50 protein-coding genes (2 of these 50 running past the window's edge) are annotated in these 57,136 nt (G+C 64.9%); 24 read left to right on the forward strand and 26 right to left on the reverse strand.

Annotation, left to right across the window (positions count from 1 at the left end):
- Positions 1–75, forward strand: the end of a protein-coding gene (locus tag LG367_RS01025) for a PadR family transcriptional regulator (protein ID WP_226467356.1). 561 nt of this gene lie to the left of the window's left edge; the window shows 75 of its 636 coding nt (coding positions 562–636); its start codon lies beyond the left edge, outside the window; its stop codon occupies positions 73–75.
- A 502-nt stretch (positions 76–577) separates the two neighbouring features.
- On the opposite strand, the gene LG367_RS01030 is transcribed toward LG367_RS01025, so the two are convergent.
- Positions 578–1,018 carry a pyrimidine dimer DNA glycosylase/endonuclease V gene (locus LG367_RS01030; RefSeq protein ID WP_226467357.1) on the reverse strand — a complete coding sequence of 147 codons (441 nt, stop codon included), beginning with the start codon at positions 1,016–1,018 and terminating at the stop codon, positions 578–580.
- A gap of 321 nt (positions 1,019–1,339) precedes the next feature.
- Positions 1,340–2,236 carry a LysR family transcriptional regulator gene (locus LG367_RS01035; RefSeq protein WP_226467358.1) on the reverse strand — a complete coding sequence of 299 codons (897 nt, stop codon included), beginning with the start codon at positions 2,234–2,236 and terminating at the stop codon, positions 1,340–1,342.
- Positions 2,237–2,388: 152 nt separating this feature from the next.
- Here LG367_RS01035 and LG367_RS01040 point away from each other — a divergent pair, with 152 nt between their 5' ends.
- Together LG367_RS01040 and LG367_RS01045 are read left to right on the forward strand one after the other, a co-directional pair.
- Positions 2,389–2,853: a RidA family protein gene (locus LG367_RS01040; protein WP_226467359.1), complete on the forward strand. Its 465-nt coding sequence runs from the start codon at positions 2,389–2,391 to the stop codon at positions 2,851–2,853.
- Positions 2,850–3,851 (forward strand): aldo/keto reductase, encoded by a 1,002-nt coding sequence (locus LG367_RS01045; protein ID WP_226467360.1) that lies wholly within the window; start codon positions 2,850–2,852, stop codon positions 3,849–3,851. The genes LG367_RS01040 and LG367_RS01045 overlap by 4 nt, the downstream gene beginning before the upstream one ends.
- A gap of 25 nt (positions 3,852–3,876) precedes the next feature.
- Here LG367_RS01045 and LG367_RS01050 read toward each other — a convergent pair whose 3' ends face one another.
- Positions 3,877–5,463: a hypothetical protein gene (locus tag LG367_RS01050; RefSeq protein ID WP_226467361.1), complete on the reverse strand. Its 1,587-nt coding sequence runs from the start codon at positions 5,461–5,463 to the stop codon at positions 3,877–3,879.
- 203 nt (positions 5,464–5,666) lie between these two features.
- Here LG367_RS01050 and LG367_RS01055 point away from each other — a divergent pair, with 203 nt between their 5' ends.
- Positions 5,667–6,968 carry a M20 family metallopeptidase gene (locus LG367_RS01055; protein WP_226467947.1) on the forward strand — a complete coding sequence of 434 codons (1,302 nt, stop codon included), beginning with the start codon at positions 5,667–5,669 and terminating at the stop codon, positions 6,966–6,968.
- Between the two features lie 16 nt (positions 6,969–6,984).
- Here LG367_RS01055 and LG367_RS01060 read toward each other — a convergent pair whose 3' ends face one another.
- The gene (locus LG367_RS01060; RefSeq protein WP_226467362.1) at positions 6,985–7,629 is read right to left on the reverse strand and encodes a glutathione S-transferase family protein; all 645 of its coding nucleotides are present in this window, start codon (positions 7,627–7,629) and stop codon (positions 6,985–6,987) included.
- Positions 7,630–7,718: 89 nt separating this feature from the next.
- Between LG367_RS01060 and queF the strand changes: the two genes are divergently transcribed.
- From queF to LG367_RS01085, 5 genes are all read left to right on the forward strand, one after another.
- On the forward strand, positions 7,719–8,528 hold the full coding sequence (gene queF, locus LG367_RS01065; protein WP_226467363.1) for an NADPH-dependent 7-cyano-7-deazaguanine reductase QueF: 810 nt from the start codon (positions 7,719–7,721) through the stop codon (positions 8,526–8,528).
- Between the two features lie 98 nt (positions 8,529–8,626).
- The gene (locus LG367_RS01070; RefSeq protein ID WP_226467364.1) at positions 8,627–8,944 is read left to right on the forward strand and encodes a LysM peptidoglycan-binding domain-containing protein; all 318 of its coding nucleotides are present in this window, start codon (positions 8,627–8,629) and stop codon (positions 8,942–8,944) included.
- Between the two features lie 92 nt (positions 8,945–9,036).
- Positions 9,037–9,555 (forward strand): hypothetical protein, encoded by a 519-nt coding sequence (locus tag LG367_RS01075; RefSeq protein ID WP_226467365.1) that lies wholly within the window; start codon positions 9,037–9,039, stop codon positions 9,553–9,555.
- Between the two features lie 257 nt (positions 9,556–9,812).
- Positions 9,813–11,141, forward strand: a complete 1,329-nt coding sequence (icd, locus tag LG367_RS01080) for an NADP-dependent isocitrate dehydrogenase (protein WP_226467366.1) — start codon at positions 9,813–9,815, stop codon at positions 11,139–11,141.
- A 661-nt stretch (positions 11,142–11,802) separates the two neighbouring features.
- Positions 11,803–12,498: a hypothetical protein gene (locus tag LG367_RS01085; RefSeq protein WP_226467367.1), complete on the forward strand. Its 696-nt coding sequence runs from the start codon at positions 11,803–11,805 to the stop codon at positions 12,496–12,498.
- Between the two features lie 59 nt (positions 12,499–12,557).
- Here LG367_RS01085 and LG367_RS01090 read toward each other — a convergent pair whose 3' ends face one another.
- From LG367_RS01090 to LG367_RS01100, 3 genes are all read right to left on the reverse strand, one after another.
- Positions 12,558–13,511, reverse strand: coding sequence for a DMT family transporter (locus tag LG367_RS01090; RefSeq protein ID WP_226467368.1), 954 nt, complete (start codon positions 13,509–13,511; stop codon positions 12,558–12,560).
- Positions 13,512–13,600: 89 nt separating this feature from the next.
- Positions 13,601–13,906 (reverse strand): antibiotic biosynthesis monooxygenase family protein, encoded by a 306-nt coding sequence (locus LG367_RS01095; RefSeq protein WP_226467369.1) that lies wholly within the window; start codon positions 13,904–13,906, stop codon positions 13,601–13,603.
- A 74-nt stretch (positions 13,907–13,980) separates the two neighbouring features.
- Entirely contained in the window at positions 13,981–14,196 is a 216-nt protein-coding gene (locus tag LG367_RS01100; protein ID WP_226467370.1) for a hypothetical protein, read from the reverse strand.
- 97 nt (positions 14,197–14,293) lie between these two features.
- Between LG367_RS01100 and LG367_RS01105 the strand changes: the two genes are divergently transcribed.
- Complete coding sequence (locus LG367_RS01105) at positions 14,294–15,181, forward strand: LysR substrate-binding domain-containing protein (protein ID WP_226467371.1); 888 nt, start codon at positions 14,294–14,296, stop codon at positions 15,179–15,181.
- 52 nt (positions 15,182–15,233) lie between these two features.
- Positions 15,234–16,946, forward strand: coding sequence for a bifunctional isocitrate dehydrogenase kinase/phosphatase (aceK, locus tag LG367_RS01110; RefSeq protein WP_226467372.1), 1,713 nt, complete (start codon positions 15,234–15,236; stop codon positions 16,944–16,946).
- Between the two features lie 52 nt (positions 16,947–16,998).
- Here aceK and LG367_RS01115 read toward each other — a convergent pair whose 3' ends face one another.
- Both LG367_RS01115 and LG367_RS01120 read right to left on the reverse strand, forming a co-directional pair.
- Positions 16,999–18,030 carry an NADP-dependent oxidoreductase gene (locus LG367_RS01115; RefSeq protein WP_425490900.1) on the reverse strand — a complete coding sequence of 344 codons (1,032 nt, stop codon included), beginning with the start codon at positions 18,028–18,030 and terminating at the stop codon, positions 16,999–17,001.
- Between the two features lie 13 nt (positions 18,031–18,043).
- Positions 18,044–18,481 carry a VOC family protein gene (locus LG367_RS01120; protein WP_226467374.1) on the reverse strand — a complete coding sequence of 146 codons (438 nt, stop codon included), beginning with the start codon at positions 18,479–18,481 and terminating at the stop codon, positions 18,044–18,046.
- A 322-nt stretch (positions 18,482–18,803) separates the two neighbouring features.
- Here LG367_RS01120 and LG367_RS01125 point away from each other — a divergent pair, with 322 nt between their 5' ends.
- The 3 genes from LG367_RS01125 to LG367_RS01135 all read left to right on the forward strand — a co-directional run bounded on the left by LG367_RS01125 (position 18,804) and on the right by LG367_RS01135 (position 21,498).
- On the forward strand, positions 18,804–19,565 hold the full coding sequence (locus tag LG367_RS01125) for a class I SAM-dependent methyltransferase (RefSeq protein WP_425490901.1): 762 nt from the start codon (positions 18,804–18,806) through the stop codon (positions 19,563–19,565).
- Positions 19,566–19,739: 174 nt separating this feature from the next.
- Positions 19,740–20,291: a pseudouridine synthase gene (locus tag LG367_RS01130; RefSeq protein ID WP_226467375.1), complete on the forward strand. Its 552-nt coding sequence runs from the start codon at positions 19,740–19,742 to the stop codon at positions 20,289–20,291.
- Between the two features lie 85 nt (positions 20,292–20,376).
- Positions 20,377–21,498 carry a hybrid sensor histidine kinase/response regulator gene (locus LG367_RS01135; protein ID WP_226467376.1) on the forward strand — a complete coding sequence of 374 codons (1,122 nt, stop codon included), beginning with the start codon at positions 20,377–20,379 and terminating at the stop codon, positions 21,496–21,498.
- Between the two features lie 250 nt (positions 21,499–21,748).
- Here the strand turns inward: LG367_RS01135 and LG367_RS01140 are convergent, their stop codons facing one another.
- The 3 genes from LG367_RS01140 to hrpB all read right to left on the reverse strand — a co-directional run bounded on the left by LG367_RS01140 (position 21,749) and on the right by hrpB (position 25,747).
- The gene (locus LG367_RS01140) at positions 21,749–22,114 is read right to left on the reverse strand and encodes a hypothetical protein (RefSeq protein WP_226467377.1); all 366 of its coding nucleotides are present in this window, start codon (positions 22,112–22,114) and stop codon (positions 21,749–21,751) included.
- 166 nt (positions 22,115–22,280) lie between these two features.
- On the reverse strand, positions 22,281–22,931 hold the full coding sequence (locus LG367_RS01145) for a hypothetical protein (RefSeq protein ID WP_226467378.1): 651 nt from the start codon (positions 22,929–22,931) through the stop codon (positions 22,281–22,283).
- Between the two features lie 281 nt (positions 22,932–23,212).
- Complete coding sequence (gene hrpB / locus LG367_RS01150) at positions 23,213–25,747, reverse strand: ATP-dependent helicase HrpB (protein WP_226467379.1); 2,535 nt, start codon at positions 25,745–25,747, stop codon at positions 23,213–23,215.
- Positions 25,748–25,832: 85 nt separating this feature from the next.
- On the opposite strand from hrpB, the gene LG367_RS01155 reads away from it, so the two are divergent.
- Positions 25,833–27,584, forward strand: coding sequence for an endonuclease (locus LG367_RS01155; RefSeq protein WP_226467380.1), 1,752 nt, complete (start codon positions 25,833–25,835; stop codon positions 27,582–27,584).
- 93 nt (positions 27,585–27,677) lie between these two features.
- Positions 27,678–28,475 (forward strand): TatD family hydrolase, encoded by a 798-nt coding sequence (locus LG367_RS01160; protein WP_226467381.1) that lies wholly within the window; start codon positions 27,678–27,680, stop codon positions 28,473–28,475.
- Here the strand turns inward: LG367_RS01160 and LG367_RS01165 are convergent.
- On the reverse strand, positions 28,416–30,746 hold the full coding sequence (locus tag LG367_RS01165) for an alkaline phosphatase D family protein (RefSeq protein WP_226467382.1): 2,331 nt from the start codon (positions 30,744–30,746) through the stop codon (positions 28,416–28,418). The genes LG367_RS01160 and LG367_RS01165 overlap by 60 nt on opposite strands.
- A 194-nt stretch (positions 30,747–30,940) precedes the next feature.
- Between LG367_RS01165 and LG367_RS01170 the strand changes: the two genes are divergently transcribed.
- Positions 30,941–33,337: a TonB-dependent receptor gene (locus tag LG367_RS01170; RefSeq protein ID WP_226467383.1), complete on the forward strand. Its 2,397-nt coding sequence runs from the start codon at positions 30,941–30,943 to the stop codon at positions 33,335–33,337.
- A gap of 153 nt (positions 33,338–33,490) precedes the next feature.
- Here the strand turns inward: LG367_RS01170 and LG367_RS01175 are convergent, their stop codons facing one another.
- The 4 genes from LG367_RS01175 to LG367_RS01190 all read right to left on the reverse strand — a co-directional run bounded on the left by LG367_RS01175 (position 33,491) and on the right by LG367_RS01190 (position 37,222).
- A complete protein-coding gene (locus LG367_RS01175; RefSeq protein ID WP_226467384.1) occupies positions 33,491–34,390 on the reverse strand; it encodes a DUF2167 domain-containing protein in 900 nt (299 codons plus the stop codon).
- Between the two features lie 84 nt (positions 34,391–34,474).
- Positions 34,475–35,425 carry a 2-dehydropantoate 2-reductase gene (panE, locus tag LG367_RS01180; protein WP_226467949.1) on the reverse strand — a complete coding sequence of 317 codons (951 nt, stop codon included), beginning with the start codon at positions 35,423–35,425 and terminating at the stop codon, positions 34,475–34,477.
- Positions 35,426–35,438: 13 nt separating this feature from the next.
- Positions 35,439–36,251, reverse strand: coding sequence for an ABC transporter permease (locus LG367_RS01185; RefSeq protein WP_226467385.1), 813 nt, complete (start codon positions 36,249–36,251; stop codon positions 35,439–35,441).
- Positions 36,248–37,222 carry an ABC transporter ATP-binding protein gene (locus LG367_RS01190; RefSeq protein WP_226467386.1) on the reverse strand — a complete coding sequence of 325 codons (975 nt, stop codon included), beginning with the start codon at positions 37,220–37,222 and terminating at the stop codon, positions 36,248–36,250. Before LG367_RS01190 ends, LG367_RS01185 begins: the two co-directional genes overlap by 4 nt.
- A gap of 288 nt (positions 37,223–37,510) precedes the next feature.
- Between LG367_RS01190 and LG367_RS01195 the strand changes: the two genes are divergently transcribed.
- Positions 37,511–38,272, forward strand: coding sequence for an FAD-binding oxidoreductase (locus tag LG367_RS01195; RefSeq protein WP_226467387.1), 762 nt, complete (start codon positions 37,511–37,513; stop codon positions 38,270–38,272).
- A gap of 390 nt (positions 38,273–38,662) precedes the next feature.
- Here the strand turns inward: LG367_RS01195 and LG367_RS01200 are convergent, their stop codons facing one another.
- From LG367_RS01200 to LG367_RS01210, 3 genes are all read right to left on the reverse strand, one after another.
- Positions 38,663–39,316: a glutathione S-transferase family protein gene (locus LG367_RS01200; protein WP_226467950.1), complete on the reverse strand. Its 654-nt coding sequence runs from the start codon at positions 39,314–39,316 to the stop codon at positions 38,663–38,665.
- A 190-nt stretch (positions 39,317–39,506) separates the two neighbouring features.
- Positions 39,507–40,796, reverse strand: coding sequence for a DUF6895 family protein (locus LG367_RS01205; RefSeq protein ID WP_226467388.1), 1,290 nt, complete (start codon positions 40,794–40,796; stop codon positions 39,507–39,509).
- A gap of 2 nt (positions 40,797–40,798) precedes the next feature.
- Positions 40,799–41,047, reverse strand: a complete 249-nt coding sequence (locus LG367_RS01210; protein WP_226467389.1) for a hypothetical protein — start codon at positions 41,045–41,047, stop codon at positions 40,799–40,801.
- 300 nt (positions 41,048–41,347) lie between these two features.
- Between LG367_RS01210 and LG367_RS01215 the strand changes: the two genes are divergently transcribed.
- Genes LG367_RS01215 through LG367_RS01225 form a run of 3 tightly spaced genes read left to right on the forward strand, consistent with a single transcriptional unit; the run spans position 41,348 to position 44,801 of the window.
- Entirely contained in the window at positions 41,348–42,892 is a 1,545-nt protein-coding gene (locus LG367_RS01215; RefSeq protein ID WP_226467390.1) for an alpha/beta hydrolase, read from the forward strand.
- Positions 42,889–43,635, forward strand: coding sequence for an ABC transporter ATP-binding protein (locus tag LG367_RS01220; RefSeq protein ID WP_226467391.1), 747 nt, complete (start codon positions 42,889–42,891; stop codon positions 43,633–43,635). The genes LG367_RS01215 and LG367_RS01220 overlap by 4 nt, the downstream gene beginning before the upstream one ends.
- Positions 43,632–44,801 carry an ABC transporter permease gene (locus LG367_RS01225; RefSeq protein ID WP_226467392.1) on the forward strand — a complete coding sequence of 390 codons (1,170 nt, stop codon included), beginning with the start codon at positions 43,632–43,634 and terminating at the stop codon, positions 44,799–44,801. Before LG367_RS01220 ends, LG367_RS01225 begins: the two co-directional genes overlap by 4 nt.
- A gap of 141 nt (positions 44,802–44,942) precedes the next feature.
- Here the strand turns inward: LG367_RS01225 and LG367_RS01230 are convergent, their stop codons facing one another.
- The 6 genes from LG367_RS01230 to rpmH form a co-directional block, all read right to left on the reverse strand.
- Complete coding sequence (locus tag LG367_RS01230) at positions 44,943–45,896, reverse strand: energy transducer TonB (RefSeq protein WP_425490888.1); 954 nt, start codon at positions 45,894–45,896, stop codon at positions 44,943–44,945.
- A gap of 244 nt (positions 45,897–46,140) precedes the next feature.
- The gene (gene mnmE / locus LG367_RS01235) at positions 46,141–47,493 is read right to left on the reverse strand and encodes a tRNA uridine-5-carboxymethylaminomethyl(34) synthesis GTPase MnmE (protein WP_226467394.1); all 1,353 of its coding nucleotides are present in this window, start codon (positions 47,491–47,493) and stop codon (positions 46,141–46,143) included.
- 160 nt (positions 47,494–47,653) lie between these two features.
- Positions 47,654–48,232 (reverse strand): hypothetical protein, encoded by a 579-nt coding sequence (locus LG367_RS01240; RefSeq protein ID WP_226467395.1) that lies wholly within the window; start codon positions 48,230–48,232, stop codon positions 47,654–47,656.
- Positions 48,233–48,277: 45 nt separating this feature from the next.
- On the reverse strand, positions 48,278–49,996 hold the full coding sequence (gene yidC, locus LG367_RS01245; protein WP_226467396.1) for a membrane protein insertase YidC: 1,719 nt from the start codon (positions 49,994–49,996) through the stop codon (positions 48,278–48,280).
- Complete coding sequence (rnpA, locus tag LG367_RS01250) at positions 49,996–50,442, reverse strand: ribonuclease P protein component (RefSeq protein ID WP_226467397.1); 447 nt, start codon at positions 50,440–50,442, stop codon at positions 49,996–49,998. Before rnpA ends, yidC begins: the two co-directional genes overlap by 1 nt.
- 85 nt (positions 50,443–50,527) lie before the next feature.
- On the reverse strand, positions 50,528–50,668 hold the full coding sequence (rpmH, locus tag LG367_RS01255; RefSeq protein WP_041043460.1) for a 50S ribosomal protein L34: 141 nt from the start codon (positions 50,666–50,668) through the stop codon (positions 50,528–50,530).
- A gap of 307 nt (positions 50,669–50,975) precedes the next feature.
- On the opposite strand from rpmH, the gene LG367_RS01260 reads away from it, so the two are divergent.
- The 3 genes from LG367_RS01260 to dnaN all read left to right on the forward strand — a co-directional run.
- A complete protein-coding gene (locus tag LG367_RS01260) occupies positions 50,976–54,449 on the forward strand; it encodes an Ig-like domain-containing protein (protein ID WP_226467398.1) in 3,474 nt (1,157 codons plus the stop codon).
- 221 nt (positions 54,450–54,670) lie between these two features.
- A complete protein-coding gene (gene dnaA, locus LG367_RS01265) occupies positions 54,671–56,026 on the forward strand; it encodes a chromosomal replication initiator protein DnaA (protein WP_226467399.1) in 1,356 nt (451 codons plus the stop codon).
- A 256-nt stretch (positions 56,027–56,282) separates the two neighbouring features.
- Positions 56,283–57,136, forward strand: partial view of a DNA polymerase III subunit beta gene (gene dnaN / locus LG367_RS01270; RefSeq protein ID WP_226467400.1) — the 5' portion only. Its footprint extends 247 nt past the window's final position; the window shows 854 of its 1,101 coding nt (coding positions 1–854); the start codon lies at positions 56,283–56,285; its stop codon lies beyond the right edge, outside the window.

Consider the following 57,136-nt stretch of genomic DNA (forward strand, 5'->3'; position numbering starts at 1 on the left):
GCTGAGGCGAAGCGCATCGCCGCAATTCTTGAGCGTGCTACCGCGGAGATTCTTGGTGGCGAGCGTAGTGACTAAAAGGTCTGTGTCGCTTGATGCGTGGTTCGCATGCTACGCATCAAACCGTCAGTTGCGCTCCAGATTACGGCACTCATCCATCGCCTTCGGCCTGTCCTTCCAAGCATGGAATACGTTGTAGCCGAAGCAAACGTGATCACAACCGCCACCAACTTTAGGTCCATCTGGGCTGGCGAGGCAGGTGAGAACACAATCTGCGGCTGGTGTGCAATCAGCACGGAGCTTCGCAACCAGACACTGCTCTTCGCCAGACAGTTCTCTCCACGGCAGAATCTTGCAGCCGTGGAAGTTTTCAATATCCCCAACATCAGGAGGAGGCGGGGGTGGCGGCGGTTGATGTGCAGTCGAGGAAGACACTGAGTTGCGTGCCACATCTCTCTCACCGCAGCTCGCGACAAGAACAACGATAGCTGTAACAACGACAAGCACGCGAAATGCACGGCGCACAGCTAGTAGCGATAGCAAATTGCATTGTAAGGCGGTTTCGGTTCGCCATGAGTTATCAAGCATCTTCTGACAACCGCTCCCACGGCGCTACCGGCCCAGACCGCCGGCGAAACAGAGGATGGCACGCAGGGTTAACCACATTTGTCCAACGGGAATGCACCTCAGGACTGCGTGTTGCCAACTTGCGCTGCAAATGATCCCACTCGTATCCAATCTGCCCCGAGCTAACCGGAATAGTCTCCACTACCCGTACCTGCCCGAGTTTTGAGTGATCGAAGGAATAGCCACGCGCGGTAGCCTCCTCGTGCACTGCGGCGAGATACGAATTGATCGCCAAGCGTGGTCTTGGGTGCGTCTTGAACCGTTCCAGCTGTGGATGGTTGGTATAGCCTCGCGTTTCTCCGCGAAGGACTGCTTTGGCGAGCAGCGCCTCACGCCACAGGGCAACCAATCCTTGCGGGTCAAGATACTTTGGATGCAATGACCATAAACGCATGCAAGAGCGCCTAGCGATGGAATGAAATCACAGTGTGGAACCGCTTCGCTTTGAACGAATGGTAAGCCTGAAAACTCAACAAGCTCATTCGTTTTTACTCGCCAGTAACAGAAAGCTCGAGGGAAGCACCATTGATGCCCACAAAGAATCCGAAGCCATCCGTAAACTGCACAACAAGCTCATTAATCCGACGACGCCATACTGTTTCTACGACCTTACCCATCACAACTTGATGACTTGTTTGGCTTCATCATCAAGCGTCATCGTATTGCCTTGACAAACCAACACTCAGTTACAAACGTCATCAGAATACGATTGTGCTTAACTCACGACTTGCTCTCGCAGAAAATCAATAAACACCCGCAACTTCGGCGCCATATGCTCCCGCGCCGGGTAGTAGATGAAAAACCCGGGGAAAGGTTCCAGGTCATCGTCGAGCACGCGCTGCAGTGTGCCATTGGCAAGGTCAGCCGCCGCCTCCGCCTCGAACTGCTGACTGAGCCCAAGTCCCGCCCGCGCGGCTTCGCGCGCGAGGCCGCTGTCGTTGAAGATCAGGCGTCCGTTAACCTCGACTTCGAAATCGCGTCCGTCGCGCGTGAATTCGTAGGGCATCAAGCGCCCGCTGCTTAGGCGATGGCGGATGCAGTCGTGGTGGACGAGGTCGGCCGGGGTGCGCGGCGGCGGATGGTGGCGGAAGTAGGCAGGGGAGCCCACGACCACCTGGCGCTGCATCGGCCCGATCGGCAGGGCGATCATGTCCTTGGCCAGGCATTCGCCGAGGCGGATGCCGGCGTCGAAACCGCCGGCCACCAGATCGGCCAGTCTCGGGTCGACGAACAGCTCCACCTCCACCTCGGGATAGCGCGCGGCGAAGGCGGGCAGCCGCGGGATCACCAGTTGCTGGGCGGCGACGCGCGAGAGGTTGATGCGCAAGCGACCGGCCGGGCGGTCGCGGACCAGGTCGAGGTCGTCGAAGGCGGCTTCGATCAGCTGCAGGCCCGGCGCGACCTGCTGCAGGAAGCGCGCGCCGTGCTCGGTCAGGCCGACGCGGCGGGTGGTGCGGTTGAGCAGGCGCACGCCCAACTGGGATTCGAGCGTCCGCACCGTCTGCGACAGCGCGGAGGGCGAGACCGCCAGTTCGGCGGCGGCGCGGGTGAAGCTGGCGTGGTGGGCGACGCGGGAGAAGGCGACGACAGCGGGAAGCGGGGCAGCGGCCATTGTGAAGCCAAGGTTCAAAGAAGATTCGGATATTGCCGGTTTATCGGCGCAGTCGCCAGCGCGACACTGGTGGTCCCTTCTCCAACCGGGCCCAGGCCATGCCGCTTCGCCTGCCTTTCTCCGTTGCGCCCCTCCCCGTCGCGCTTGCCGGCATGCTCGCCAGCACCTCCGCGATCGCGCAGCCGCCGGCCGGGCCCGTATCGGAGCAGGGTGAGCGCCTGCGTTTCCAGTCGCTCGCGGCGCCCGCCGGTCCCTATGCCCACGCGGTGCGGCATGGCGACACGGTCTATCTGTCCGGACTGACCGCCTTCGGCTCGGACGCCGCCCGCGGCGACACCGGCGCGCAGACCCGCGTAGTGCTGGGCCGCCTCCACGGCGTGCTGCGCGAACTCGGCGCGGACTGGCCGGCCTTGCTGAAGGTGACCATCTTCCTCACCGATCTGAAGGACCTCGCCGCCGTCCGCGCGGCATTGATCGAGGCCTACGGCGCCAATCCGCCCGCCAGTTCGCTGGTGCAGGTGTCCGGACTGTTCGATCCGGCTTTGAAAGTGGAAATCGAGGCGGTGATCGCCGCTCCTCCCCAAACGACTCCATCCTCCCAGGAGAAATCGCAATGAAAACCCGCAAGCTCGGCCGCAACGGCCCTGAAGTCTCCGCCCTCGGCCTCGGCTGCATGGGCATGAGTTTCGGCTACACCACGGCCCAGGACGACACCGAATCGCTCGCCACGCTCGCGCGCGCGCTCGAACTCGGCGTCACTTTCTGGGATACCGCCGAGATCTACGGCCCGCATACCAACGAGCAATTGCTCGGTGGCTTTCTGAAGGGGCGCCGCGATCAAGTGTTCCTGGCGACCAAGTTCGGCTTCGTCATCGAGCCAGGCATGCAGGACGTGCGCAGAGGCGGCGTCGATGGCAGCCCCGCCAACGTGCGCGCCGCCGTCGAGGGCAGCCTCAAGCGCCTGGGCACCGATCACATCGATCTCTACTACCAGCATCGCGTCGATCCGAACGTGCCGATCGAGGATACCGTCGGCGCCATGGCCGATCTCGTCAAGGCCGGCAAGGTGCGTTACCTCGGCTTGTCCGAAGCCGGCGCCGAGACCATCCGCCGCGCCCACGCCGTGCATCCGATCACCGCGTTGCAGAGCGAGTACTCGTTGTGGACGCGTGATCCGGAAGAGAACGGCGTGCTCGCGGTCTGCCGCGAACTGGGCATCGGCTTCGTGCCGTATTCGCCGCTCGGCCGCGGCTTCCTCACCGGCGCGATCCAGTCGCCGGAGGATTTCGAGGCCGACGACTGGCGCCGCACCAATCCGCGTTTCCAGGGCGAGAATTTCGCCAAGAATCTGGCCTTGGTCGAACAGATCAAGTCGCTGGCCGCCGGCAAGGCCGTGACGCCCGGACAACTCGCGCTCGCGTGGGTGCTGGCGCAGGACGAGCACATCGTGCCGATCCCCGGCACCAAGCGTCGCAAGTATCTGGAAGAGAACGTCGGTGCGGTCGACGTCACGCTCAGCGATGACGAACTGACCCTCATCGAGGCCATCGTCCCGCCGAGCGCTGTGGCCGGCGCACGCTACGCCGCGGACGCGATGCAGCTGGTCGACCACTGATCGCGTTAAGTGGGCGGTGGCGCGATCAATCGCGCTCGGCGATGTCCGTCACCGCTTGCGGCGTGTCGTCGCGATTCAATGTATAGGCTTCGACGCCGGTGCCTTCGGCACCGGCGACCTCGATCGAGGTGATCGCGGCGGGATCACCGCTCAGCACGATGGAGACGGAATTCGATTTGCCGTTGGCATCGTCGAGCCGCAGCGTCTCCGACCGGCCGTTGTCGTAATGCACCGTGATCTCGGTGCCTTCGTCGAAGGTGCCGTCATCCAGGTTCAGATACAGGCGGTCGTAAGGCTGGACCTGGTCCAGTTTGCTTTCGCCATCGGGCGCGGCCTCGCGCCGCATCTCCGCATTGGCCACGCGCCACGTCCACGGGTTGTCGCGCATCACCTCGTTGGTGGCCGGGCCAGGCTCGTTGGATTCGTCGCGGCCCGTGTTCGGGCCCGTGCCCACCAGGACCGGCACGCCGGAATAGGCGCGATTGTGGCGGTCACTGGGATCATCCCACTGCACGTTGTTGTGCTCGTTGTAGATCGCGATACCCGGCAATCCGTTCGGGCCGCGCGCGTCGTTCATGTCCTGCACGCCCGCATCGTCGTCGCGCAGTTCGACGCCGCCCGCACCGTTCTTGCCTGAAAAATCGATCACCTCGCCATTGGCGTCGATTGTCACCTCGTAGATGCGCTCGTCGTCGGTGGTGCGGCCCCAGCGATTGGTCAGCATGGTGGGATCACTGCCATCGCCGCCGTCCTCGTTGCTGTAGAGGATGCGGTAGGCGATCGTGGTGGTGCCGTCGTCGTGATGGACGACCTGCGCGGTGGTCATCAGCGGCGTGTTGTTGGTGGCCTGCTCGTTGTCGGCCAGCGCCAGATTGGGCGCGTAGCGCGCGGCGAGGGCCTGGTCGCGCACGGCGGGATCGCTGGAATCGATGTCGAGGTTCGTGACTTCCAACTCCACGGATGCGGGATCGATGCTCGCTTCCGGCGCGCCCGTGCCGACCGCGCTGCTATCGCGCAATTCGATCGTGTGCGGCCCCGGGCCGAGCACGCCGAGATTGACGTCGGCGCCGTTTGGGTTTTCGGTGAAGATGGTCGCGTCGGCGACGTATTCGCCGTCGACGTACACCGAGACGATGCCGGCACGCGGGCCCGTCTCGTTGCTCCAGCTCGCGCCTTCCGGCGGCGCGGCATCGATGTGGAGCACGGTGGGATCCTGATCCGAGCCGGTGACCTGCTGCGTCGCCAGCGACGGCAGCGACGAAGGCTGATCGCGCACCATGTAGCTGGTCAGGTCCTTGAGGCTGATCACTCCATCCTGATCACCGCCTTCGCCGGCGGTGTCCAGGCCGTCGCGCAGATCGGGCGTCTCCAGCAAATGGTTGGCGGCATCCACCAGCTCTTGATCGTCGCTGTTCTCGACGATCGCCTGCAGATCCTCACGGCTGACCTTGCCATCGGCCTCGTCATGCTTGGCCGCGGTATCGAACTCGCTGAAACGACGATTGAAAACGGCCAGCGCGTCGTCGTCGGTCGTGTTGCGCGGCTGCACGCGGCCCGGATCGGCGGCGTAAGCGGAAGTGACGGGCTCGGCCCGGACTCGATCGACGGACATGGCGGCGCTCCTGGATCGCTGTCGTCAGCGCACCTTAGTCCTTCGCGGCGCTCATGACAGCTAGGAATATCCCTAGTCGGCGATCCGCGGACCGATCGCACCGGCTTGCGGGCTACTATCCCGGTTTCCCCTCTTGCGGAGCCTCGCCGATGCCGTCGTCGTCCTCTCGTCTCCTTCTCCCGCCGCTCTTGGTAGGCACGCTCCTGGCGAACTCGCTGCTCGCCGGCGCCGCCATCGCGCAGGACGCGCCGCTCGCGCAGCGTCCGGAAGTGATCGCGGCCGCGGCCAAGCTGCGCCAGCAGGTAATCGACTGGCGTCGCGATTTTCATCAGCACCCGGAGCTGTCGAACCGCGAGGAACGCACGTCGGCGAAAGTCGCCGAACATCTGCGCGCGCTCGGCCTGCAACCGCAGACCGGCATTGCCCATCACGGCGTGGTCGCCATCATCAAAGGTGGCAAGCCCGGGCCGAAGATCGCGCTGCGCGCCGACATGGATGCGCTGCCGGTGACCGAGCAGACCGGTCTGCCGTTCGCCTCGAAAGTCACCACGAATTTCCGTGGCGAACCGGTCGGCGTGATGCACGCCTGCGGCCACGACGCGCATACCGGCATCCTGCTCGGCGTCGCCGATGCGCTGGTGGCGATGCGTGAGCAGCTGCCGGGCGAAGTAATGCTGATCTTCCAGCCATCGGAAGAAGGCGCGCCGGCCGACGAGGAAGGTGGCGCGTCATTGATGTTGAAGGAAGGCCTGTTCAAGACCTTCAAGCCCGAGGCGGTGTTCGGCCTGCACGTGTTCTCTTCGGTGCAGGCGGGCAAGATCGCCGTGCGCGGCGGCCCGCTGATGGCGGCTTCGGATCGCTTCAGCATCAAGGTGCACGGCCGTCAAACACACGGTTCGGCGCCGTGGAAAGGCATCGATCCGATCGTCGCCAGCGCCGATCTGATCTCCACCGCGCAGACCATCGTCAGCCGCCGCACCGACATCTCGAACCTGCCGGCGGTGGTGACCTTCGGCGCGATCAAGGGCGGCATCCGCTACAACATCATCCCCGACGACGTGGAGATGATCGGCACGATCCGCACCTTCGATGAAGGCATGCGCAAGAAGATTTTCGACGATCTGAAGAACGTGTCCGAGCACGTCGCCGCCGCGCATGGCGCCACCGCCGAAGCGCAGGTGCCCGATCAACCCGGCAACCCCGTCACCGTCAACGATCCGGCGCTGACCGCGAAGATGCTGCCCAGCCTGCAGGCAGTGGTGGGACGCGAGAATGTCTACGAACCGCCGCTGCAGATGGGTGCGGAGGATTTTTCCTTCTACGCCAAGGAAGTGCCCGGACTGTTCTTCTTCGTCGGCTCGACGACGGCGGGCATCGATCCCGCCACCGCGCCGAGCAATCATTCGCCGAAATTCCTGCTCGACGAGTTGTCGCTGGATGTCGGGTTGCGCGCGCTGTTGCAGGTCACGCTCGATTACCTGCACGCGCCGCCGTCCACGCAATGACGGCGCGGCGCTCGGATCACGGCAAGTCGCGACTGGAGTTCGGATCGATCGCGTAGGCAAAGGTTTCGGCGAGGAATCCGGGTTGCTCGCGCACGCGCTCGATCCAGGCACGCACCTGCGCGAACGGCGCCAGTGATAATCCTTCGGCCTCGTCGCTGCGGCTGACGTAGGCGAACAGCGCGATGTCGGCGACCGTGTATGCGTCGCCGACGATGAAGGCGCTTTGCGCGAGATGCGCATCGAGCATGCCGAGCGCCTTGTGCCCGGCATTGCGCTTCATCTCCACCAGCACCGGCGCGCGCCGCGCCAGCTTGCCGGTCAACGTCCAGTGCCGCAGCGCGCCGATCTGGCTTTCCACCCGCTCCTGCTCGAACGACATCCACTGCAGCACCTTCGCGCGGGCGAAGCCGTCGTCGGGAAGATACGGCGTGCCCTCGGCGAGGTGGAATAGGATCGGATTGGACTCGGACAGCGCGCGGCCGTCCTCGAACATCACCGCCGGCACCGTGCCGGTCGGGCTGATGCGGCGATAGGCCTCGGTCTGCCCCTCGCCCTCGAAGATACTGACCATGACGTTTCGGTACGGGCGTTGCAGGTGATGCAGCAGCTGGCGGATCTTCCAGGCGTTCTGCGAGGGCAGGTAGTCGTAGAGCGTGAGCATGGCGATGCGTTCCGATGAGATGAATGCAGTGTCGGGCGGCGGCCGTGGCGGCGATATCCGGTTCTTGCGCCGCCGCGTAGAATTCACGCATGTCCTCGCAACTCCCGCTCGGCCGCGAAGTCGCCTATCCGCGCCGCTACGACCCGTCGCTGCTGTTCCCGATCCCGCGCACGCAAGGCCGCGACGCCATCGGCGTGCCCGGCGATGCCTTGCCCTTCGTCGGACAGGATCGCTGGCACGCCTACGAGTTGAGCTGGCTCGACGCGCGCGGCAAGCCCGTGGTCGCCACCGCTACGCTCACCGTGCCGGCGACGTCGCCCTGCCTGATCGAATCGAAGTCGCTGAAGCTCTATCTCAACTCGTTCAATGCCGAACGCTTCGACGATGCCGAGCAGGTGCGCGCCCGCATCGTCCAGGATCTGTCGCAAGCGGCGGGCGCTCCGGTCGAGGTCGCCTTCGGCTTGCCCGCGATCGATGCCGATTCCGGTCTGCAATCCCTCGATGCGCTTGAGGTCGAATGCAGCGCCTACGACGAACCGCAGCCGTCCTTCCTCGCCATCGAGGCCGATGACGAAGTCGAGGAGCGCCTGCACTCAGCCCTGCTGAAGTCCAACTGCCCGGTCACCGGCCAGCCCGACTGGGCCGGCGTGACCATCGCCTATCGCGGCCCGCGCATCGATCGCGCCGGCCTGTTGCGCTACCTCGTCTCCTTCCGTGACCACGCCGAATTCCACGAACAATGCGTCGAACGCATCTTCGTCGACGTGCTGGCGCGGTGCCGTCCGCGCACGCTCTCGGTGGAAGCGCGCTACACCCGCCGCGGCGGACTCGACATCAATCCCTGGCGGGGCACGCCGGGGCTGTCCCCGCCCGCGCCGGGGCGCGACCTTCGCCAATAAACACCGAGCTAACAACGAGACGGGCTTCACGGCTGAAATATGATTTTTTAACAACGTTCGTGGGACGCTGCGCCGTCAACGCGGCATAGGAGCCCCTGATGAGCAACGCCCCCAATCCCAACGATCCGAAAGAGCCGGATTTCTCCAACGTGAAGAGCGGCTCCAGCAGTACTGAAGCGCCCCAGGAAAATGTGGACTTCTCCAACGTGCAGAGCGGTTCGAGCAGCACGGAAGAGATCACCGGCGAGCAGACTTACACCGTGCAGAAGGGCGATACGCTGTCGCACATCGCCAAGCAGTTCTACGGCAAGTCGGGCGCATGGCATCAGATCTTCGAAGCCAATCGCGACCAGCTCGACAATCCCGACCTGATCAAGCCCGGTCAGGTGCTAAAGATTCCGCCGAAGGCCGACTGAGCTAGTTAGCTGAGCTAGTTTTCGAGCGATTTTCCTGCAACCCGGGCCGCGCCCGGTTCCGACCATCTCATGACCATCCACGGAGACATTCCATGACACGCAAGACGCTCAATCTCGCCATTGCCGCCGCGCTGTTCGGCACGCTGGCGCTGGTCGGCTGCAAGAAGAAGGAAGAGCCGGCCGCGACCCCGCCTGCCGCCACCGAACCGGCCGCGCCTGCGGCGCCCGCCCCGGCTCCGGAACCCGCTCCGGCTCCGGCCGCCACCGCCTCGGTGGCTTCGGTCGACCTCGGCAACGCCATCGGTGCCGACAAGAAGGTCACCACCCCGTCCACGACCTTCGGCAAGAAGGACACGATCTATGCCGCGGTCTCCACGACCACGAGCGACCCGGCCGCTTCGGTTCCGGGCAAGCTCACTGCCAAGTGGACCTTCGGCGAAGGCGACAAGGCGAAGGTGGTCAACGAGGAAAGCCAGGACATCACCTTCACCGGTGCCGGCGTGACCGAATTCCACATCAGCAAGCCCGACGGCTGGCCGACCGGCAAGTACAAGCTGGAAGTCTCGCTCGACGGCAACGTCGTGCAGACCAAGGATTTCGAAGTCAAGTAATCCGGTTGATCCGATCCGACGGACTCGTTCCGTCACGAGGGCGCGGTGCGAGCCGCGCCCTTTTTGCGTTATGCGGGCCCTCCGCAAGCGCCTAGCCAGCGCCTAGCCAGCGCCGGCCCACGGTATTCGAAACACTGTTTCATCCCTGCGCTTTGCCCGCGCCCGCGCAAACCGCGACAATACCGGTTCCTGATCGACCCGCTTCCCCGTCCCTCCCCGCTCGCCCGTACGGTGCGCGCGTTTCTTCGGAGATTCCGATGACAGATTTCACCCCGACAGTTCCTGCCGGCGGCAGCAAGATCACCAAGAGCCCGCAAGGTCTCAACGTTCCCGACCATCCGGTCATCCCCTTCATCGAAGGCGACGGCACCGGTCCCGACATCTGGCGCGCCAGCGTGCGCGTGCTCGACGCGGCGGTCGCCAAGGCCTACGGCGGCAAGCGCAAGCTCGAATGGATGGAAGTGCTGGCCGGCGAGAAGGCCTACAACGCCACCGGCAACTGGCTGCCCGACGCCACCGTCGATGCCTGCCGCGACTACCTGGTCAGCATCAAGGGCCCGCTGACCACGCCGGTCGGCGGCGGCATCCGTTCGCTCAACGTCGCGCTGCGCCAGATGCTCGACCTCTACGTCTGCCTGCGCCCGGTGCGCTGGTTCGAAGGCGTGCCCTCGCCGGTGAAGAAGCCGGGCGACGTCGAAATGACCATCTTCCGCGAGAACACCGAGGACATCTACGCCGGTATCGAGTTCGAACCCGGCAGCGCCGACGCGCAGAAGGTGCTCGACTTCCTCGCCAAGGAATTCCCGCGCTCGTTCGACAAGATCCGCTTCGGCACGCAGGAAAAGATCGACGCGTGGCAGGACGCGCTGGCCACCGTCGGCGCGCCCAAGCGTGATCTGCCCGTGCAGGTCGGCGTCGGCATCAAGCCGGTGTCCTTCCTCGGCACCACGCGCCTGGTGCATGCGGCGATCCAGTACGCGATCGACACCAACCAGAAGTCGGTCACCCTGGTGCACAAGGGCAACATCATGAAGTTCACCGAGGGCGCGTTCCGCGACTTCGGCTATCAGGTCGCGCGCGAGGCTTTCGGCGCGGTCGAACTCGACGGCGGCCCCTGGCACGTGATTCCGGAAGGCAAGCCGGGTGCGGGCATCGTCATCAAGGACGCCATCGCCGACGCCTTCCTGCAGCAGATCCTGCTGCGTCCGAAGGAATACGACGTGGTGGCCACGCTCAACTTGAACGGCGACTACCTCTCCGACGCCCTCGCCGCGCAGGTCGGCGGCATCGGCATCGCGCCGGGCGCCAACATCAACTACGTCACCGGCCATGCCGTGTTCGAGGCGACCCACGGCACCGCGCCGAAGTACGCCGACCAGGACAAGGTCAACCCGGGTTCGGTGATCCTCTCCGGCGAGATGATGCTGCGCTACATGGGCTGGACCGAAGCAGCCGACGCGATCATCGCCGGCATGGACAAGGCCATCGCCAGCAAGCGCGTCACCTATGACTTCGCGCGTTTGATGGAGGGGGCGACCGAGGTGAAGTGCAGTGAGTTTGCTGATGAGATCATCAAGCATCTGTAAGACAGTCGTTCTATGACAAAACAAAAAGCCCGGCATTCGCCGGGCTTTTTTTATCTGTTAACAGGCGTACATGGATGCCACGCGTGGAGCGTCTCACCTTCATTTGATGACGACGCCTTTGCCATAGCATTCTCCCTGCCAGGGGATCATTTGAACGGCAAGGAAATCGCAACATGGAATCAAGAATCTCTTTTTTGAAGATCGCTCTAAGCGCGGGATTGATGTCGATCCCTCTAATGGCAAGCGCCGCCGGATCGGTAGAGATTAACGGTTACACGTTCTACTGTCAGAACACTTGCGTCGTTTCGCAGAACGGGGGAGGACTGTCTGTTTCTGACAGCCTAGGCGGATGGGTCAGAATTTTCACTCCTGGCGGTCGATTGCCGGCACCACGCCCACAATAAGGAAAGGCGATCATGAAGCGTATTGTGTTTGCATGCTGCGGCCTGTTCGCTACCGCGATGTCATTTCAGGTTTCAGCCGTTGAAACCGTTATTGTCAATGGCAATACTTTCCAATGTCAGAACGCCTGTGTAGTCTCGACAAGCGGTAATGGCTCTTTATTCGTCAGCGACACGATGGGAGGATGGGTGCAAATGTTGAGGCGCGGCCGAGTGCCAGTTCCACAAGTCGCCGCTTCTCCAACGGAATAAACCTACTTATGAAATCGCGCCGGAGTGTTTTGCTCTTATCCATAGCCATCGTGGCTTTGATATCGATTTGGTATCTGTCACATGAGTTTCAACGGAAACCGGCTGTTCCGGCTAACCATGGATCTGACGATATCTCCGGGGAACGCGCGGGCGATCAATCAGCGGTGTCGATTGATCGCCCCGTGCATTCTCCGCATGACATGAAAACTGAGTCGATGCCTTCTGTTCCTACGGAGGACGCGAAGTTTGTGACGCCGAGAAACGGAAGTGATGCTGAGGCGCTAATCCTCAGCACGGAAGGAATACGCGCCGATGCCGCAGACGCGGTATTGCAAAGTGCGAGCTATAGCGAATACCTGCGAAAATTGCGAAGTGACAGCGCCGGCAGTCAGCTGGCAATTGACAACTCGCGCAGGTACGGGGATCAAATCGGCAGGCTCTTAGCCGAAAAATTCTCGGGATCGGAAATTGAAGAACTGGCCTGCGCAGAAACCATTTGCGGTATGGAGGTTATCGGTGACAGTTCTCACGCAGACGGATTGTTCCAAGGGATTCTAAACTCCAGTTCTTCCGATGCACCTTTCTATTCTGTAGTGACGAAGGAGATACAGTTACCGAATGGGCGCATTTCCTATCGCATGATTTTTTCTACGGACCCTGCCCGAAACGCTATCAACGTGCCCCTTGTGTCACCAAAATCTTGATGGTTGGCGGCGCCGTTGCTCGATAGCCCGACGACAATCTGGTTGTGAGCAGATATTGTCTAATTTGTCGCCGGTGTCGGCTTCACCCGCACCGCCCAGACCACCCCGCAGATCAACAGCGCGATCCCGAGAAAGGTCAGCGGCGCCGGCATCTCGCCACGCAGCAGAAAGGCATAGGCCAACGCAGCCAGCGTTTCGAAAACGATCAATTGACCGACCAGGGCAGTCGGCAATCTCTGACTGGCCTCGTTCCAGCACAACGTTCCCAGCCACGAGGCGAACAAGCCGATGGCGATCATCAAGCCGATGAAAAACCCCGGACGCGGGCCGAACGGCATGGGGAAATCCTTGCCGGAAAAAGCGAACCACGCCCACACCAGGCCATAGCCCAGCAACGCCAGCGGCAGGATGGCGACACCCTGCGCCGTCGCCCACGCACGCGGCTTGCGGCCGGGATGGTGTCGCAGCCAGTCGGCGTTGCGCAGCGGATACCAGGTCCAGCAGGCGACGGCGACGATCGCCAGCAGCGCGCCGATCGCGTAGCGCATCGGATCGGCATTGGGATCATCGCGCAGCGCCTGCAATTCCGACTGGTTGACGCAGGCGATGCCGAGGGCGATCAACACCAGCGACGGCGCCAGCCGTCGCCACGGCAGTCGTCCATCGCGACGATGGTTGCGCAGGTTCGCGCTGATCGCGATCACCACCGGCAAGGTGCCGATGATCATGGTCGGCAGCGGTCCGCCGGCGCGCTGGATCGCGCTGGCGAGGCAGACGTAATAGAGCAGGTTGCCGATCAGGGACAGCTTCACCGCTTCGAGCCAGTCGGCGCCGCGCAATTTCTTCAGCTCGGCGCGATCCAGCCACGCCAGCGGCAGCGCGATCAGGCCGAAGGCGAGATAGCGGCCGACCGAGAGCAGCATCGGCGCGTATTCGGGCAGCAGCAGCGGGGCGACGAACACCAGCCCCCACATCAAACCGGCGGCCAATGCGTACAGCGTGCCCAACCACATGTCGGAACCCCGGAAAACGAAACCGGCAATGTATCCGAAACGGACATCGCGCCGTCAGCACGATGAGGCGCCGTCGCGCCGCCTTCACTTCATGACGAAGTGGCGACCTCGTAATGCTGCACGCGTTCCTCGTGCGTCAGCAGATACTGCGCATCCTTGGGGTAGTAGCGGGCGAGAGTGAGATCGGCGCCGGCGAAAGCCTCGATGGCCTGCAGCGATTCCCAATACGAGACGATCAGGAAATGTGTGATCCGATCCTCGCGCCGGCGCAGGATCTGCACATCCAGATTGCCCGGCGTGGCGCGATAGTCGGCCACGCCGCTGGAGAGCAGATAGGCCAGGTATTCGTCAGCCACTTCGTTGAGCGTGGTGCCGTGCCACAGGCGTGCGATCATGCGAGGCCTCCGTCGTGACGCATCGCCCCGATTTCATTGGCTGCCGGCCTGGGGCGAGGCCGGCAGGGACCATATCAGCGGAACGGCGACAGCGCGGTGGTCGAGCAGAGGGCGACGAGCGCCCCGCGCTTCAAGGACAGGCAGGACTCGAAGGATTTGGTGGCCATCGGCGTATCGCCTTTCCGGCGTGCGGAGGCGTCCGCCTTGGCGTCCTCGCCCGCGAGAGACAGTGCCAGTCGCGGGTCCTGGATGTGGCCTTGCTGGAACAACAGCCCGGTAAACAGGTTCATGGCCGACCTCGCTTGTTGTGTGAAATAGAAGATACGCCCGCCACGGAACCCGCAAAAGCGACATATTCGCAACCGTCACTTGAGTTAAAATCACATCATGAGCCGTCCCCCGCTCCATGCCCTGCAGGGCTTCCTCGCCGCGGCGCGCTTCGGCAACCTGTCCCGGGCCGCCGAGTCGATGCACGTCACGGTCAGTGCGCTCAGCCACCAGATGCGGGCGCTGGAGGAGCGGCTGGGCTACAAGCTGCTGACGCGCAACGCGCGCGGGGTATCGCTCACCACCGAGGGGCAGCGCCTGCTCGAACGCATCGCGCCGCACCTGGACGCGATCGCCCAGGCCGTGCAGCCCTTCGCCGCGCGGCGCGACGACATCCTCACGGTCAGCGCCACGCCGTCGATGTCCTCCAACTGGCTGGTGCCGCGGCTGACCTCGTTCCTGGCGGCGCACCCGAAGATCGAGATCAACCTGCTGTCCAGCGAGGCCGTCGTCGACTTCGTCAGCAACGACAGCATCGACGCGGCGCTGCGCATCGGCCTCGGACAATGGCCGGGCGTGACCGCCGAGCACCTGTTCGATGAATGGCTGGTGCCGATGGCAAGCCCGGCGCTGGTCGAGCGGATGGGTGGGATCAACGCGCGGCCGCTGGAGGAATGGCCGCTGCTCGGCGATCCGGACGGACAGTGGAACCGCTGGTTCGCGCAGACCGAGGGCACGCCGCCGACACGTTTCGTCGCCGTGTTCGACGATTCCGAATCGCACCATCGTGCCGCGCTCGACGGCGTCGGCGTGGCACTCGGACGGCTGACGCGTGCGCGGCTGCTGCTCGAATCCGGCCAGCTGGTGCGGCTGTCGTCGCAGCGGCTGAAGACGCGCTACGCGCACTACCTGGTGTACCCGCCGCGCTCGGCCGAGCATCGCGGCTTCCTCTCCTTCCGCGACTGGCTGCGCGCGCAGGCGAGCGAGCACGTGCGCCAGACCGAATAAATTTCCGCGCGCGGGGTTGCACGAAAGGTGGCAAAGCGACATACGATGCCGCATGGATGACATCGCCGCCGCCTCCATCGCCACCCTGATCCGCGACGCGTTCGAGGATTACCACGCCCGCTTCGCCGACATCACCCGGCGCGCCAAGCTGCGCTTCGAAACCATGGACTGGGCCGGCGCGCGCGTCGACGCGGTGGAGCGCATCGAGCTGTACGACGAATGCATCGCCGAATGCGCGCTGCGCCTGCAGGCGGCGCTGCTCGGCCGCGCCCACGACCACGGCCTGTGGTCGGCGGTGCGCGATGCCTACGCGCAGTTCATCGCCGAGCTGATCGACCGCGAGCTGTACAAGACCTTCTACAACACGCTCACCCGGCGCTTCTTCAAGACGCGCGGCGTCGATCCGTCAATCGAGTTCATCGCCATGGACATCGAGCCCACCGACGCGATCACGCATCCGGTGGCGCGGCACAGCTACGCGGTCTCCGGGCGCGTGGAGGACATGTTCGAGCGCGTGCTGGCCGATTACCGTTTCGATATTCCCTACGCCGACCGCACCGGCTGCGCGCGACGGCTGGCGAAGCGGCTCGAACTCGACCTGGAGCACTGGGGCGAGCATCCGGTGCGCTCGATCGATCTGCTCGACACGGTGTTCTATCGCGAGCGCCGCGCCTATCTGATCGGCCGCGTGCTCGGCGAGCATCGCTTCTCGCCGTGCGTGATCGCGCTGGTCAACGACGCCGGCAAGCTGCGGGCGGAAGCGGTGCTGACCCATCGCGCCGACGTCGCGCACCTCTTCAGCTACGCGCGCAGCTATTTCCACGCCGATCTGTCCACGGTCGGCGACGCGGTGGTGTTCCTGCGCACGATCCTGCCGCTGAAGCCCATCGACGAGCTGTACACCGTGCTCGGCCGCGCCAAGCAGGGCAAGACCGAGCGCTTCCGTACCTTCTTCAGCCACTTCAACCATCACACCGACGAGGCGCTGACGCAGGCCGAAGGCATCCGCGGCATGGTGATGGCGGTGTTCACGCTGCCGAGCTATCCGCTGGTGTTCAAGGTGATCCGCGACCGCTTCGCTGAACCGAAGACCATGTCGCGGCAGGACGTGGAGAACAAATACGCGCAGGTGTTCCATCTCGATCGCGTCGGCCGTCTGCTCGACTCGCAGCCCTATCGCCATCTGCGCTTCCCGCGCGCGCGCTTCGCGCCCGAGCTGCTGCAGGAACTGCTGACCTCTTGTGCCGCCAACATCACCGAGGACGGCGACGACATCATCGTGCACCTGTGTTACGTGCAGCGCCGCCTGCGACCGCTGAACCTGTATCTGCGCGAGCATGCCGCCGAGGACGCGACGCGCGTGGCGCTCGACTACGGCCAGGCGATCAAGGACATGGCGCGCAACAACATCTTTCCAGGCGACATGCTGCTGAAGAACTTCGGCGTGAGCCGCCACGGCCGCGTGGTGTTCTACGACTACGACGAACTGTGCCTGATCACCGACTGCCACTTCCGCGACTGGCCGGAACCGACCTGCTACGAGGAAGAGATCTCCGACGAACCCTGGTTCCACGTCGGTCCGCACGACATCTTCCCGGAACGCTTCCCGCACTTCCTCGGCCTGCTGCCGACGATGGCGCAGGCCTTCCGCGAAACGCATGGCGAATTGTTCGACCCGAGCTGGTGGCGCGAGCTGCAGGCGCGGCTGCGGCGCGGCGACTATCCGGATACGCCGCCGTATTCGGAGGCGGTGCGGTTGGTATAAGGAAATCTCACGTCATTTCCGCGAGAGTGGGAATGACGAATGCAGGAACCCTTTAGCTCACGCGCACCACGCGCTTGCCGAAGTTCTCGCCCTTCAGCAGACCGATCAAGCCCTGCGGCGCGTTCTCCAGGCCTTCGACGACATCCTCGCGATACTTGATCACGCCATCGCGCAGCCACGCGCCCATCTCGCGCAGGAACTGCGGATACAGCGCGATGAAATCCCGCTGGATGAAGCCGCGCACGGTGAGCCGGCGCTTGAGAATCAGTTGAGTCAGCAAGCTCATCCGATCCTGCCCCAGCGGCAGATCGGTATCGCTGTAGTGCGCGATCAGGCCGCACACCGGCACGCGGGCGAAATCGTTGAGCAGCGGCAGCACCGCGTCGAAGACCGGGCCGCCGACGTTCTCGAAATACACGTCGATGCCATCGGGACAGGCCGCCTGCAGCTGCGCGGCGAATTCCGGATCGCGATGGTCGAGCGCGACATCGAAGCCGAGTTCGTCGCGCAGGTAATCGCGCTTGGCGGCGCCGCCGGCGATACCGACGACGCGCGCACCGCGCAGTTTCGCGATCTGACCCACGGTGGCGCCGACCGGCCCCGCCGCCGCGGCCACGACCAGCGTCTCGCCCGCTTTCGGCTTGCCGATCTCGTGTAGGCCGGCATAAGCGGTGAAGCCGGGCATGCCGTATACGCCGAGCGCAGTGCTGGGCGATGCACCGGCCAGATCCGGCAAGTTCAGCTTGCGTGTCAGCGTCGCACCCTCGGCCAGAGCATAGGTCTGCCAACCCGCGTCGGCGGTGACCAGATCGCCCGGCGCGAGACCCGGATGCAGCGACTCCACCACCTCGGACACCGTGCGGCCGACCATCACCTCGTCGATCTCCACCGGCGGCGCATACGATTTGGCATCGCTCATGCGGCCGCGCATGTAGGGATCGAGCGAGAGAAAGCGCGTGCGCAGCAGCACCTGTCCCGCGTGCGGCGTCGGTGCCGGCGCGCGTTCGAGGCGGAAGTTCTCCGGCGTCGGTTCGCCGTGCGGGCGCGAGGCCAGCACGATGCGGGTGTTGAAGTGCTCGTTGATGTGTTCGCTCATGTCAGCGCCCCTGCGCGTCAGGTCGGTGATGCACGTACTCCACCACCGTGCCGTCCGGATGCACGGCGTTGAAACCGGCGCCGGTCGGCACTGTCTGGAGTGGAAAAATGATCTCGGCACCCGCCGCGACCAGCTTGTCGTAATAGGGCTGCACGTCGTCGACCAGCAGCGTGCCGGTGGTCGAGCGGAACGGCTTCAGCGCCTCGTCGCTGCCTTCCAGCAGCAGGAACGCGCCGACCATCGCCAGGCGCAAACCGACTTCGGGAAAAAGGAAACCGCCGTCGGCTTCGACGTCCTGCAGACGCTCATAGAACGCGACCGCGGTCTCCAACTCGCCCGGTGCCACGAACACGCGGATCATCACGCGCGGCGTCTTCTGCCCCGACGTGTCGTTGCGTCGACGCCAGAGCGCGTCGAACCTCGAACCTTCCGCAGCCATGCCGATACCTCACCGCATGCGTATCTTGTAATGAGCATGAGGGCGTTCGATGCGCATCCGAAGGCGTGCGGATGGAACAACTGCGTTCCGTCGCTGCAACGCAAAACGCGATTGCCATGAGAATGTGGCACGCTGCCGCCCCTATCCCCCATCGGAGTTCGTCATGCCCGTTCGCGAATCCCTGCTCGCTGTCGCACTCGTGCTGAGCGCTACGGCCCATGCCGCTGATCCTCCCTCCGCGCCCAAGGCGGACAACGCCGCCGCGGAAGCCGCGCAGGCAGCGACCAAGGCGGCGAAGGAAGCCATGGAAACCGCCGGGCAAATGGCGGCCGAGCAGGCCGCCGCCTCCGAGGCATTGAAGACCGCCATCGCCGGTTCGTGGCGCGATCCCAAGAACGTCGCCCGCGACAAGTATCGTCATCCGTTCGAGACCTTGCGCTTCTTCGATCTACGCCCCGGCGACACCGTCATCGAGATCACGCCTGGCGGCGGCTGGTATTCGGAAATCCTCGCGCCCTATCTGCGCGAGCACGGGCAATACGTCGCCGCCGTGGTCGACCCGACCAGGATCGAGAAGGGCCGCGATTATCAGCAGAAGGCGAAAGCGAACCTGGAAGCGAAATTCAGCGCATCGCCCACGCAATACGATCGCGCCGGCGTTCTCGCCTACGACCCGAACCATCCCGTGTTCGGCCCCGCCGGTTCCGCCGATCTCGTGCTGACGTTCCGCAACGTGCACAACTGGCGCAGCGCCGGACAGGCGGAAGGCATGTTCAAGGGCTTCTTCGACGTCCTCAAGCCGGGCGGCGTGCTCGGCGTGGTGGAACATCGCGCCACGAAAGACGTGCCGGCGGACGACAACACCGGCTATGTCGGCCAGGCGCAGGTGATCGCCCTCGCCGAGGCAGCGGGTTTCCGTCTCGACGAGCAGAGCGAGATCAACGCCAATCCGAAGGACACCAAGGATTATCCGAACGGTGTCTGGACGCTGCCGCCCAGCAACGACCACGACGCGAAGGACGATGCGAAATATCAGGCGATCGGCGAAAGCGATCGCATGACGCTGCGATTCGTGAAGCCGTGAGACGGCACTCGGAAACGACCTAACCCGAGCACTGCTGCGCGCAGCACATTTGCGCAAATGCGAATCCAACACTCGCCTTGCTGGTGCTACAAAAGCAACAGCAAGGCCCCTGGATTGCCCGCGCGGAAATGACGGGCAAGCCATCGCATCTCCCGAACGCCACAATTCCGCTCCATGCTCATCGCCTTCAACAAGCCCTACGGCGTGCTGTGCCAGTTCACCGACCGCAGCACGCCGCCGCGGCGCACGCTGGCCGAATTCGGATTGCCCGCCGGCGTCTATGCCGCCGGCCGTCTGGATTTCGACAGTGAAGGCCTGCTGCTGCTCACCGATGAAGGTCCGCTCGTGCACAGGATCGGCGATCCGCGCCACAAGCTCCGCAAGACCTACCTGGTGCAAGTGGAAGGCACGCCGCAGGCTTCGCAGCTGGAAGCCTTGCGCAACGGCGTCGCGCTCAACGACGGCCCGACCCGGCCGGCACAGGTCCGCCTGCTGGACACCCCGCCCGCACTCTGGCCGCGCGACCCGCCGGTGCGCTTCCGCAAGACGGTGCCGGACGCCTGGCTCGAAGTCGGGATCACCGAAGGCCGCAACCGGCAGGTCCGACGCATGACCGCCGCCGTCGGCCTGCCGACCCTGCGCCTGGTCCGCGCCGCGATCGGCCCCTGGAGCCTGGAAGGGCTGTCGCCCGGAGCGTGGTGTGAGACGGCCGCCCGCTTTTCCTGATTCTGTCAGCGACACTCTCGGCCCCTATTGGCAGGCCATCAGGGGATTCTGCTAACGTGTGGAAATACCTGTTCAGGTCTGGGGCGTGCACGCGATATCCGCCAATCTCGGGACGGCGACCCCGGTGACGATGCCGGGTCGGATTCTTGTCGTCGACGATCAGCCGGCGAACCTGCGCATCGTCAGCACGCTGCTGGCACGCCACGGCTACGAGGTCATCGTGGCCGACAGTGGCGGCGAAGCGCTCGCGATCGCCACGGCGCAAGCACCCGATCTGCTGCTGCTCGACATGATGATGCCGGGCATGGACGGATTCGCGCTGCTGATGGAAATCAAGCAGCGCGCGGAACTGCTGCGTCTGCCGGTGGTGTTCCTCACCGCCGCGCACGATCGCGATCTGCTGCTGCGCGCCTTCGATGCCGGCGCCGTCGATTACGTCACCAAACCTTTCATGCCGGAAGAGCTGCTCGCGCGCGTGGATGCGCACGTCGGCCTGAAGCTGGCGCGCGACCGTCTCGAACGCGTCGCGCGCGAACGCCAGGAACTCGTCAACCTGGTCGCGCACGATCTCAAGAACCCGCTCACCAGCGTGCTGTTCGCCAGCGACATCCTGCTCAGCGACGGCACGCGCCCAGAACGCATCCCGCGCTATCTGCAGATGATCCACGACAGCGCGATGGACGCGCTGGGCTACATCAAGCGCTATCTGGAAACGCAGGCCGACCACGCCGCGCGTGCGCGCGAAGCGAAGGTGAGCGCCGCGCTGCCGGAAATCCTGGCGTGGCTGCACGGCCGCTACGGATTGCAGCTGGAAAGCCGCGGCCTGCAGCTGCGCGTGAATCCCTTGCCCGAACACTGCCAACCGGTGGCGATCGACGCGCTGGTGCTGCGGCAGGTCACGGAAAACCTGATCAGCAACGCGATGAAGTACGCGCCCGGCAGCGACATCGAGATCGGCGTGCGCGCCTGTTCGCCGGGTTTCTGGCAGCTGGTGGTGGAGGATCGCGGTCCCGGCATCTCCTCGACCCGGCAGCGCGAGCTGTTCAAACCGTTCGTGCGGCTGACCGATCGCGATCCGGGTCTGTCGAGCGGACTGGGCCTGTCGTTGGCGAAACAGATCGTCGTCAATGCCGGCGGTCAACTCTGGTACGAGGATCGCGACGGCGGCGGCGCGCGGTTCGTGATCGAGCTGCCCGAAGCGCACTGATCGAATCTACTGCCGCGGAAAATTCCGCGGGACCACCGCCCGTAGGGAAAACCCTACAAGCGCAACCGTCGATTCCCGATACCGCCGATCATGGCCGCAGCCGCAATCTAGCGTCGCCAGCAACGTACGTCCGCCCACTCATTTCTTGGTCAAGCGATGTCCGGCGATACGCGCGGGCCCCGCAAGGATTGCGGGGCTGCTGGCACAAAATCCTTGCAGAGTGCCGCCTTCGAAGGACGGCACTCGCTGATCACACGCCGCTTTGATCCGTTTCGTCACCGTGCGAACTCTTGCGCACGGTCCGCGCGCGTGCCGCCGCCTTCCTGGCCTCGATGCGCGTCGCCTTGCCTTCGATCGGCTGGCTCAACGCCTGCTTTTTCTGATGCCGGCGCACGAGGTAGTAGAGCAGGCCCGCTCCGGCGGCGGCGGCCACGAACACCGCGGGATTGCGGCGCACGAAGGTACCGGCGACACGGCTGCCGGCCTTCACCGCGCCGAGCGCGGCGCCGGTCTCGACCCACTTCATGGCACGGTCTGGAACGCTCTTCTTGAGGCTGTCACCGACGTTGCCCGCGACTTCGAACACGCGGCCGGTCAGGGATTCGAACTTGCTCATGGGCTCATCTCCGTTGCTCCAAGACGCCGGCAGTGTGGCAGGAAGTTCGTTGTATTGGCGTTAGAGCGCGGGCCGAAAATGAACGCCGGCCCCATTCGGGCCAGGGAAAGGCATGCAGCCGGCGCGACGGATCGCATGCTGGTCGCGCGCGCCGGCATGCCCACGGTCAGGCCGTGGAATGCTCACGCCTGCGCAAGCCGATGCCGAGATGGTCGCGAATGTAGATTTCGACATAGCCGGGCAGCCACGGCGCGGCCGCCATGCGTTCGAACGGGACGAGCCGGTGCGGCTCGGGTGACGGCGTTTCGAACACCACGAGCCAGCGGTTCAAGGGCTGGTGCTCGTCTCCACCGACCGCATGCACGACGTGGAAGATCGGTTGGCCAACGCCCGCGTGCAGGAGAGTGCCTTCGCGATCCGGGTAATCGGCGGCACCGATGAAGGTGACTCGCTGCGCGGCATGATCGACATGGGTCTGTTCGAGGATCAGTTCGTAAGTCTCCGGTTCGAGCCAGAGCCGTTGCTGCGATTTGCGAACGTAGATGTCGGCGCCGTCGGGCGCTTGATCGTCCGCCCAGGCATCGGCGCTGCCCGCCTTGACCACATACGGAATGTACAGATCCGGCCGCCGCGCCTTGCGCACTTCCATGTCCCAGAGCATGGCGCGCGTGAATGCGAGCGGGCGATCGAGGTCGTAGTGCTCGGCGAGCACGCGATTGACGTCGATCGCGGGAATCTCGAAGCGGGTATAGCGCGGATCATTCCAGGCGCGCTCGAATGCATGCACGTGATCGATCTTGGGGTAGGCAATCTTCATCGTCATCTCCGTCGTGGGGGCGACGGCGCGACCATCGCGACCGTCACGCACACGAATTTGGAGCCCGCGACCACCGTCGCCAAGTGGTATCGGCCGCGCGGAACATTCCATTCCACGTTCCACTTTGGCTTTCAATCCTTTGAAGAACGCACTATTTCGGCTGATGTCATGGCTGCCTTCCATGGCGGGGCTGCGTCGCCCTGCGGATTGTCCGGCCCGGCCATCCATGGCCGGGCGTTCGGCGTCACGGTCGATGCCGATAGGGCATCGACCGTGACACCTCACCCCCTTGGCTTGGCGCGATGCGTCGCCACCGCATTCCACGGATCATCGGGCCAGGGATGTTTCGGATAGCGCCCCTTCATCTCCTTGCGCACCTCGGGATAGGTGCGCTCCCAGAAGCTGCGCAGATCCTGCGTGACCTGCAGCGGCCGACCGGCCGGCGAGAGCAGGTGCAAGGTGAGCGGCACGCGGCCGTCGGCCACGCGCGGTGTGTCGGCGAGGCCGAACAGTTCCTGCAGTTTCACCGCCAGCACCGGCGAAGCCGGCGAGCCGTCGTCGGCGATCGCGTATTCGATGCGTCGCTCCATGCCCGACGGCACGACGATGCGCGTGGGTGCCAGCGCGTCGATGCGCTGTTGCGCGCTCCAACCAGGCATGTTCCAGTCGAGCTGCGATTTCAGCGCCTGCGCGAACGTCTCGGCATCCAGGGCGTCGAAACGCGTCTTGCCCGCGAACGCCGGGCGCAGCCAGTCCTCGCGCGTGGCGAGCAACGCTTCATCGGATAGATCGGGCAGCGCGAGTTCCGGCATCCACGCACGCAGGCTGCGCACGCGCGCACGCCACTGCGCGAGCGCCTCGCTCCAGGGCAGCGCATCGAGGCCGAGGGTTTCGACGGCGTCGGCGAGTGCCTGCGCCGCCGCGTCCGGATCGACACGACCGCCGGGGCGCGTTTCGAGCACGATACCGTCGAAGCGGCGCGCGCGTTCGCTGACCAGGGCGCGGCGTTCGGCATCCCAGCGGGTTTCGTCGCGATCACTGAAATGTCGCGGGAACCGCGTGCGCAGCTCGGCCTCGTCCACCGGCGCACCGCGCAGCAGCAAGGCGTCCTTGGCTTCATAGCGGAGTTCGCTGGCGACCAGCCAAGGTTCGCCCAGCAAGGCGCTGTCGTCGAACAGGCGTGCCATGCGTCCGTTGGCGAGCTGATAACGGCGCAGGTCATCGGCATGCCGATAAGCGATGCGATCCGGAAACGCATGCGCGAGCAGATCGCCGAGTACGTGCGCCTCGACTTCGACCGGCGGTGCGCGATCGATGCGCAAACGGCGGCGCCACTGTTTCGACGCGGCGTCGATCGCGGCCAGCGCGCCACGACTGCCATCGGCCGGCGTGCGGCCGGAGCGGAACGCGGCCAGCGCGCGCCAGCGTTCGGCGATGGCGTCGCTGCGTGTGCGTAGCGGGTCGCGCGCTTCCAGCAAGGCGGCGAGATCGCAAGCCAGGGCGGTGTTCGTGTCGTCTTGCGCGGACAGCAGCATCGCGGCCAATCGCGGATGCGTGCCGAGCGCGAGCATGCGGCGGCCGCGCTCGGTGATCGCATTGCCGGCATCGAGCGCCTCGAGCCGGCGCAACAGATCCTGCGCGGCACCGAACGCACCGCGCGGCGGCGGATCGACGAAACGCAGCGCGGTGCTGCCCCAGGCGGCGAGTTCGAGCGCGAGGCCCGCCAGCTCGACCTGCGTGATTTCCGCGCGCCGCTGCGGCTCCAAACGTTGCGAGGCCGGCCACAGGCGATACGCCCAGCCTTCGGCCACGCGTCCGGCGCGTCCGGCGCGCTGATCCGCCGAGGCCTGCGAGATCGCCACCGTGTCCAATCGCGAGAAACCGCTGTTGGGATCGTAGCGAGGCTCGCGTGCGAGGCCGGCATCGATCACCACGCGCACGCCAGGCAGGGTGACGCTGGATTCGGCGACATTGGTGGCCAGGATCACGCGGCGACGGCCATGCGGATCGGGCTGCAAGGCTTCGGACTGGCGTTCGATCGGCAGTTCACCGTGCAGCGGAAGAACGGCAACGCTCTGCGTCGATGTGGATGCTGACAGCGAAGCCTCCACGCGCGCGATCTCGCGTTGCCCTGGCAGGAACACCAGCACGTCACCGGGATGTTCCACCAGCGCCTGCTCCACCGCACGTCGCGCCTGCGCTTCGAGCGCTTCCTCGCGCCGCGCCGGGAAATGCGCGATTTGCACCGGAAAGCTGCGCCCCGCGCTCGACAATCGCGGCGCATCCAGAAATGCCGCGAGCCGCTCGCCATCGAGCGTGGCCGACATCGCCACGATGCGCAGGTCCTCGCGCAATCCCGCCTGCACATCGAGCGCCAGCGCCAGACCGAGATCACCGGCGAGATGACGCTCGTGGAATTCGTCGAACAGCAACGCGCCGACGCCTTCCAGCCCGCTTCCACCAAGCTCGGGATCGTCCTGCAGCATGCGGGTGAGAATGCCCTCGGTGACCACCTCGATGCGCGTGCGCTTCGAGACCTTGTTCTCGAAACGGATGCGATAACCGACGGTTTCGCCGACTGCCTCGCCGAGCTGGCGCGCCATGAAACCCGCCGCGGCGCGCGCGGCCACGCGGCGCGGTTCCAGCATCACGATCCTGCGTCCGCCCAGCCACGCCGCATCGAGCAGCGCCAGCGGCACCTGCGTGGTCTTGCCGGCGCCGGGCGGCGCTTCCAGCACCAGGCGCGGATGCGCGGCCAACGACTCGCGGATGCGCGGCAATAATTCGTTGATTGGGAAGAAAACGGTTTCGCTCACTGCTTCGGGATTTGCTGCGGTCGCGGATGGCGAGTGTCACATAACTGGGCTAGATTGCCGGAGACATTCACTCGGGGATTCCTTCATGTCGCGTTCGTTCGCCGCTCTCGGCGCCCTCGCCTGCAGCCTGCTGCTGGCCGGCCCGACCGCCCACGCCGAAGTCTTCATCAACGAATTCCATTACGACGATGCCACCTCGAGCGGCGACGTCGGCGAGCGCATCGAAGTCGTCGCGACGGCCGGCGAAACGCTCAGCAACTACCGCATCTATCTCTACAACGGCAGCACACCTTCCTCGGCGACCACGTACGACAACGACCTGCTGCCGGCCGGCAGCACGGTCAGCTGTGGCGGCGGCGTGCGCATCGCCACGCTCAGCTATCCGACCAACGGCATCCAGAACGGCAGCAACGACGCCATCGCGCTGGTCGATGGCAGCGGCAACGTGGTGCAGTTCCTGAGCTACGAAGGCCAGGTCACCGCCAGCAACGGCCCGGCTTCGGGTTTGAACAGCGTCAATCTGCCGGTGTCCGAATCGGGCTCGACCGCGGCCGGCACCTCGCTGCAACTGTCCGGCAGCGGTAGCACGTACTCGCAATTCTCCTGGCAGGGTTCGGCGACGCAGACCTTCGGCGCCTGCAACAACGGCCAGACCTTCACCACCACCACGCCGAACACGCCACCGAGCGTGACCTCGACCACGCCCGCCAACGGCGCCAGCGACTTCCCGGCCGCGGGCGATCTGGCCGCGAACTTCAGCGAATCCGTCACCCTGACCAGTGGCGCGCTGACACTGCAATGCGGCCAGTCCGGCACCGTCGCGCTGAGCCATCCGAGCAGTGGCACCGCGATCACCGCCTCCACCGGCACCGCGCTGCATGCGGGTGAGAGCTGCACCTTCACCGTGGTCGCTTCGAAGGTCAGCGACGCCGGCGGCGCGCATCCGGCGCAGAACACCGTCGTCAATTTCACCGTCGCCAGCGGCGGTGGCGGCGGCGACTACTACTCGCACGTCAACACCAGCAGCGCCAGCCAGCTGCGCTGCTCGCTGCACGAAACGATCAAGAACCACACCGCCTATCCCTACAGCGGCGGCACCACCAACACCTGGACCATCCTCGAGATCGCCGACGAGGATCCGAACAACTCCGGCCGCATTCTCGATATCTATCGCAACCGCAGCTACGCCAAGGTCAGCGATCGCGCCGGCACCGGTTCGGGCCTGACCTACAACCGCGAGCACACCTGGCCGAATTCGCTCGGCTTCGGCAGCGCCACCGGCAACATGGGCAACCCGAACGCGCCGTACACCGATACGCACATGCTGTATCTGAGCGACACCAACTACAACGCCGACCGCGGCAACAAGCCGTATACCGATTGCCCGTCGTCCTCCGGCTGCAGCGAGCGCACCACGGAAGTGAACAACGGCGGCGGCGGCACCGGCCAATCGAACTGGTTCAAGGGACCGGACGGCAACAACGGCTCGTTCCAGACCTGGAGCAAGCGCAAGGGCGATACGGCGCGCGCGGTGCTGTACATGGCGATCCGCTACGAAGGCGGCACCGACGCCAACGGCCAATCCGAACCGGATCTGGAACTGACCGACAACCGCAGCCAGATCGTCATCACCTCCAGCTCACCGGCCTACATGGGCCTGCTGTCGACGCTGCTCGCCTGGCACCAGGCCGATCCGCCGGATGCGGCCGAACGCGAGCGCAACGAGGTGATCTACAGCTTCCAGGGCAACCGCAATCCCTTCATCGATCATCCGGAGTGGGCGACCAACGCGCTGTTCACCTCCAGCAAGCCCGCGAGCTGCCAGCTGCTGCCGTAATCCGCTCCCTGCTCAGTTTCGAATATCACCCTCTCCCGCCCGCGGGAGAGGGGATGGGGTGAGGGCAAGCGCCCGCCCAGTTAAAATCGCCGCATGCAACTCATCGACATCGGCGCCAACCTCACCCACGACAGTTTCGATCACGACCGCGATGCCGTCCTCGCCCGCGCGCAGGCGGCGGGCGTGGCGCAGATGGTGGTCACCGGCGCCAGCCGCGAGCATTCGCCCAAGGCGCTCGCCCTGGCGCAGGCGCATCCGGGCGTGCTGTTCGCCACCGCCGGCGTGCATCCGCATCACGCCACCGAATACACCGACGAATGCGATGCCGAGATGCGCGCCTTGCAGGCGCATCCCGAAGTCGTCGCCGTCGGCGAATGCGGGCTCGACTACTTCCGCGACTTCTCCCCGCGCCCGTCGCAGCGCAAGGCCTTCGAGCGCCAGCTGCAGATCGCCACCGACACCGGCAAACCGCTATTCCTGCACCAGCGCGACGCCCACGCCGACTTCATGGCGATGATGAAGAACTTCGACGGCAAGCTCGGCCCGGCGGTCGTGCATTGCTTCACCGGCACGCGCGAGGAACTGTTCGACTACCTCGACCAGGACTGGCACATCGGCATCACCGGCTGGCTCTGCGACGAGCGTCGCGGCCAGCATCTGCGCGAGCTGGTGAAGCACATCCCCGCCAACCGCCTGATGGTCGAGACCGACGCGCCGTATCTGTTGCCGCGCACGATCAAGCCGGCACCCTCGCATCGCCGCAACGAGCCGATGTTCCTGGCGCACATCGTCGAGGAGCTGGCGCGCGATCGTGGCGAGGATGTCGCCACGTCATCGGCTGCGACGACGGCGACGGCCAGTGCTTTCTTTGGTCTTCCCGGATTGCCGTAGCGCTTCGGACTTAGTCGCTTCCTTCGGCTGGCTTGTCGCGGGCTCCGCCACCACGCGGGTCAGGCGCCGATCCGCCTTGGCGACGTCGAAACGCGTCCACTGTCTCCGCGCCGCGGCGGCCTCGGGTTGATCGTACAGGCGCTCGCGACAGGCATCGGCCGGCATCTCCAGGAAGCGCACGGAGAGCCCGTCTCCCGTCAGCGCCATGACACCGACGCCATGACGTTCGCTTTGCGCGTAGCGGATCCGGTCATTGCCCGTCGCCAGCAGCGGATCGAGCTTACCGACCAGCCGTTTGCCTGCCTCGGCCGTGGCCGGATCGGCGGCGGCGCTCCCCGCCATGATGTCGCGTAGCGTCTGCGACGACACCGCCGGCACGGTGAATTCGACGCTGCGTCCACTGAGCTGGGTGGCGAAGCCGGCGTGGATATCGCCCGAGAGCACCACCGCGCCGCCGATCTTGTCGAACTCGCGCACCCATGCATCGCGCTCGCGCCCGAAGCCGTCCCACTGGTCGACGTTGAGGTAGAACTTGCGCTGCATCAGCGCCGGCGCCTGCAGTTCGGGATCGGAGAGGTCGAGGATCATCGAAGTCATCGATACCGAACTGGCGAGCAGTGTCCACTGCGTCGATTTCCCGTTGGCCAGTTGCTCCCGCAACCAGGCCTGCTGGGCTTCGCCGAATGCGCTCGTCGCGCGGCCTTCGGCTTCGCGCAGGGCCAGCAACAGGTCGTAGCTGTCCTTGACGACGAAGTAACGGCTGCCGAGATGATGGAACAGCTTGCTCTTGCCGAACATCAGCCACGGCAGGCCACGCGGATAGTCCCCCTCTTTCGGCGGGATGTCCGCGCTCATGAACCCAGGCACCGCCTGGTTGTAGCGTTCGAGCACACTGCTCACCACCGCCAGCGCCATCGGCGCGGCGATCAATGCCTGCGCGCGCGCCTTGGCTTCGCGTGGGGCGAGCCCTTCACCGACGTAGGCTTTGCTCAGGGCGCGGCGTAGCGGCTTGTGCAACGATTTCCATTGTTCGTCGCGCAAATCGATGTAAGGCAGCAGCTTTGACGACATCTCGTCGAAATCCAACCCGAGCTTGGGCAGCAGCGTTCGCAACGCGTCCTGGTCGTAGGCGAGCGCACCTGGGAACGCATCTTCTGGAATCAGATGATCGGGCCGCTTGCTGCGGTAATCGAGCAGCACCAGACGCGCGTTGCGGCCGAATTCCAGCGTGCGCCACAGCTTGGTTGCAGGGAACAAGCGCTGCGCGTCGACTTCAAGCACACCGACATCAGACTTGCCGTCGCTCTCGACCTCGCCAACCTCCACATCCACCGGCATGTATTCGAAATATGCCTGCTCGGCGTTACGGCGCCGCTGGCGGTCCTCGTCGTTGACGCGCCCGTTGCTGTAGACGGCGTGATCCTGCCAGCAGTCGTCGCTGAACTCGTGATCGTCCCAGATCGCCACCAGCGGCGCGCGTTCTAGCAATGTCTGCAATACCGGATCGCCGCGATATTCACGATGCAGCTGGCGATAGTTGTCGAGACTGCGCGCGGCGAAATACGGCTTGCCGCCCTTGCCGATCTGCAAGGCGCCCGCCTGATCGGTGAAGGTGATGCTGCGTGCGGCGTCTTGCGTCTGGAAGCTCTCGTCACCGACGGATTCGTAGATGAAATCGCCCAGGTGCAGGACGAAATCGAGATCTTCCTGCAGCAACGGCAGCAAGGTGTTGTACCAGCGGCCGCCGAAATCCTGACAGCTGACGAAAGCGAAGCGCAGCGGCGCATCGGCATCAGCCGCCGGCGCGGTGCGCGTGCGCCCGTGCGGCGAACTCACCCAGCCCTGCTCGGTCTCGCGCAGGAAGCGATAGTGATAATCGCGGCCGGGCTGCAGGCCTTCCACGCGCACACGCAGGCAGTGATCGGCTTGCGCATGCGCGACCAGGTCGCGCTCGACGCGCAGCTGCGTGAAGCCGGCATCGTCGGCGACCTGCAAACGCAGCGGAACGTTCTGACCGTTCGCATCCGGTGCTCGCGTCCACAGCAGGACCCGATCCGGCCGAGGATCGCCGGAAGCCAGCGACTGCGGAAAATGCGCGCGCGAAATCGTCGGCGACGCCGCACCGATGGCCGAGGCCAGCGCGGACCCGGCGAAGGGCACCGCGGCCGCCGACACCACCAGCGCCTTGAGGAATCTGCGTCGCGAAATCTGTTTGGAATCGCGGTGTTCGGAGTCGTGCTGTTCGGAATCGTGTTCCTGATCGGCGGCCAATGCCTTCTCCCCATCATCCCCTGGGTCTCCCCCTGGTTCGGGGGAGACGAAACTGCTGAGGTTATCCCGAACCGGTGACCTTGGCATGACGCCGGGATGGAGTCATGCTCCCGCAACAGGGGGCGGACATGCTGCACAGCTGTCTTGCCTATCGCAGCGGGCATCCCATGCCCAACCAGGGGATCCATCACAACATGCGTACTGACCAACGCCGTCCGGCCGTTTTCCGCCGTCGCCTGCTTTCCCACGCCTTGCACGTCGCCCTACCCGCCCTCGCTCTTCCTGGGCTCGCCCTGCCGGGCCTGGCCCTGGCTCAGGAATCCGCGCCGCCGGCCTCCGACCCGGTGCAGCTCGACAAGATGGTGGTCACCGCGCAGAAGCGCGAGCAGCAGGTGGAAGAGGTGCCGATCGCCATCACCGCCTACTCGGGCGACTTCATGGACAAGCTCGGCATCACTGGCATGGGCCAGCTCGCGGACTACGTGCCCGGCCTGCAGGTACAGGAACAGAGCCCGAACAATCCCGGCTTCGTGATTCGCGGCATCACCTCCGACAGCGGCGATCCGAAGGAGGCGCCGCGCGTGTCGGTGTTCCAGGACGGCATTTCGATCAGCAGCTCGCGTGGTTCGTCGGTCGAGTTGTTCGACATGGATCGCGTGGAAGTGCTGCGCGGCCCGCAGGGCACGCTGTTCGGACGCGCCGCCGAAGTCGGCGCCGTGCATCTGATCCAGAACAAAGCGCGCGACGAGAATTCCGGCAGTCTTGAACTTGGTGTCGGCAGCGACAACCAGCGGTTGATCAACGGCTATGTGAACACCTCGATCGCGCCGGAGGCCCTGTTCGCGCGCATGGCGGTGTTCCACGAGAAGCGCGACGGCAGCGTCGACAACGCCGCCGGTGGCACTTTGAACGGCAAAGACACGACCGCCGCGCGTTTCAGCCTCGGTGCGCGCATCGGCGAGGCGAGCAAGCTGGATTTCATCCTCAACTACCAGGAAGACACGCCGCCCGGTACCGACTTCCGCAGCGGCACCATTCCGAATCGTCGCGGCAGCACCAGCCATTACGACACCGCCGAGCTCAATCGCGGCAACGAGCTGGGCCTGCGCCGCAAGGTTTATGGCGCGACGGTACTCGGGTCGTTCCCGCTCAGCGACAACTGGACGTTGAACACGATCAGTGGTTGGCGCGAATTCGATTCGCACGAGGAATTCGACGCCGACGGTTCACAGCTGTATGCCCTGGAATTCGCAGAGATCGCGGAGGGCACGCAGTGGAGTCATGAGCTGCGTTTCAATTTCGACAATGGCGGCAGCTTCGCCGGCTTCGTTGGAACCAGCTATTTCAACGAAGAAGGTTCGCAGACCGTACCGTTCCAGACCGATGAGCGCAGCCTCGTGGCATTGCTCTCGCAGAATGAGGACTTCCGCGATCAAGTGTCCGCCATTCTCGGCGGCATTCCGATTCCGATCGTTCCGCCGGTCAATTCCGACGGCAGCCCCAATCTCGATTACACGCTGCCGTTGAACCTGCAGAATTTCCTCAAGCATTACCACCAGGAAGCCTTCGCCAATTACGGCGCCACCAAGTCCTGGGATGTCTTCGTCGACGGCACTTGGCGCGTCAATGATCGATTCGAACTCAGCGCGGGCCTGCGCGGAACGAAAGAACGTCTGAGCGCGGGCTATCAGGGATTCGCGGGAAGCGGAATCAGCCTGCTCAATGGAATCGGCAGCGGAGCACCGGCACCGCTGCAAGGCAGCAACATCCTCAACAGCGCCACCAACGGCATCATCCGCCGCAGCGAGAGTTTCGATTCTCTGGTGGGTCGCGTCGCCGCGCGTTACGTGTTCTCTGATCAACTGAGCGGTTACGCCACGGTCTCGCGCGGACGCCGCCCGCACGTCATCGACGTCACGCCGCAAGGCAGCGACGTGCTGCCGGCGGAAACCGTCGACAGCTACGAAGTCGGCATCAAGGGCAACGCGATGAACGGCCGCTTCGTGTATGACGTGGCCGGTTACTGGTACAACTACGCCAACTTCCAGACCTTGCGGCCCAACCCCAGCGGTGGCACGCCGTTCTTCATTCCCACCAACGCAGGCAACGCCACCGCCAAGGGCATCGAGACGTCGTTGAGCGGCAAGCTGGCAGAAGGCCTGACACTGTTCGCCAACTACGCCTGGACACATGCGCGCTTCGACGATCGCGACGACAACGGCAATCCGCAGATCTACGCCGGCAATCGCTTCCGCCTGACGCCTGATCATTCCGCCGCGATCGGCCTGGATTGGCAGGTTCCGTTCGGCTCGGGCGACTATTTCTATCTGCGCCCGTCGTATACCTGGAAGTCTAAGATCTACTTCGAGGACGAAAACACGCCGGGACTGGAACAGGAAGCCTACGGTCTGCTCAATCTGCGCCTGGGCGTGCGTCTGAACAAGGATTGGGACATCGGCGTGTGGGCCACCAACCTCACCGACGAGGAATACCTGATCGACGCCGGCAACACCGGCCGTCAATTCAGCACACCGACTTACGTTCCCGGCCGTCCGCGCAGCTACGGCGTCACCGCGAGCGTGCGGTTCTGAGTCTGGATCACGGAGAAAGCAAGCGTTTCGCTTCCTCCGCCTTGGTTGCACCGGTTATTCACGCAAAACGGCAGCCTCACGGCTGCCGTTTTCATGTGCAATCGAAAGTTCCGGAGGCGAATCAAGCCACGACCGGGACCTGTTTTCCCTTGATCACTGCACCGTCGGTCCGGCGGATTTGTCGCGAGTAAAGAATCCGAAGATCTTCTTGCCGAACGCCACGACCACCAGCACCAGCGGGATCAACAATTTCTTCAGCCCCAGCAACAGCACACCGATCTTGGCGAGCAGCCCGGTTTTCGCAGCCAAACCACCACCAATCAACGCCGCGACGCCGTAGGCGGCGACCTTGTCGGTAGAGGAATCGTAATCGGCGTAGCGCGCGCCCTGGTCGAATTCGGTCATCGGCAACAGCTGCTGCATGCCGGCCTGCACCATCGGCAACTGCGACATCCCACCCACCGCGTTGAGGCTGAGATAGCCGCGGCGTCCAAGCACGCGGATGTCGTAGTTGAGCGTGTGCTGCTCGGAGCCCGCGAAATTCAGCTCCTTGGCCCAGATCAGCTTCTTGTTGGCGCTGTCGTAGCGCGGCGGCTCCGCCCAGCCGACGAGGTCGACGGTTTCGTAGCCGGCCTTCTTGCGCTCGGCGTTTTCTTCCTCGGTGCCTGCCTTCATGTCTTTCAGCAGTTCGTCGTAGTCGGTCTTGGCGGCGTCCTCGTCGGAGACATAACCGTCATCGGAGTACGTCACCACCACCGCCCACGAATCGTCGCTGGCAAGCGGTTGCGCGGTCGGCACCACCAGGCCGAGCACGGTGTCGTCGGGCGGATTGCCCCACAACTCTTCCAGTACCTTGCGAGCGTCAGCTTTATCGAGATAGCGGAAGGCCGAGTCGAGTTTGAAATGTGCGTCGGCTTCCGGCACGGCGATCTCGCCGCTGCGGAATTGCAGCCCGTCGACGAAGGCTTTCAGTTTGGCTTCGCCATCGTCTTGGGCGAACGCGGTTGAAGTCACGGCCAGCAGGAAGCCGACCGACAGCCATTTTGCGAACATAGATGTGTCCCCGTTCCTTGTGGACGTCCCCACGTCCTGCGATCAGTTTGCAACTGTGACGTGGTTCGCGCAAGCGCTTCGGCGTCAGGGTTTCGCGGGTTCTCCGCGCCGGGATTCGTAGCTCTGCAGGTGGATCCAGGCGGCGCCGAGCAGCGGCGCGTCGATGCCGGCCGCGCGGGCGCGATGGAACATGTCGCCGACGATGTGTGCGGCTTCCACCGGCTGCCCGGATTCGAGATCGCGCAGCATCGAAGCGGTGAGCGGGGAGCCGGCCTGGGTCAGGGTGTCGCGGGCGGTGGCCGCGGTCTCTGGCGGCACCGGTTGCCCGGCGGCTTCGGCCACGGCCAGGCATTCGCGATGGAGCGCTTCCATGAATGCGGTGCCGCCCTCGCTGGCATTGATGCGGCCGACACTAGCGCGCATCAGGCAGGTGCCGGCGGCGAGCGTGGCGAGGAAGCTGAACTTGTTCCACAACTCCTGCGCGATGCGCGGGCTGTGCAGATGGTCGATTCCCGCCTGCGCGCAAAGCGTGGCGAGTGCTTGCAGCTGCGAAGTCCCCACGCCCGGCGTGCGTTCGCCGAACGTGATCGAGGCCAGCCTGGCCAGATGCAGGACCTCGCCTTCGGGGCCTTTCATCGCACTGATGACGCACAACCCGCCGAGCACGCGATCCGCGCCGAAGCGGGCATCGAGCACGTCGTAGTGGCGCAGGCCGTTGAGGATCGGCAGCACGGCCGTGTCCGCACCGACGGCGGGTGCGATAGCTTCGATCGAGCTGTCGAGGTCGTAGGCCTTGCAGCTCAGCAGCACCAGATCGAACGGCTGGCGTGCCGCCTGCGACAGAAGTACATCCGCCGTCGTGTAAGCGACGCGGATGTCGGCGTCACCGAGCGGGCTGCGAATGCGCAGGCCATCGCGTTGCAGCTGCGCCGCGCGCGCCGGCCGCACCAGGAACGTCACGTCGGCGCCGGATTGCGCGAGACGTCCGCCGAAATAACCGCCGGTGCCGCCCGCGCCGAGGATGAGGATGCGCAATCCGGGCATCACATCAGCTGCGCAGGCCGACGCCGCGCTTGAGCAGCCACAGGCCGAGCGCAGCCAAGGCGACGACGAAACCCAGCATCAGCACATACGCCACCCACAGCGGCACGTCGGACACGCCGAGCAGGCCATAGCGGAACGCGTTGACCATGTAGAAGATCGGATTGGCGTGGGTGAGCGTCTCGGCCCAGCCCGGCAGCAGTTTCACCGAATAGAACACGCCGCCGAGATACGTGAGCGGGGTGAGGATGAAGATCGGCACGATCGCCACGTCGTCGAATTTCTTCGCGTACACGGCGTTGACGAAGCCGGCCAGCGAGAAGATCGTCGCGCCCAGCACCACCGTGCTCAGCGTGACCAGCGGATGCGGCAGGCGCACGTGGGTGAAGAACATGGCGATGCACAGCACGATCACGCCCACCATCAGGCCACGCAGCACCGCGCCGGTGACGTAGCCGCCGAGGATCACCCAGCTCGGCATCGGGCTGACGAGCAATTCCTCGACATGGCGCCCGAATTTCGCACCGAAGAAGCTGGAGGAGATGTTGCCGTAGCTGTTCTGGATCACGCTCATCATCACCAGGCCCGGGACGATGAAATCCATGTAGCGGATGCCGTCCATGGTGCCGACGCGCGAGCCGATCAGGCCGCCGAAGATGAGGAAGTACAGCGTCATCGTGATCGCCGGCGGCACCAGGGTCTGGCCCCAGATCCGCAGGATACGCACCACTTCACGGCGCACGATGGTGATGAAGGCCACCCAGTTGCGGCGGGCGACGCTGGTCTGCGCGGCGGTCGCGGGCAGGGTCTGCGTGCTCATGCGGCCTTCCCCTGCTGTTGCGCGGCGCCGTTCTGTCCGGTCAGGCGCACGAACAATTCTTCCAGGCGATTGGACTTGGTGCGCATCGAACGCACGCGGATGCCGGCCTCGTTCAACGCCGCGAACACGCGATTGAGATCCATCGCGCGCGGCATGTCGAGATCGAGCGTGTGATCGTCGGTGGCGATCAGCGTGGCGCCTTCGATGTGCGGCAATGTCGGCGGCAGCGTGCCGTCGATGTCGAACAGGAAGCCTTCGACGTCGAGCTTGGCGAGCAGCGCACGCATCGGTCCCTGCTCGACGATCACGCCGCGATCGATGATCGCCAGGTGCCGGCACAGGCTCTCGGCTTCTTCCAGATAATGCGTGGTGAGGATGATGGTGGTGCCGGCGGCGTTGATCTCGCGCAGCGTGCTCCACATGCCGCGGCGGATCTCGATGTCGACGCCCGCGGTGGGCTCGTCGAGAATCAGCAGCCTCGGCCGCGTCATCATGGCGCGGGCGATCATCAGGCGTCGCTTCATGCCGCCGGAGAGCGTGCGCGCCATGGTGCGGGCCTTGTCCCACAGCTGCGCGCGCTTGAGTTCTTCCTCCGCGCGCACGCTCGCCTCCGCGCGCGGGATGCCGTAGAACCCGGCGTAGTTGACCAGGATGTCGAAGGGCTTCTCGAACATGTTGAAGTTCAGCTCCTGCGGCACCAGACCGATCAGACGCATCGCGGCGTCGCGCTGCGCGTGCAGGTCGACACCGAACAGGCTGACATCGCCGGAGGTCTTGTTCACCAGCGAGGAGACGATGCCGATCAGGGTGCTCTTGCCGGCGCCGTTGGGGCCGAGCAGGGCGTAGAAATCCCCGGGCTGCACGTCCAGCGACACGCCTTTCAGGGCCTGCACGCCGGTGTCGTAGGTCTTGCGCAGATCGCGAATGGCCAGCGCGGGCGCGCCGGGCACGGGTTGCGGGGATGGGGTCATGCTGGGTTCGTTGGCGTCTGCGGGGTGGTCGCGTCGGGCTGAGCGTGCAATCGGAGCGTGTGCAATTCGGGCGTCGTGCGGAACGAAGCTCGCCGCGCCGGCGGCATGGAGCGCGTGGAGGCCTGGGCCGGCGGAACGGTGTAATGCCACGATCGCAGCGGCGGAGCCGTTATTATAGGCGCCCTACGGGCCTCGGCCCGGTAACGATCCGTTCCAGGGCTTTGAGCACATCTCCTTGAGCCCATTTCAAGCCAGCCGAGCGATTTCCTCCGTACTGACAGGTTCTCAGTGCCCGTTTACTTCCCGCTGAAGCTCGTCGGCCGCCGCATGCTGGCGCCGACCGTCGCCCACCTCTCCTTCGTCCGCGACGACGGACAGCCGCTAGATTTCGTCCCCGGCCAGTTCGTGCAGGTGCATTTCAGCTATGCCGACGGCACCGCCACCAAGCGCAGCTACTCGCTGGCGACGATCCACGACCATGCGCTCGGCCCGGGCGACATCGTCGAGATCGCGGTGAGCTACGTCTCCGGCGGCGCCGCCACGGCGCTGTTCGAGGGCCTGCGGGATGGCGACCAGTTGCAGGCCAGCGGTCCCTATGGCCGGTTCTGCCTGCAGCCGGCCGACGCCAACCGGCGCTATCTGCTGATCGCCACCGGCACCGGCGTCACGCCCTATCGCGCGATGCTGCCGCTGCTGGAGCGGCAGATGGCCGAGCGCGGCATCGAAGCCGTGCTGCTGCAGGGCGCGCGCACGCCGCAGGAGCTGCTGTACGGCGATGAGTTCCGCGACTTCGCCGAACGTCATCCCGGCTTCCGCTACGTGCCGTGCCTGTCGCGCGAATTGCCCGAACCCGGTTCGCCGCAGGCGCATGCCGATGTGCGGCACGGCTACGTGCAGCAATTTCTCGACGAATTCGCCCCACGCGCCGATGGCGACATCGCTTATCTGTGCGGCAATCCGGACATGGTCGATGCCTGTTTCGAATCGCTGAAGGGGCATGGGCTGCCGGTGCCGCAGATCCGGCGCGAGAAGTACGTCAGCAGCAAGTGAGCGTGGGCGCCGGCATGGATGCCTCATCGCAGACCCTGTTGTTTCCGCCTGCGGAGATGCCTCGCGGCGCGCAGCGCTCCGTAGCGGCGGCTGCAAAGCGCCACAATTGGCGCAAGCAACCAGATGTACCGCTCAAAGAGGCTCTCTTGCTGCGTCGGTCTCGCAAGTCGAGCGATGCCGGCAATGAGCCCTAGCAATCAAGCCGCTTCGCCGTTCGGCTTAATCCCGGCGGCAGACGCCATGCCGGACGTCGTGGCAGTTCCTGTCGGTGCCTTCGCCGACCCCAATTCTCCACCGCCCGGAGATCGGTTTACGAGGAGCGCATGCACCATCGGGGGCCTTCCTCAAGACATCGGGCACATGGATTGAGTTGTCCAGGGATCGTCACCATCAGCCGGCTTGCGGCTTGGCGGCGTTAACCGCCCATTGGGCGGCGAAAGCACGCTGGTATGCGGGCCGCGCTTCACCGCGGGCGACATAGGCGGCCAGGTCCGGAAATTCGTCCAGGATGCCCGACGGTCTCAGCCTGAGGAGCACGGACACCATCATCAGGTCACCCGCGCTGAACGCACCATCGAGCCAGTCGGCGCTCCCCAGGCGGGCCGAAAGCTGGACCAGCCGATGGCGAATGCGATCTTCGACCAGAGGCAGGCGTTCCTTGGCCCAAGGTTTGTCACCTTCCTGGAACTTGGCGATGACGAGGTCGAGGATCGGCGGTTCCACAGTATTGAGCGCGGCGAACATCCAGGTGATGGCGCGCGCCCGCGCGTTGGCCTCGTCCGGCAACAGACCCGGATGGCTTTGGGCGAGATGAAAGATGATCGCGCCCGTTTCGAACAAGGCGAGATCGCCTTCCTCATAGGTGGGAATCTGGCCGAAGGGATGCAGGCGCAGGTGCGCGGGTTCCTTCATCGCACGGAACGAAACGAGGCGGACCTCGTAAGGTTGGCCGACTTCTTCCAGAGCCCAGCGCACGCGCGTATCGCGCGCCAGTCCCTTGCCGCCGTCGGGCGACTGTTCAAAGGCGGTAATGGTGATGGTCATCGTCGAGCACTCCTGGTGAAAACCGGTTGCGAGAGATCGGCTCAGACGGCCTGATTGCCCGCTTTCACCATGACGACGAACGGTCGGATGCGAATTCGACACATGCCGAAGAAATTTTTTTCGTATGAGCGCGCTTCTTCAGAAGCGCGGGACTCGCGTTCGACCCGAAGCGGACGTCCGCAATCGGCCGTCAGGCGCCGGCACGCGCGGCCACGACCGGCGCCAGGGTTTCCAGCCAGCGCATCGCATGGCGCAGACAGGCCGTCGCGCGCATGCGGCGCAGCTGCGCGGCGACACCGGCGGTGACCGTCCAGGCATCGCGGCGCACGAATCCGAGCACGATGCGCCAATCCTCGCTGGCCGGCCGCACGCAGGCCTGCGGTGGCAGCGCATCGCGCAGAGTGCCGCCGTAGCACGTCGCGAGCGCCTCGTCGAAAGGCTCCGCGAGCAGCGTGCCTAAACGTTCCCGCGAATCCTCGATGCCAAGTATGGCCGTGGGATCGCCACGCCCGGCCGGCATGTCGGTGGCGAGCACGGCCGTCGCACGCGACCACGACACCGCGCGGCGCTCCAGTTCGCTGTCCAGCAGCGCCGCGACCAGCAGCGGGTGATAACGCTGGAAGAAGCGCGGCGCGGCGCCATGTGGCGCGGGCAGGTCTTCCCACACCGAAAGATGTCCGTGCTGGTCCGCGCAGGCGCGCAGCACCGCGTTCGCGGTCCGCACCGCGGCGGTGGCGGGCATGTCGGTGAACAGCGCGCACAGCAGCAGTTCGGCCAGCAAATCGAGATCGCGCCGCCACAAGCACCACCACAACCCGCTTTCCAGCGTGTCGTGGATGTCCGCCGCGGCATAGTCGCGCGGCAGTGGATGTTGACCGAACTCGGTGAGGTAGAAGATGGCGTGCGTCAGCGCGTAGCCGTCGTCGACCGTCAGCAGCGGCAGGAATGGCGAACGCGCCAGCCAGTGCATGGGCTGCGGTCCCGGATCGCCGCCCGACAATCCTTCGCCGAAGGCGACTTCCAGCGCCTGATAAGGACTGCGCTCGCAATGGGTGCCCAGCCCGGCTTCATGGACGGCGGAGGCGGCGATGCGGAATCCCGGCATGTCGTATCCGAGCGCCGCCAGGAATCCATCGCCGAGCGCGAGCATCGGCAACCGCGACGGCTGCCATAGCATCGCCTCGAAGACGGCATCGCCGCGCAGGCGCGTCTCGGCCCAATCCAACAGCGGTTCGGCCTGCGAGCGCACGCGCGCCCACGCCGAGGCATTGCGCGCCACGCCCCAGCACAGCAGTGCGATCTCGCACGCGGCCTTGTCGGCGGCGCGCTCTCCCGGCGCGGATTCGCGCAGCGAGGAAAGATTCGCATGCAGATAGGAAAACACCGCGTCGACGCAGAACGCGCCGCGCAGCTTCGCCGTGCCTGGCATGGACAGGACGGGCCGCGTCGGCCCGTCCTGCATCGCGACGCCGGATCGCATGCTCAACCTTGCCGCAGCGCGCCGATTTCGGTGCGAACCAATTCCTTCAGCGCGGCGCGATCGAATTCGTCAAAGCGGCGCGGCCCTGGCCAGCGCCGGACGATCCAGCCATTGCCGCACCAGATATCCCACGGGTCCAGTCCGGACAGCGCCCCGCCCTTGACCATCGAGGCGAGGGTGACGTCGAGATTGAGCAGCTTGCCCTCGACGAGGTTCTGCACGTTGTTTTCGAGATCGTTGTTCCTGGGCATGTGCCTACTCCTTGCGATGAAAGTCCGCTCTCGATCGAGGCGATCGCGCGGGGAAGAGAGCCGTCCCTGGCAATCGCGGCCGGCAGGGGAATGCCGTGCGCGATGTCCGAAGCCTTGGGTTCAATCGTTTGGGTCCGCGATGCGCCCTCACACCTATAAAACGGATTCGCTGGCGGGGAACTGACATGTCCGTGCCGGGGTTTTTTCGTGCCGACACGGCTCGCCCTGCCTTTGGTCACGTTTCCGCGGCGGCGCCGGCATGTCATCCTGAATCGATCGTCCCGCGCCGCGTCCGCCGTCATGTCCCGCAAAACCAGAGTCGCCCTCGTCGCGCTATGCCTGCTCGCCTGGTTCGGGTACCGCTATGTGAACGAACATGCGCGGCCCGCGAAAAAGGGCGCTGCCGCCCAGACCGCGGCCACGCCGGTGCCGACGCGCATGTTCGGCCGCATCGCCTTCCAGCCGTGCACGCTGCCTTCGCCGACAGGTGCGCCAAGCGTGGAGGCGCAGTGCGGCAAGTTCGACGTCGCCGAGAATCCCGCGCTGCCGAAAGGCCGCAGGATCGCGCTCAACATCGCCTGGATTCCGGCGGTCGACGACAATCGCGACATCTCCGATCCGGTGTTCATGCTCGCCGGCGGTCCCGGACAATCAGCGACGCGCAGCTACGCCATCGTGGCGCGGGCATTTCGCGAAGTGGGCAAGCATCGCGGCGTGGTCCTGATCGATCAGCGCGGCACGGGCGAGTCCAATCCGCTGATCTGCGATGCCCGCGATGACGAGACGCCGACCAGCCACGGCCCGGACGCGGGTGCCACCGCGCGCACCGCGGCCGAACATTGCCGGGATGCCCTGTCCAAGCGTGCCGATCTGCGCTTCTACACCACCAGCGATGCGATCCGCGATCTGGATGCGGTGCGCGCCGCGCTCGGCGTCGACAAGATCAACCTGCTCGGCATCTCCTACGGCACGCGCGTGGCGCAACAGTACGCGCGCCGTTATCCGCAGCACACGCGCACGCTGGTGCTGGATTCGGTGGCGCCGAACACGATCTATCTCGGCAACGATTTCGCGCGCAATCTCGAATCCGCGCTCGATCTGCAGTTCGGTCAGTGCAGCCGGCTGCCGGACTGCGCGAAGCCGCTTGGCAATCCGCGCGAGCGCCTGAACACCTTGATGACGATGTTGCGGACGCAACCGCCGCTGGTCACCTATCGCGACGCCAACACCGGCGAGAGCAAGCAGGAAACGCTCACGCCCGAGCACGTCGCCGCGCTCGCGCGCATGTACGCGTATGTGCCCGACGCGGCCGCGGTGCTGCCGTTGTTGCTCAACGAAGGCGCGAAGGGCCGTTACGACGGCTTGATGGCGCTGTCGAAGATGCTGGCCGACGATCTTTCCGACCAGATGGCCATGGGCATGCAGTTGTCGGTGATCTGCGCCGAGGATGCCGACGGCCTGCGCAGTGATCCGGCGATGGCCGGTTCCCTGCTCGGCAATGTGCTGATCTCGACGCTGCTCGCGCAATGCGAGGTCTGGCCGAAGGGACAGCGGCCAGCCGATTTCCATGCACCGCTGCGCAGCGACGTGCCGGCATTGCTGCTTTCCGGCGAGCTCGATCCGGTGACGCCGCCAGCCTATGCCGAAGCCGTGGCGAAGACGCTGCCGAACGCGCGCACGCTGGTGTTGCGCGGCCAGGGCCACAACGTGATCGGCGCGGGCTGCATGCCCAAGCTGCTGGCGCAGTTCTTCGACAGCGCCGATGCGAAATCCCTGGACACGAACTGCCTGTCGACCCTGTCGTACACGCCGCCGTTCACCACTTTCAACGGATGGACGCCATGATCGTCGCCGAACACCTGCGCAAGACCTTCAAGAGCAAGGCCGGTCCCGTGGTCGCGGTCGACGATGTCGGCTTCGAGGCGCGCGACGGCGAAATCACCGGCCTGCTCGGCCCCAACGGTGCCGGCAAGACTACGACGCTGCGCATGCTCTACACGCTGATGTCGCCGGAGCACGGGCGCGTGACGGTCGACGGTGGTGACGTCGCTCTCGATCCCGCCGCGGCACGACGCGCACTCGGCGTGCTGCCGGATGCGCGCGGCGTGTACAAGCGCCTCACCGCGCGCGAGAACATCCGCTACTTCGGCGAACTGCACGGCATGGATCGCGCCCAGATCGATGCGCGCACGCGCGTGCTGGCCGAAGCGTTGCAGATGGAGGATTTCCTCGATCGCCAGACCGAAGGCTTCAGCCAGGGCCAGCGCACCAAGACCGCGATCGCACGCGCGCTGGTGCACGATCCGCGCAACGTCATCCTCGATGAACCCACCAACGGTCTCGATGTGATGACCACGCGCGGCCTGCGTAACTTCCTGCGGCAGCTGCGCGAGGAAGGTCGCTGCGTGATCTTCTCCAGCCACATCATGCAGGAGGTGGCGGCGCTGTGCGATCGCATCGTGGTGATCGCGCACGGCCGCGTCGTCGCGCAGGGCACACCGGACGAGCTGCGCGCGCAGACGGCGGAAACCAATCTGGAAGATGCGTTCGTGAAACTGATCGGCTCCGACGAAGGGATGCTCGCATGAAGTTCTTGCTGATCGTCTGTCTGAAAGAGCTACGCGAACTGGTGCGCGACCGCCGCACCTTGTTCCTGCTGCTGGTGATGGGGCCGCTGCTGGTCCCCGGCTTGATCATCGGCATCGGCACGCTGGCGCAGAACCGCGCCAAGAGCCAGACCGAAAAGCCGCTCGCCATCCTCATGGTCGGCGCGGAACAGGCGCCGAACCTGATCGCCTTCCTCGCCAGCCAGGGCATTTCCCGCAAACCGATCACGGGCGATGCCGACGCGGCGATCCGCAATCAGGAAGAAGACGTCTACCTGCGCATCGGCGAGGACTACGCCAACGACTGGCGCGGTGGAAAGCCGGCGCTGGTGGAGATCGTGCACGACAGCACGCGCAACGATGCCGCGATTCCCGTCTCGCGCGTGGAAGCGGCGCTGACGCTCTACAACGGCAAGGTCGCGGCGCTGCGACTGGTCGCGCGCGGCATCAGCCCGAGCGTGGCCGCGCCCCTGGCCGTCTCGCACAAGGACCTGTCGACACCGGAGGCCCGGCGCAGCATGGCGCTGGTGTTCCTGCCCTATCTGCTGATCCTGAGCGCCTTCATCGGCGGTTCGCATCTGATCATCGACGCCACCGCCGGCGAGCGCGAACGCCAGTCATTGGAGCCGCTGCTGGCCACACCGGTTTCGCGCAGCGCCATCGTCAGCGGCAAGATGGCTGCGGCGTGCATCGTCGGGCTGATCAGTTTGTCGCTGACGTTGCTCGGGCTGAAGGTCGGCACGTTGCTCGCGCCCGGCGTCGGCCGCGTGATGGACGTGAGCGGACCGGCAATCGTGAAGATGCTGCTGATCCTGGTACCGATGCTGCTGATCGGAAGTTCGCTGCTCACCTACATCTCGGCCGGCTCGAAATCGGTGAAGGAAGCGCAGGGCCACATGCCGATCCTGATGCTGCTGCCGATGGTGCCGACGATCCTGTTGATGGTGAATCCGGTGCGCACGGAGTTGTGGCAGTACGTGGTGCCGTTCCTGGCGCAGAACCAGATCCTGCTGAAAGTGATCCGCAGCGAGATCATCGCGCCGCAGGAATGGGCGGTGTATTTCGCCGCGGGCCTGGGGCTCGCGGCCGTGCTGTGGTTCGCGGCGACGCGGCGGTATCAGCAGGAGCGGCTGGCGATCTCGGGTTGATGGCGAAACCCGAAGAAGTCGAAGCGTTCTCGGATCGGTTCGATATGCTTCGTCATCCCCGCCTTCGCGGGAATGACGAGCAAAAAAACGAGAGCCGCGCATTTCTGCGCGGCTCTCGATCTTCAAATCCTTTTCGAACGTCTACTTGCTGGCGCTGAATCCGATCTTGCGCCGCGTCGTCACCGCCGTCGGCACCGGCTCGAAGCGCCAGCGCCTCACCGCCGCGACGGCTTCGCGATCAAACACGCGTGGCGGATTCGCGCGCACGACGCGGGCACCGGTGACTGTTCCGTCGGTGCCGACCGTGAACTCGACCTCCACCTCGCCCGACTGCCCCGCGCGCAGGGCGTCCATCGGATAGCGCGGCTGCGGCGTGCTGACCGGACGCAGCGTCGGCGCGGCGGCGGATTCGGCTTCCGCCTTCGGTGCCGCGGCGGTGGGGGTCTGCTGCTCGCGCTGCGCGGCGGCCTGGCGTTCGGCTTCCCGTTGCGCCGCGGCCTTGCTTTCGGCTTCACGCTGCGCGGCGGCCTGACGTTCGGCCTCCTGCTGCGCGGCCAATTGCTGTGCCGCCTGCTGCTGTTGTGCCGCCTGTTGTTGCTGACGATCCTTTTCGAGCTGCGCCGCGCGTGCCTGTTCCTGTTCGGCGGTCAGCTTCTCTTCCTCGCCGCGCTTGGTCACCGCTTCCTGCGCGGCGGTGATGCTCGCCTTCAGGCGCGCCAGCGCGGGATGGCTCGGATCGGCCTTCTCGAGCAGGCTGTACAGACGCTGCGCCTCGGTGAAATCCTCACGATCACGGCTCTGCTCGGTGGCGATGACGGCCATCGGCAGCAGGTCGGTCAATGCGCTGGACGCGCCGGGATCGCCCGGCGCCTTGTCGCGCAGCGCCAGGTAGTACTCCATGGCGTTGTCGCCGGCGGGCGCATACAGACGGCTTTCCTGATAGGCCTTGGTGGCCTTGTCGCGCAGCGTATCGGCGTTCAGCGCCGCCACTTCCTGTGACACGGCTGGTGCCGGCGCGGCGGACGGTGCGGCGCCGGATGGCGTCGCGGTGCTTGCGGCATCTTCCTTCTTGCCGCAGGCGACGAGTGCAAGCATGAGGACGGCACCCGCCGTCATCCGTGCGCAGACCGTCCGATGTCGTCGCGTTCGTGGAACCATTCGTGGAGCAGGCATTTCTGTTATCCCCCTGGCGTGCCTTTGTGGCGCCTCCTAAGGACGCGATAGTAGCGCGTGTTTGTCAACCAGGTCCGGTTAGAACCGTGATCCGATCGCGCCACTCGCGCATTAACGTGACGGCTTGTCGCATGCGGCGCTAATGTCTTCGATACGCCAGCGCATGTCACTTGCCGATGCAGAATGTGGAGAAGATATGGCCGAGCAGATCGTCGGGGACGACCCGGCCGGTGATCTCGCCCAGCGCATCGTGGGCGGCACGCAGCGACTCGGCGGCCAGGTCGAGCGTTTCCCCGGCGAGGGCCGTGCGCGCCATTGCCAGTTCGTCTCCGGCCCGGCGCAAGGCCTCCACCTGACGCGCGCGCGCCGTGAACGCGCCCTCGGCGTTTTCCGAACCGCCTTGCGCCCAGATCGCGCGCAGGCGCGCATGCAGCCGATCCAGACCGATGCCGGTGCGCGCCGAGACGTGAAGGACGTCCTGCGTGTCCGCGGGAGCCGCCTCCCCTTCCGCCCCCGGCAACAGGTCCGCCTTGTTGTGCAGCCACAGCTGCAGCGGCACGCCGGCGATCGCCGCCGCGACCGCGGCGCGGTCGGCTTCGGGTTGCCGCGCATCCAACACCGCGATCGCCAGATCCGCGCGTTCGAGTTCGGCATGCGCCCGGCGCACGCCCTCGCGCTCGATCGCATCCTCGGTCTCGCGCAGGCCGGCGGTGTCGACCAGGGTCAGCTCGACGCCGTCGATGCGGATCGTCTCGCGCAGCAGATCGCGCGTGGTGCCGGCGATGTCGGTGACGATCGCCCGTTCGCTCCCGGCCAACGCGTTCAGCAGCGAACTCTTGCCCGCGTTGGGCGGGCCGACGATGACCGCGTGCAGTCCATCACGCAGCTTCTGCCCGCGTTCGGCGCCGGTGAGCAGCGACGCGAGCGACTCGATCGCGTGATCGAGCCCCGTGCGCAGCTGCGTGCCACCGAGCGTGTCGAGCGGCTCGTCGGCGAAATCGATCGCGGCCTCCGTGTGCACGCGCAGTCGCAGCAATTCGGCAGCGAGGGCTTCGACACGGTTCGAGAATGCGCCGTCGAGCGCGCGGCGGGCCGCGCGTGCGGCGCGGGTGTCGCTGGCAGCGATCAGATCGGCCACGGCCTCGGCCTGGGCGAGATCGAGCTTGCCGTTGAGGAAGGCGCGCTCGCTGAATTCGCCGGGGCGGGCGTCGCGTGCGCCCAGGGTGAGGCAGCGTCGCACCAGTTGCTGCAATACCGCCGGGCTGCCGTGTGCTTGCAGTTCGACCACGTCCTCGCCGGTGTAGCTGGCGGGGGCCTGGAACAGCAAGGCGATGCCGTCGTCGATGGTGGTGCCGTCGGCGTCGACGAAGCGGGCGTATTGGGCTTGTCGCGGAGTTAGTGGTTTGGCGGAGATTGCTTCACCGATTTCCCGCGCGCGTGGGCCGGAGAGGCGCACGATGCCGACGCCGCCGGCGCCTGGGGCGGTGGCGATGGCGGCGATAGTGTCGGTTGAGGCCATGGGTTTATGTTCGCAGAATCTGGAGCAAAAGCGTTTCGTCCGCTACACGGCTTTGCTTGTCATTCCAGCGGAAGCTGGAATCCATTTTGTCGTTGCTAGTGCCAGCGAGATCAAAGGCGTTTCGCCCCTGAAGGGGCGAGTTCATTTCTTTTGATAAGCGTCAAAAGAAACGAACCAAAGAAAAACGCTTTTCTCGACACAGCAATCCCATGGCGGGAAGTACCCCAGGATTTTCCGACTCGCCATCCTGGCTCGGTCGGAAAACGGCGGGCATCCATGCCCGCCGCCCTTCGGGTCTAGGCACATCGCGGCTCGCAGGGATTCTTAGCAGCCAAGAGCAAGAGCTGAGCTTGCTCGGCTTTGCTTCGCCTTCCGCTTCTAAAGCTTGCGCCTCTTTACAACCGGAGACCCGGAGGGCGGCGCACAGGGATGTGCGCCGTTTTTCGACCGAGCCAGGATGGCGAGTCGAAAAATCCTGATACCAACGAAACTCTGGGATTGCTTCGTCGAGAAAAGCGTTTTTCTTTGGTTCGTTTCTTTTGACGCTTATCAAAAGAAATGAACTCGGCCGCGCAGCGGACGAAACGCTTTTGCTTTTCGACAGCAACAGCCAAGAGCAAAGACACTGGATGCCCAGCCATCCGGCTGTTAAAAACCGCCGGAATGACGAACAACAGCAAAAGCCAAATGGATCCCAGCTTCCGCTGGGACGACGAGCAAAGGCAATGACAAAGTCCATGCATTCCCGCCTACGCGGGAATGACGAGCAAAGTCGAACGAAAAATCAGGCCTTCTCAGCCACCGCCTTCCCAGCCGGCGGATCCGAATACTTCTTCAGCATCAACCACTGCTGCAACAGCCCAAGCCCGCCGTTGGCCACCTGATACAGCACCAGACCCGCCGGCAGGAACGCCAGGATCACGCCGAAGATCAACGGCATCATCTGCATCATCTTCTGCTGCATCGGATCCATGCCCACCGCGGGCGTGAGCTTCTGCGTCGTCCACATGATCGCCATGTTGATGATCGGCAGGATGAAGAACGGGTCGCGCGCGGTCAGATCCTGGATCCACAGCATCCACGGCGCCTGACGCAGTTCCACCGACTCCATCAGCACCCAGTACAGCGCCATGAAGATGATCATCTGCGGGATGATCGGCAAGCAGCCGCCAACCGGATTGATCTTCTCCTTCTTGTAGAGCTCCATCAGCGCCAGCTGGAATTTCTGCTTGTCGTCGCCGTAGCGTTCCTTCAGCTGCGCCACGCGCGGCTGGAACTTGCGCATCTTCGCCGCCGACTTGTACTGCGCGGCCGAGAGCGGGAACAGCAGCAGCTTCAGCAGCAGCACCATGCCGATGATGGTCCAGCCCCAGTTGCCGAACAGGCCGTGCAGCTTGTCCAGCACCCAGAACAGGCCCTCGCCCAGCATCGCGAAGAAGGAATACTGGCTGTAGTCGACCGCGCGATCGAGCTTGGGCACGCCTTGCGCCTGGATCTGCTTGACCAGCTTCGGTCCCACCCACAGACGGGCGCTGGTCGCTTCCTTCGTGCCGGGCGCGACGGTGAACGCGGGCCCGGTGGCGGCGATGCTGTCGACGCGGCCGGTATGGGCAAGCGAGAACAACGCAGCCTGATCAGGCTGAGGAATCCACACGCTCAGGAAGTGGTGCTGGAGCATGGCGATCCAGCCGCCGGTCACGGTGATGTTCACCGGGCCGTCCTCGGCGAAATCCTTGAACTTGCGCCGCTGGTATTTTTGATCCGCGTCGAGCCAGGTCGCGCCGAGGAAGCTGTAGGACTCCGGATTGGTCATCCCGCTCTTCTGCTCCGGCGGAATGCGCGCCAGCTGCCGGTAGACGTAACCCGCCCACGGCTTGCCGCCGGCGTTGGCGACTTCGTCGCGTACTTCGATCGCGTAGCTGCCGCGCTTGATCGTCCAAATGCGGCGGATCGTCACGCCATCCGGTCCGTTCCACACGAACGGCACCGAGATTTCGCGCTGGCTGGTCGTGAGCGCGACATTGGTGTTGGCGGGATTCTCGGCGACGAAACCGTTGACGTGGTTCGGCGCGCTCGCGCCGTTCTGTCCCGTCCAGCCGCTCTGCGCCACGTAGTAATGCGCCGAGCTTTCGTCGAGCAACTTGACCGGCGGGCTGCCCTTCTCGCGCGTCTGCGGGTACTGCAGCAGTTCCGCGTCGAACACGTTGCCGCCGTCCAGCACGAGACGCAGCACGTCGGTGGTGACAGTCACACGACTGCTGGAAGCGTTCGCCGCGGGTGTCGGCGTCGCGGCGGCGGTGGCAGCGGCGGGAACGCCGGAGGTCGCGTTGGGAACCGTGGCTGCCGGCTGTCCCGGAATCAGCGTGGGAATCGCGGCGCTCGGTGCCGATTGCTCGGTCGCGGCCGGAGCGGGCGGCGCGCTGCGCTCCTTGCTCCATTCCATCCACAAGAAGGCGGCCACCGTCAGCCAGGCGAAGAGCAGGATCGTACGAGTCGGATTCATCAGGCAGGCGTGCTTGGGCCGTCGGAAGCAGAAGCATCCGACGCAGGACGGGAAGGGGAGTCGACGGACGGGGCGGGGCGAATTGTGCCGCCCCCCGGCGATGCGGGCAATGCGCCGGCGCGTTGTAACAGTTGCAGGAAGGCGTCACGCAACGCGGGATTGTCGCTTTTCGCGGCTGGAGGCCGGGCGACAATCACGTAACTGCCCGCCGGCAATTGCGCGCGCAGTTGACGAAATGTTTCGCGCAGGACGCGCTTGATGCGGTTGCGGCCGACAGCGTTGGGATCGACCTTGCGCGAGACCGCCAAGCCCAGCCGCGCGGGTTCGCCATCGACACAGACGTGCAGGGCGAACAGCGGCGAGGCCGTGCGACGGCCTTGCTGGAAGATGCGGTCGAAATCGGCGCGTGCACGGACCCGCGCCCGGGGCGGGAGACCGGCGGTCATCGCGGCGACATTGTCGGGGGCGCCGTTGTCAGGAACCGGCGCGTCCGTTGCCTGGAAAGGCTGGCGGCCGGCACAAGGCCTGCCGTCAGGCGGTCAGGCGCTTGCGACCCTTGGCGCGGCGGCGGGCCAGCACTTTGCGGCCGTCGGCGGTCTTCATGCGGGCACGGAAACCGTGGTCGCGCTTGCGCTTGAGGTTGCTGGGTTGGTAGGTGCGCTTGGTGGCCATGGCCGGATGCCAAATTCGGAAAGCAAGACCGCCTACTTTAGCGGCGCACCAGGCCGAAGGTCAAGTCGTGGTTCGCTTTGACCGGATTCGACGCCCTCCTCACGTTCTGTCTGCGTTCCGCCCGACGCTCCGGGGCCCGAGGGCTTCATGTTCGTGATAAGTATGTGATTGTTCTCACTATTTAAATGTGAACTTCACTGCAATTTCATCGCAATTCCCTCAGTTTGAGCCCGCGCTAGCTCTGCTAGCGCCGCTCCGGACAAGCCATTTGCCCGTCAGCTATCCGAAAACGTAAGGGGAATTTCTTATGCGCTTCAAACAACTCGCCCTGGCCTTGGCCGGGCTGGGACTGTCGGTCGGTGCCATGGCCGCCGCGTCCCAATTCTTCGATCCACCACGCCCTGCTGCCGCCGGCTCGACGCCGGTCACGCCCTCCACCCTGGTTTCGACGGCGAGAGGCGCGTCGTCGGCACGCACCACAGCGACCGCCACGACCTCGCTCTCGACCACCGACGGCGCGCTGGCGGACGAGACGCCGACCGAGCCGCTTCCACCCGGCACTGGCGGCGTCACCGGCATCAACAAGGCCATCCAGCTCATCATCACGTCCCTGATCAACATTCCGATCATTCCGGATGCGATCACCGCGTTGATCCGCGCGCGGGAAGAAACGACGCCCCACGCACGTCAGACGGCCGCGCTGACGACACGCGATCAGCCGGTGCCGATCCGGCTGCGCGCCCTCGGCCCGGGCGGCGACTTCCTCGCCGACGAAACCGATCCGCTGTATCAGTACAAGGTCGTCGAACAGCCCAAGCACGGCACGCTGTCCGGAACGCCGCCGCATCTGGTCTACACGCCGAACCCCGGCTTCACCGGTTTCGATCGTCTGAAATTCCAGGTCGGTTATCCGCTGCAACTTCTGCCGTTGCCGACCGTCTCACAGGTCGACATCAAGGTGATCGGTTCCTACAACACCTTCGAAAGCGGCCAGGTGCGTCCGCTCGCGCTGAACTCCGACAAGACGCGGCTGTACGCCGTCAACACGCCCGACAATCGCCTGGAAATCTTCGACGTCACGCAGACCGTGCCGCGCCTGCTCGACAGCGTGCCGGTGGGACTGGAGCCGGTGGCGGTGTCACTGCGCAACGACAATGAAGCCTGGGTGGTGAACACACTGTCCGACAGTGTCAGCGTCGTCGATCTCGCGGCGCCGAAGCCGGCCGTGAAACGCACGCTGCAGGTCGGCGACGAACCGCAGGACATCGTCTTCGCGGGTCCGGGCAAGCAGCGCGCCTTCATCGCCACCGCGCATCGCGGTCAGAACTCGCCGGTGGATCCCGCGCTGGAAACGCCCGGCGTCGGCCGCGCCGACGTGTGGGTGTTCGATGCGCCGACCGTCGATCAGGCGCAAGGTGATGCGGCCCCACTGAAGATTCTCACTCTGTTCGGCATGCCCGGACGCGCTTTGGCGGTGAGTCCGGACGGCGGCACGGTGTATGCCGCGATCTTCAAGTCGGGCAACCAGACGACCGTCGTCGGCGCCAATAACCTGATCCTCGGGCCGAACAGCACCAAGTACGGCAAGAAGGGGCTCACCACTGACGCCAGCGGTCTCGGCGGCAGCAATCTGGAAATACTGGGCGCCAAGAAGGCACCCAACACCGGCGTGATCGTGCAGTACAAGAACGGTCACTGGGTCGACAGCTATGGCACGAACTGGGACGCCTATGTGCCCTACTCGCTGCCGGACAAGGACGTGTTCGCGATCGACGCGAACGCGGCATCGCCGGTGGTCAAGCAGGAAATCCCGCACGTCGGCACTTCGCTGTTCAACATCGCCGTCAATCCGGTGTCGGGCGCGCTGTACGTGTCCAACTACGACGCGCGCAACTTCGAACGCTTCGAAGGCGACGACCGCACCGACGGCAAGCTCTCGGTCAACGGCCGCTTCATCCGCAACCAGATCACGGTGATCAAGAGCGGGCAGGTGTTGCCGCGCAACCTCAACAAGCATCTGGTGGATTCGCAGACGCTCGGCGCCCCGGGCGATAGCGAGCGCAGTCTGGCCATGCCGTTGCAGATGCAGGTCACCGACAACGGTCAGACTCTGTACCTGGCAGCGTATGGCTCGTCGAAGATCGGCGTGTTCAACACCAGCCAGTTGGAGAACGACAGTTTCGTGCCGTCAGAAAGCGCGCATATCAACGTGAGTGGCGGCGGTCCCGCCGGCCTGGTGCTGGACGAGGCGCGCGGCCGCATGTACGTGCTCACGCGTTTCAACAACAGCATCGCCGTGGTGAACACCGCGACCCGCAGCGAAACCGCATCCGTGCCGATGTACAACCCGGAACCGGATTTCGTGGTCAAGGGCCGCCCGTTCCTCTACGACGCACGTTTCAACTCAGCCAAGGGCGACGTGTCCTGCGGCAGCTGCCATCTGTTCGGCGACATGGACGGATTGGCCTGGGATCTGGGCAATCCGAAGGAGAAGTGGACGGAGAACCCCCGCAAATATTCCGATCCGCTCTCGCTGATCCTGGCCACGCGCGCCTTCCATCCGCTGAAGGGGCCGATGACCACGCAGAGCTTCCGCGGCCTGGAATTCCAGGGTCCGCAGCACTGGCGTGGCGATCGCACCGGCGCCAAGCGCGTGAACGGCGAGTTGCTGGAAAAGGCAGCGTTCAAGGAGTTCCGCGTCGCCTTCACGGGATTGCTGGCACGCGCGCAGCAGCCGACCGAAGACCAGTTGAATCAGTTCACCGACTTCATCATGCAGCTGCGTTATCCGCCGAATCCGATCCGCAATCTGGATAACAGCCTCACGGCCAATCAGGCGGCCGGCAAGGAAGTGTTCTTCAACCAGCTCTCCACTGGTTTCCCGACCTTCCGCGACGACATCGGCATCAGCAACGGTTCGATGCTCACCTGCAACGAGTGCCATGAAGTGCATCCGGATTCGCAGCGCTTCGGCAGTTCCACCCTGATGTCATTCGAAGGCACGTCCATCTCGCAGGACTTCAAGATCCCGCACTTCCGCAACCTGTACCAGAAGGTCGGCAAGTTCGGTTTCAACATGCGTGGTTTCGCTTCCACGCAGATGGGCGATCAGGTGTCCGGTTTCGGCTTCCTCAACGATGGTTCTCTGGACACCGTCAGCACGTTCCTGCGGTTCGGCGCCCGAGATGGCGGATTCGATACTCGCCTCTTTGTCTTCCGCTCTCCGGCCGATGTCGCCAAGGTATCCGACTTCCTGTACACCACCGACACCGGCTTCGCGCCGATCGTCGGCCAGCAGGTCACGCTGGGCGCGGGCAAGACGGGCGCGGCTTCGCGTCTGGATTTGCTCGAGCAGCGCGCTCTTGCGCATACACGCTCCGGCGGGCCGTTGACGCCGGAATGCGATCTGGTCGCCAGCGCGAAGATCTTTGGCCAGTCCTATGGTCTGCTGTTACAGGACGATGGCAAGTTCGTCACCGACAGTGCCGTCTATCCGTCGATCTCGGACGCCGATCTGCGCAACCTGCTCACGCAGGAGGGCAACAGCGCCACGTTCACCTGCGCACCACCGGGCTCGGGCCAGCGCATCGCGCTGGACCGCGACGAGGATGGCATCTTCAACGGTGCCGATACCGTCACCAGTGGCCGCGCCGTGACCACGATCCAGCCCTACAACAACGAAAACGAGACCGACCGGTTCGAAACTGCCGTCGAGAGCAATTACTTCCTCGAAATCGTGTTGAGAGCGCTGCTGCGCTGGCCGGACTTCACGCTCCGGTAATCAGGCGGGCGCTCAGCATCGGCTGGGCGCCCACTCCGCATCACCACAACGACCTCTCTCCCGCGCCGGGAGAGAGGTTTTTTTATGGGCCTCACTTCGGTTTTCCGCGGGTCGGCGCACGATCGCAGATGCGCCGCCACGGGCCCGGTGATAGTCTGCTCCGCTCCGTCGCGGTTCGGGCATGCCGGCACCCCGGCGCCTGTTTCCCTTATCTGGTTTCGATGAGCCTCACTTCCCACCCCGACGCCTGGCCGCGTTGCCTGGAACGCCTGGAAGCCGAATTTCCGGCCGAGGACGTACACACCTGGCTGAAGCCGCTGCAGGCGACCTGGCGCGACGACGCCACCGTGCTGTATGCGCCCAACGCCTTCGTTCGCGACGAAGTGCGCACGCGCTATCTGGCGCGCATCCGCGAGCTGCTCGACCACTTCGCGGGTTCGCCGGAGGTATCGCTGGAAATCGGTTCGTTGCCGCGCGCGACGGTCGTACAGACTGGACACGTCGCGCCGGCCTTTGCGACGCCTGTGCGCGGATTTCCCGGTGGCGAATCCTTCTCCGGCAATCTCGACGAGCACTACAGCTTCGATAACTTCGTCGAAGGCCGCAGCAACCAGCTCGGGCGCGCCGCCGCTTGGCAGGCCGCGCAGAAGCCCGGCGATCGCGCCCACAATCCGTTGCTGCTCTACGGCGGCACCGGCCTCGGCAAGACGCATCTGATGTTCGCCGCCGGCAACGAGATGCGCCGCATCAATCCGGGCGCGCGCGTGCTGTACCTGCGTTCGGAGCAGTTCTACAGCGCGTTTTTCCGTGCGTTGCAGGAAAAATCCGCCGATCAGTTCAAGCGCCAGTTCCAGCAGATCGATGCGCTGCTGATCGACGACATTCAATTCTTCGCCGGCAAGGACCGCACGCAGGAAGAGTTCTTCCACACCTTCAATTCGCTCTTCGACGGCAAGCAGCAGATCATCATGACCTGCGATCGCTATCCGCGCGAAGTCGATGGCCTGGAGCCGCGCCTGAAGTCGCGTCTGGCCTGGGGATTGTCAGTGGCGATCGATCCGCCGGATTTCGAAACGCGCGCGCAGATCGTGCTGTCGAAGTCGCGCGAGCGCGGCGCGCAGATCCCCGAGGATGTCGCCTTCCTGCTCGCCAAGAAGATGCGCAGCAACGTGCGCGATCTGGAAGGCGCGCTCAACACGCTGGCCGCGCGCGCCAACTTCACAGGACGCGCGATCACCGCGGAATTCGCCCAGGAAACCCTGCGCGATCTGCTCCGCGCGCAGCAGCAGGCGATCGGCATCGCCAATATCCAGAAGGTCGTGGCAGACTACTACGGGTTGCAGATCAAGGATTTGCTGTCGAAGCGCCGGACACGTTCGCTGGCCCGCCCCCGTCAGGTGGCGATGGCGCTGGCGAAGGAACTGACCGAGCACAGCCTGCCCGAGATCGGCGACGCCTTCGCCGGCCGCGACCACACCACCGTCCTGCACGCCTGCCGCCAGATCCGGACCCTGCTCGAGACCGACGGCAAGCTGCGCGAGGACTGGGACAAACTCATCCGCAAGCTCAGTGAGTGAGCGGATGAACTTATCCCGGAAGGCAGTGGACGCAACCGGGAGAACCTGTGGATAACTGACCGGTTGAGGACGACGCCAAAAGTTGTCCACAGCTTGTCCGGAAGCCAGCGGTGCGTTATCAACGGACCTGGCTTCTAAAAATAGCGTTTAGAATCAAAAAGTTATCGGTGTTACCAACGCATTTCGGCGACACCAGCACCACCTGCTTTTGTATTTATCCAATTCCTTAGAGCATGGCATAGGGGACCTGAGCAACATGCGTTTCAGTCTGCAGCGCGAAGTGTTTTTGAAACCCCTGGGCCAAGTGGTCAACGTCGTCGAACGGCGTCAGACCCTGCCCGTGCTCGCCAATCTGCTGGTGCAGGTGAAGGGCGGACAGCTGTCGCTGACCGGTACGGATCTGGAAGTCGAGATGGTCGCGCGCAGCGCCGTCGAGGACGCCAAGGACGGAGAGACCACGATCCCGGCGCGCAAGCTTTTCGACATCGTCCGTGCCCTGCCCGACGGCAGCAAGGTGACCGTGTCGCAGACCGGCGACAAGATCACGGTGCAGGCCGGCCGCAGCCGCTTCACCCTGGCCAGCCTGCCGGCGAACGATTTCCCGTCGGTCGATGAAGTGGAAGCGACCGAACGCGTGTCCGTCGCCGAAGCCGCGCTGAAGGAGCTGATCGAGCGCACCGCGTTCGCGATGGCCCAGCAGGACGTGCGCTATTACCTCAACGGCCTGTTGTTCGACCTCGGCGACAAGCGCCTGCGCTGCGTGGCCACCGACGGCCACCGTCTGGCGCTGTGCGAGTCGGCCCTCGACGTGCCGGTGCAGGCCAAGCGCCAGATCATCGTGCCGCGCAAGGGCGTGCAGGAATTGCAGCGCCTGCTCGAAGGCGGCGATCGCGCGCTCGAACTGGAGATGGGCCGCAGCCACATCCGGGTGAAGCGCGACGATGTCACCTTCACCAGCAAGCTCATCGACGGCCGCTTCCCCGACTACGAGGCCGTGATTCCGATCGGCGCCGATCGCGAAGTGCGAATCGAGCGCGAAGTGCTGCGCGCGGCCCTGCAGCGCGTGGCGATCCTGTCCAACGAGAAATACCGTGGCGTGCGTCTGGAAGT

The organism is Luteimonas panaciterrae (assembly GCF_020511115.1).
Classification (GTDB): domain Bacteria; phylum Pseudomonadota; class Gammaproteobacteria; order Xanthomonadales; family Xanthomonadaceae; genus Luteimonas; species Luteimonas panaciterrae.

Excerpts from the sequence above, each read along its gene's own strand:
- LG367_RS01030 (WP_226467357.1), bottom strand. The coding sequence starts at position 1,018 with ATGCGTTTATGGTCATTGCATCCAAAGTATCTTGACCCGCAAGGATTG.
- LG367_RS01035 (WP_226467358.1), bottom strand. The coding sequence starts at position 2,236 with ATGGCCGCTGCCCCGCTTCCCGCTGTCGTCGCCTTCTCCCGCGTCGCC.
- LG367_RS01040 (WP_226467359.1), top strand. The coding sequence starts at position 2,389 with ATGCTCGCCAGCACCTCCGCGATCGCGCAGCCGCCGGCCGGGCCCGTA.
- LG367_RS01045 (WP_226467360.1), top strand. The coding sequence starts at position 2,850 with ATGAAAACCCGCAAGCTCGGCCGCAACGGCCCTGAAGTCTCCGCCCTC.
- LG367_RS01050 (WP_226467361.1), bottom strand. The coding sequence starts at position 5,463 with ATGTCCGTCGATCGAGTCCGGGCCGAGCCCGTCACTTCCGCTTACGCC.
- LG367_RS01060 (WP_226467362.1), bottom strand. The coding sequence starts at position 7,629 with ATGCTCACGCTCTACGACTACCTGCCCTCGCAGAACGCCTGGAAGATC.
- queF (WP_226467363.1), top strand. The coding sequence starts at position 7,719 with ATGTCCTCGCAACTCCCGCTCGGCCGCGAAGTCGCCTATCCGCGCCGC.
- LG367_RS01070 (WP_226467364.1), top strand. The coding sequence starts at position 8,627 with ATGAGCAACGCCCCCAATCCCAACGATCCGAAAGAGCCGGATTTCTCC.
- LG367_RS01075 (WP_226467365.1), top strand. The coding sequence starts at position 9,037 with ATGACACGCAAGACGCTCAATCTCGCCATTGCCGCCGCGCTGTTCGGC.
- icd (WP_226467366.1), top strand. The coding sequence starts at position 9,813 with ATGACAGATTTCACCCCGACAGTTCCTGCCGGCGGCAGCAAGATCACC.
- LG367_RS01085 (WP_226467367.1), top strand. The coding sequence starts at position 11,803 with ATGAAATCGCGCCGGAGTGTTTTGCTCTTATCCATAGCCATCGTGGCT.
- LG367_RS01090 (WP_226467368.1), bottom strand. The coding sequence starts at position 13,511 with ATGTGGTTGGGCACGCTGTACGCATTGGCCGCCGGTTTGATGTGGGGG.
- LG367_RS01095 (WP_226467369.1), bottom strand. The coding sequence starts at position 13,906 with ATGATCGCACGCCTGTGGCACGGCACCACGCTCAACGAAGTGGCTGAC.
- LG367_RS01100 (WP_226467370.1), bottom strand. The coding sequence starts at position 14,196 with ATGAACCTGTTTACCGGGCTGTTGTTCCAGCAAGGCCACATCCAGGAC.
- LG367_RS01105 (WP_226467371.1), top strand. The coding sequence starts at position 14,294 with ATGAGCCGTCCCCCGCTCCATGCCCTGCAGGGCTTCCTCGCCGCGGCG.
- aceK (WP_226467372.1), top strand. The coding sequence starts at position 15,234 with ATGGATGACATCGCCGCCGCCTCCATCGCCACCCTGATCCGCGACGCG.
- LG367_RS01120 (WP_226467374.1), bottom strand. The coding sequence starts at position 18,481 with ATGGCTGCGGAAGGTTCGAGGTTCGACGCGCTCTGGCGTCGACGCAAC.
- LG367_RS01125 (WP_425490901.1), top strand. The coding sequence starts at position 18,804 with ATGGCGGCCGAGCAGGCCGCCGCCTCCGAGGCATTGAAGACCGCCATC.
- LG367_RS01130 (WP_226467375.1), top strand. The coding sequence starts at position 19,740 with ATGCTCATCGCCTTCAACAAGCCCTACGGCGTGCTGTGCCAGTTCACC.
- LG367_RS01140 (WP_226467377.1), bottom strand. The coding sequence starts at position 22,114 with ATGAGCAAGTTCGAATCCCTGACCGGCCGCGTGTTCGAAGTCGCGGGC.
- LG367_RS01145 (WP_226467378.1), bottom strand. The coding sequence starts at position 22,931 with ATGAAGATTGCCTACCCCAAGATCGATCACGTGCATGCATTCGAGCGC.
- LG367_RS01155 (WP_226467380.1), top strand. The coding sequence starts at position 25,833 with ATGTCGCGTTCGTTCGCCGCTCTCGGCGCCCTCGCCTGCAGCCTGCTG.
- LG367_RS01160 (WP_226467381.1), top strand. The coding sequence starts at position 27,678 with ATGCAACTCATCGACATCGGCGCCAACCTCACCCACGACAGTTTCGAT.
- LG367_RS01170 (WP_226467383.1), top strand. The coding sequence starts at position 30,941 with ATGCGTACTGACCAACGCCGTCCGGCCGTTTTCCGCCGTCGCCTGCTT.
- LG367_RS01175 (WP_226467384.1), bottom strand. The coding sequence starts at position 34,390 with ATGTTCGCAAAATGGCTGTCGGTCGGCTTCCTGCTGGCCGTGACTTCA.
- LG367_RS01185 (WP_226467385.1), bottom strand. The coding sequence starts at position 36,251 with ATGAGCACGCAGACCCTGCCCGCGACCGCCGCGCAGACCAGCGTCGCC.
- LG367_RS01190 (WP_226467386.1), bottom strand. The coding sequence starts at position 37,222 with ATGACCCCATCCCCGCAACCCGTGCCCGGCGCGCCCGCGCTGGCCATT.
- LG367_RS01200 (WP_226467950.1), bottom strand. The coding sequence starts at position 39,316 with ATGACCATCACCATTACCGCCTTTGAACAGTCGCCCGACGGCGGCAAG.
- LG367_RS01205 (WP_226467388.1), bottom strand. The coding sequence starts at position 40,796 with ATGCGATCCGGCGTCGCGATGCAGGACGGGCCGACGCGGCCCGTCCTG.
- LG367_RS01210 (WP_226467389.1), bottom strand. The coding sequence starts at position 41,047 with ATGCCCAGGAACAACGATCTCGAAAACAACGTGCAGAACCTCGTCGAG.
- LG367_RS01215 (WP_226467390.1), top strand. The coding sequence starts at position 41,348 with ATGTCCCGCAAAACCAGAGTCGCCCTCGTCGCGCTATGCCTGCTCGCC.
- LG367_RS01220 (WP_226467391.1), top strand. The coding sequence starts at position 42,889 with ATGATCGTCGCCGAACACCTGCGCAAGACCTTCAAGAGCAAGGCCGGT.
- LG367_RS01225 (WP_226467392.1), top strand. The coding sequence starts at position 43,632 with ATGAAGTTCTTGCTGATCGTCTGTCTGAAAGAGCTACGCGAACTGGTG.
- LG367_RS01230 (WP_425490888.1), bottom strand. The coding sequence starts at position 45,896 with ATGCTTGCACTCGTCGCCTGCGGCAAGAAGGAAGATGCCGCAAGCACC.
- mnmE (WP_226467394.1), bottom strand. The coding sequence starts at position 47,493 with ATGGCCTCAACCGACACTATCGCCGCCATCGCCACCGCCCCAGGCGCC.
- LG367_RS01240 (WP_226467395.1), bottom strand. The coding sequence starts at position 48,232 with ATGGACTTTGTCATTGCCTTTGCTCGTCGTCCCAGCGGAAGCTGGGAT.
- yidC (WP_226467396.1), bottom strand. The coding sequence starts at position 49,996 with ATGAATCCGACTCGTACGATCCTGCTCTTCGCCTGGCTGACGGTGGCC.
- rnpA (WP_226467397.1), bottom strand. The coding sequence starts at position 50,442 with ATGACCGCCGGTCTCCCGCCCCGGGCGCGGGTCCGTGCACGCGCCGAT.
- rpmH (WP_041043460.1), bottom strand. The coding sequence starts at position 50,668 with ATGGCCACCAAGCGCACCTACCAACCCAGCAACCTCAAGCGCAAGCGC.
- LG367_RS01260 (WP_226467398.1), top strand. The coding sequence starts at position 50,976 with ATGCGCTTCAAACAACTCGCCCTGGCCTTGGCCGGGCTGGGACTGTCG.
- dnaA (WP_226467399.1), top strand. The coding sequence starts at position 54,671 with ATGAGCCTCACTTCCCACCCCGACGCCTGGCCGCGTTGCCTGGAACGC.